41 protein-coding genes are annotated in these 46,611 nt (G+C 69.5%); 29 read left to right on the forward strand and 12 right to left on the reverse strand.

Features of this window, described 5'->3' with window-relative positions; translation table 11 throughout:
- Positions 1-138: 138 nt before the first annotated feature.
- Together ABB34_RS04870 and wrbA are read right to left on the reverse strand one after the other, a co-directional pair.
- Positions 139-474, reverse strand: coding sequence for a DUF2069 domain-containing protein (locus ABB34_RS04870; RefSeq protein ID WP_057640131.1), 336 nt, complete (start codon positions 472-474; stop codon positions 139-141).
- A complete protein-coding gene (wrbA, locus tag ABB34_RS04875) occupies positions 471-1,064 on the reverse strand; it encodes an NAD(P)H:quinone oxidoreductase (protein ID WP_057640168.1) in 594 nt (197 codons plus the stop codon). Before wrbA ends, ABB34_RS04870 begins: the two co-directional genes overlap by 4 nt.
- A gap of 77 nt (positions 1,065-1,141) precedes the next feature.
- Between wrbA and ABB34_RS04880 the strand changes: the two genes are divergently transcribed.
- The 5 genes from ABB34_RS04880 to ABB34_RS04900 all read left to right on the forward strand — a co-directional run bounded on the left by ABB34_RS04880 (position 1,142) and on the right by ABB34_RS04900 (position 5,822).
- Positions 1,142-2,416 (forward strand): YihY family inner membrane protein, encoded by a 1,275-nt coding sequence (locus ABB34_RS04880; RefSeq protein ID WP_057640132.1) that lies wholly within the window; start codon positions 1,142-1,144, stop codon positions 2,414-2,416.
- Positions 2,413-2,970 (forward strand): TlpA family protein disulfide reductase, encoded by a 558-nt coding sequence (locus ABB34_RS04885; RefSeq protein ID WP_057640133.1) that lies wholly within the window; start codon positions 2,413-2,415, stop codon positions 2,968-2,970. Before ABB34_RS04880 ends, ABB34_RS04885 begins: the two co-directional genes overlap by 4 nt.
- An 87-nt stretch (positions 2,971-3,057) precedes the next feature.
- Complete coding sequence (locus ABB34_RS04890) at positions 3,058-4,209, forward strand: SPFH domain-containing protein (protein ID WP_057640134.1); 1,152 nt, start codon at positions 3,058-3,060, stop codon at positions 4,207-4,209.
- 21 nt (positions 4,210-4,230) lie between these two features.
- Positions 4,231-5,577 carry a hypothetical protein gene (locus ABB34_RS04895; RefSeq protein ID WP_057640135.1) on the forward strand — a complete coding sequence of 449 codons (1,347 nt, stop codon included), beginning with the start codon at positions 4,231-4,233 and terminating at the stop codon, positions 5,575-5,577.
- Complete coding sequence (locus ABB34_RS04900) at positions 5,574-5,822, forward strand: hypothetical protein (RefSeq protein WP_057640136.1); 249 nt, start codon at positions 5,574-5,576, stop codon at positions 5,820-5,822. Before ABB34_RS04895 ends, ABB34_RS04900 begins: the two co-directional genes overlap by 4 nt.
- Positions 5,823-5,897: 75 nt before the next feature.
- On the opposite strand, the gene ABB34_RS04905 is transcribed toward ABB34_RS04900, so the two are convergent.
- From ABB34_RS04905 to rph, 7 genes are all read right to left on the reverse strand, one after another.
- Positions 5,898-7,595, reverse strand: a complete 1,698-nt coding sequence (locus ABB34_RS04905) for an O-linked N-acetylglucosamine transferase, SPINDLY family protein (RefSeq protein WP_057640137.1) — start codon at positions 7,593-7,595, stop codon at positions 5,898-5,900.
- A complete protein-coding gene (pepQ, locus tag ABB34_RS04910; RefSeq protein ID WP_057640138.1) occupies positions 7,592-8,935 on the reverse strand; it encodes a Xaa-Pro dipeptidase in 1,344 nt (447 codons plus the stop codon). Before pepQ ends, ABB34_RS04905 begins: the two co-directional genes overlap by 4 nt.
- Positions 8,936-9,016: 81 nt before the next feature.
- Positions 9,017-9,364, reverse strand: coding sequence for a PilZ domain-containing protein (locus tag ABB34_RS04915; protein WP_057640139.1), 348 nt, complete (start codon positions 9,362-9,364; stop codon positions 9,017-9,019).
- A complete protein-coding gene (locus ABB34_RS04920; RefSeq protein WP_057640140.1) occupies positions 9,361-11,808 on the reverse strand; it encodes a DUF1631 domain-containing protein in 2,448 nt (815 codons plus the stop codon). The genes ABB34_RS04915 and ABB34_RS04920 overlap by 4 nt, the downstream gene beginning before the upstream one ends.
- 71 nt (positions 11,809-11,879) lie before the next feature.
- Entirely contained in the window at positions 11,880-13,103 is a 1,224-nt protein-coding gene (gene hemW / locus ABB34_RS04925) for a radical SAM family heme chaperone HemW (RefSeq protein WP_083490070.1), read from the reverse strand.
- Between the two features lie 8 nt (positions 13,104-13,111).
- Complete coding sequence (gene rdgB / locus ABB34_RS04930; protein ID WP_057640141.1) at positions 13,112-13,711, reverse strand: RdgB/HAM1 family non-canonical purine NTP pyrophosphatase; 600 nt, start codon at positions 13,709-13,711, stop codon at positions 13,112-13,114.
- The gene (gene rph / locus ABB34_RS04935; RefSeq protein WP_057640142.1) at positions 13,708-14,433 is read right to left on the reverse strand and encodes a ribonuclease PH; all 726 of its coding nucleotides are present in this window, start codon (positions 14,431-14,433) and stop codon (positions 13,708-13,710) included. Before rph ends, rdgB begins: the two co-directional genes overlap by 4 nt.
- Positions 14,434-14,605: 172 nt before the next feature.
- Here rph and ABB34_RS04940 point away from each other — a divergent pair, with 172 nt between their 5' ends.
- The 9 genes from ABB34_RS04940 (at position 14,606) to ABB34_RS04980 (ending at position 24,764) form a co-directional block, all read left to right on the forward strand.
- Positions 14,606-15,466 carry a YicC/YloC family endoribonuclease gene (locus ABB34_RS04940; protein ID WP_057640143.1) on the forward strand — a complete coding sequence of 287 codons (861 nt, stop codon included), beginning with the start codon at positions 14,606-14,608 and terminating at the stop codon, positions 15,464-15,466.
- 85 nt (positions 15,467-15,551) lie between these two features.
- Positions 15,552-16,163, forward strand: coding sequence for a guanylate kinase (gene gmk / locus ABB34_RS04945; RefSeq protein WP_057640144.1), 612 nt, complete (start codon positions 15,552-15,554; stop codon positions 16,161-16,163).
- A gap of 176 nt (positions 16,164-16,339) precedes the next feature.
- A complete protein-coding gene (gene rpoZ / locus ABB34_RS04950) occupies positions 16,340-16,639 on the forward strand; it encodes a DNA-directed RNA polymerase subunit omega (RefSeq protein ID WP_057640145.1) in 300 nt (99 codons plus the stop codon).
- Positions 16,640-16,762: 123 nt separating this feature from the next.
- The gene (locus ABB34_RS04955; RefSeq protein WP_057640146.1) at positions 16,763-18,922 is read left to right on the forward strand and encodes a RelA/SpoT family protein; all 2,160 of its coding nucleotides are present in this window, start codon (positions 16,763-16,765) and stop codon (positions 18,920-18,922) included.
- 305 nt (positions 18,923-19,227) lie between these two features.
- Positions 19,228-19,611, forward strand: coding sequence for a RidA family protein (locus ABB34_RS04960; RefSeq protein WP_057640147.1), 384 nt, complete (start codon positions 19,228-19,230; stop codon positions 19,609-19,611).
- Positions 19,612-19,620: 9 nt separating this feature from the next.
- A complete protein-coding gene (gene recG, locus ABB34_RS04965) occupies positions 19,621-21,732 on the forward strand; it encodes an ATP-dependent DNA helicase RecG (RefSeq protein WP_057640148.1) in 2,112 nt (703 codons plus the stop codon).
- 148 nt (positions 21,733-21,880) lie between these two features.
- Positions 21,881-22,822 (forward strand): nucleoside hydrolase, encoded by a 942-nt coding sequence (locus ABB34_RS04970; RefSeq protein WP_057640149.1) that lies wholly within the window; start codon positions 21,881-21,883, stop codon positions 22,820-22,822.
- Positions 22,823-22,905: 83 nt separating this feature from the next.
- Positions 22,906-23,148, forward strand: a complete 243-nt coding sequence (locus ABB34_RS04975) for a type B 50S ribosomal protein L31 (RefSeq protein ID WP_054657059.1) — start codon at positions 22,906-22,908, stop codon at positions 23,146-23,148.
- A 338-nt stretch (positions 23,149-23,486) separates the two neighbouring features.
- Complete coding sequence (locus ABB34_RS04980; protein ID WP_057640150.1) at positions 23,487-24,764, forward strand: citrate synthase; 1,278 nt, start codon at positions 23,487-23,489, stop codon at positions 24,762-24,764.
- 128 nt (positions 24,765-24,892) lie between these two features.
- Here the strand turns inward: ABB34_RS04980 and ABB34_RS04985 are convergent, their stop codons facing one another.
- Positions 24,893-25,519 (reverse strand): hypothetical protein, encoded by a 627-nt coding sequence (locus ABB34_RS04985; protein WP_057640151.1) that lies wholly within the window; start codon positions 25,517-25,519, stop codon positions 24,893-24,895.
- Between the two features lie 81 nt (positions 25,520-25,600).
- Positions 25,601-28,027 carry a penicillin-binding protein 1A gene (locus ABB34_RS04990; protein WP_057640152.1) on the reverse strand — a complete coding sequence of 809 codons (2,427 nt, stop codon included), beginning with the start codon at positions 28,025-28,027 and terminating at the stop codon, positions 25,601-25,603.
- Positions 28,028-28,245: 218 nt separating this feature from the next.
- On the opposite strand from ABB34_RS04990, the gene ABB34_RS04995 reads away from it, so the two are divergent.
- From ABB34_RS04995 to tkt, 13 genes are all read left to right on the forward strand, one after another.
- Positions 28,246-29,304 (forward strand): pilus assembly protein PilM, encoded by a 1,059-nt coding sequence (locus ABB34_RS04995; RefSeq protein ID WP_057640170.1) that lies wholly within the window; start codon positions 28,246-28,248, stop codon positions 29,302-29,304.
- Complete coding sequence (locus ABB34_RS05000) at positions 29,304-30,041, forward strand: PilN domain-containing protein (protein WP_057640153.1); 738 nt, start codon at positions 29,304-29,306, stop codon at positions 30,039-30,041. Before ABB34_RS04995 ends, ABB34_RS05000 begins: the two co-directional genes overlap by 1 nt.
- Complete coding sequence (locus tag ABB34_RS05005; RefSeq protein WP_057640154.1) at positions 30,038-30,718, forward strand: type IV pilus inner membrane component PilO; 681 nt, start codon at positions 30,038-30,040, stop codon at positions 30,716-30,718. The genes ABB34_RS05000 and ABB34_RS05005 overlap by 4 nt, the downstream gene beginning before the upstream one ends.
- Entirely contained in the window at positions 30,715-31,248 is a 534-nt protein-coding gene (locus tag ABB34_RS05010; RefSeq protein ID WP_057640155.1) for a pilus assembly protein PilP, read from the forward strand. The genes ABB34_RS05005 and ABB34_RS05010 overlap by 4 nt, the downstream gene beginning before the upstream one ends.
- Before the next feature lie 19 nt (positions 31,249-31,267).
- The gene (locus ABB34_RS05015; RefSeq protein WP_057640156.1) at positions 31,268-33,145 is read left to right on the forward strand and encodes a type IV pilus secretin PilQ; all 1,878 of its coding nucleotides are present in this window, start codon (positions 31,268-31,270) and stop codon (positions 33,143-33,145) included.
- Between the two features lie 102 nt (positions 33,146-33,247).
- Positions 33,248-34,258 carry an AAA family ATPase gene (locus ABB34_RS05020; RefSeq protein ID WP_057640157.1) on the forward strand — a complete coding sequence of 337 codons (1,011 nt, stop codon included), beginning with the start codon at positions 33,248-33,250 and terminating at the stop codon, positions 34,256-34,258.
- A 32-nt stretch (positions 34,259-34,290) separates the two neighbouring features.
- Complete coding sequence (locus ABB34_RS05025) at positions 34,291-35,253, forward strand: DUF58 domain-containing protein (protein WP_083490071.1); 963 nt, start codon at positions 34,291-34,293, stop codon at positions 35,251-35,253.
- Positions 35,250-35,702, forward strand: coding sequence for a DUF4381 domain-containing protein (locus ABB34_RS05030; protein WP_425478964.1), 453 nt, complete (start codon positions 35,250-35,252; stop codon positions 35,700-35,702). The genes ABB34_RS05025 and ABB34_RS05030 overlap by 4 nt, the downstream gene beginning before the upstream one ends.
- Positions 35,702-36,700, forward strand: a complete 999-nt coding sequence (locus tag ABB34_RS05035; RefSeq protein WP_057640160.1) for a vWA domain-containing protein — start codon at positions 35,702-35,704, stop codon at positions 36,698-36,700. The genes ABB34_RS05030 and ABB34_RS05035 overlap by 1 nt, the downstream gene beginning before the upstream one ends.
- Positions 36,697-38,487, forward strand: a complete 1,791-nt coding sequence (locus ABB34_RS05040; protein ID WP_057640161.1) for a vWA domain-containing protein — start codon at positions 36,697-36,699, stop codon at positions 38,485-38,487. Before ABB34_RS05035 ends, ABB34_RS05040 begins: the two co-directional genes overlap by 4 nt.
- Positions 38,484-40,151 carry a BatD family protein gene (locus tag ABB34_RS05045; protein ID WP_057640162.1) on the forward strand — a complete coding sequence of 556 codons (1,668 nt, stop codon included), beginning with the start codon at positions 38,484-38,486 and terminating at the stop codon, positions 40,149-40,151. Before ABB34_RS05040 ends, ABB34_RS05045 begins: the two co-directional genes overlap by 4 nt.
- A 159-nt stretch (positions 40,152-40,310) precedes the next feature.
- The gene (locus tag ABB34_RS05050) at positions 40,311-41,591 is read left to right on the forward strand and encodes a dicarboxylate/amino acid:cation symporter (RefSeq protein ID WP_057640163.1); all 1,281 of its coding nucleotides are present in this window, start codon (positions 40,311-40,313) and stop codon (positions 41,589-41,591) included.
- Positions 41,592-41,786: 195 nt separating this feature from the next.
- Positions 41,787-43,793 carry a transketolase gene (gene tkt / locus ABB34_RS05055; protein ID WP_057640164.1) on the forward strand — a complete coding sequence of 669 codons (2,007 nt, stop codon included), beginning with the start codon at positions 41,787-41,789 and terminating at the stop codon, positions 43,791-43,793.
- Between the two features lie 155 nt (positions 43,794-43,948).
- Here the strand turns inward: tkt and ABB34_RS05060 are convergent, their stop codons facing one another.
- Positions 43,949-44,368 carry an Lrp/AsnC family transcriptional regulator gene (locus ABB34_RS05060; RefSeq protein ID WP_057640165.1) on the reverse strand — a complete coding sequence of 140 codons (420 nt, stop codon included), beginning with the start codon at positions 44,366-44,368 and terminating at the stop codon, positions 43,949-43,951.
- A 137-nt stretch (positions 44,369-44,505) separates the two neighbouring features.
- Between ABB34_RS05060 and ABB34_RS05065 the strand changes: the two genes are divergently transcribed.
- Both ABB34_RS05065 and ABB34_RS05070 read left to right on the forward strand, forming a co-directional pair.
- The gene (locus tag ABB34_RS05065) at positions 44,506-45,561 is read left to right on the forward strand and encodes an ornithine cyclodeaminase (protein ID WP_057640166.1); all 1,056 of its coding nucleotides are present in this window, start codon (positions 44,506-44,508) and stop codon (positions 45,559-45,561) included.
- Positions 45,562-45,595: 34 nt separating this feature from the next.
- Positions 45,596-46,510: an arginine deiminase-related protein gene (locus tag ABB34_RS05070; protein WP_057640167.1), complete on the forward strand. Its 915-nt coding sequence runs from the start codon at positions 45,596-45,598 to the stop codon at positions 46,508-46,510.
- Positions 46,511-46,611: the final 101 nt, after the last annotated feature.

Consider the following 46,611-nt stretch of genomic DNA (forward strand, 5'->3'; position numbering starts at 1 on the left):
GCGATGGGGCTTTCCCGGTAACGCCCCTCGCGACTGGCGTCGCTCCTACGGTGAAGCTCAGTCCGTAGGTCGGGGCTACGCCCCCGACGGTTCCCGGCATCAAGGCATCGGGGGCGTAGCCCCGACCTACAGGCATGGTCAGGATTTGCGCTTGCCGAACCGCGCGCGCAGGCCGGGCAGGCTGGCAAGCGCGACGACCAGCAGCGCCAGCACGATCTCCACCCACGCCAGCAAGGCGGTTTCGCGGTGCGTCCAGGCGCTCATCACGCCGTGGCTGAACCAGAACAGCGCCAGCACCCCCGACCAGAACGGCGCGCGCCGCCAGCCCAGCCGCAGGCCGATGGCCAGCAGCAGCGGCGGTGCGGTGAACACCAGCTGCGTGGCCAGCCAGTGCTTGTCGTGCAGGAACCAGTACGTGTACAGCGCGGCCAGCGCGATCAAGGCCAGCAGCAGGGTCGTGCGTCGTGCGTTCATCGCGCCAGCCTCCGCGCGACGTCGGCCACGCGCCGGCCCAGCACGCGCGCCAGCTGCGCCTCGTCGTCGCTGGGCTGCGGATCGTCCTGCGCGCCGGCCACGTGGCTGGCGCCATAGGGCGTGCCGCCGCCGGTGGTGTGGCTGAGCGCCGGTTCAGTGAAGGGGATGCCGACGATCAGGCAGCCGTGGTGCAGCAGCGGCAGGTGCATCGATAGCAGGGTGGATTCCTGCCCGCCGTGCATCGACGCGGTGGAGGTGAACACCGCCGCCGGCTTGCCGGCCAGGGTGCCGTTGACCCATTCGGCGCCGAGCCCGTCGAGGAAATGCTTGACCGGTGCGGCCATGTTGCCGAAACGGGTCGGGCTGCCGAGCACGATGCCGTCGCACTCGGCCAGGTCGGTCGCCTCGACGTAGGGCGCGCCGTCTTCCGGCACCGGCGGTGCGCTGGACTGGGTGACGGCGGCCACCGGCGGCACCGTGCGCAGCCGCGCGCTCATGCCCGACACCTCGCCGATGCCGCGGGCGATCTGCCGCGCCAGCCGCGCCACCGAGCCGCCACGGCTGTAGTACAGCACCAGGATTTCCGCCATCGCACCATCCACACGTCACACGGGAGGCGGCAGTATCGGCGATGCGGGCCGCGCTTTGCATCGGGTACCCTTGCCGCATGCAGCCTCTGGATTCGCTCAATCTGTGGATGGAACGCATCCGTGACCGGGGCCGCCGGGCCAGTTTCGCCCGGTTCCTGTGGTGCCGTTTCCTCGACGACCGCCTGTTCGAGGCGGCCGGCGCGCTGGCCTACACCACCGTGTTCGCACTGGTGCCGCTGGCCATCGTGGTGTTCGGCGTGCTGTCGGCGTTCCCGATGTTCGACCGTTGGAGCGAGGCGCTCAGCGACTACGTGTTCTCCAACTTCGTGCCATCGGCGGCGCGCGCGGCCGAAGGCTACCTGCGCCAGTTCTCGGCCAGCGTCGGCCAGCTCACCGCGGCCGGCTTCATCGCGCTGGTGGCCTCGCTGCTGATCACCCTCAACAGCGTCGAGCAGATCTTCAACCGGGTCTGGCGGGTCGCCTCGGCGCGGCCGCGGCTGACCCGCTTCCTGGTCTACTGGACCGTGCTGACGCTGGGCGCGATGCTTGCCGCCGCGTCGCTGGCGGTGTCGGCCAAGGTGTTCGCGCTGCCGCTGTTCGGCACCGCCGAGGGGCGCTGGCTGGCCGACCTGTCGCTGCGGCTGGCGCCGGTGCTGATCGAGTTCGCCTGCGTGATGCTGGTCTACCGGGTGGTGCCGCACCACACGGTGAAGTGGCGCCATGCCGTGCCCGGCGCGCTGCTGGCGGTGGTGATGCTGGAACTGGTGAAGTGGGGCATGGGCCTGTACCTGGGCAGTTTCCAGGCCTACCAGAAGCTCTACGGCACCGTGGCGTTCGTGCCGATCCTGCTGCTGTGGATCTATCTGGGCTGGGTGTCGGTGCTGCTCGGCGCCTCGCTGGCTTCCTCCGTCGCCGCGTTCCGCTACCAGCCGCTGGCGTTGCGCCTGCCGCAGGGCTGTGAGCTGTATGCGCTGCTGCGCCTGCTCGGCCGTTTCCGCGAGGCGCGCCGGAGCGGACAAGGGCTGGACGAGGAAGAACTGCTGACGCTGGAGCCGATGCTCACCGACTCGCTGCTGCAGCAGATGCTGGAGCAGATGGAAGGCATCGGCCTGCTGCGCCGCGACGAGCGCGGGCAATGGCTGCTGGCGCGCGACCTGGGCGGCATCACCCTGCACGAGCTGTACGAAAGTGCGCAGCTGCGCATCCCGGTGGCGGAGGAGTATCTGCCGTTCCGCGAGGATGCGTTGGGCCAGGCCGCCTGCGCGGCGCTGGACGAACTGCGCGTGCCATTGCGCGCGCAGCTCAAGCGCAACGTGGACGATATCTACACCCATGCCGGAGAAAGCCGATGACCCCCCGATTGCCCTGCCTGGCGCTGCTGGCGCTGGCATTGGCGGCCTGCAAGCCGCAGCCCGAAACCGTCGCACCCGAAGTCGATGCGCCGTCGCCGGCCACCCAGCCGGCCAGCGCCGGGGCGGTGGAGCACACCGCGGAAATGCCGCGCTTGCAGGTGCAGACAGTGGACGGCAAGTCCTACGACCTGGCCGACCACCGCGGGCAATGGGTGCTGGTCAACTTCTGGGCCACCTGGTGCGGCCCGTGCCTGCAGGAGATGCCGGAGTTGTCGGCGCTGCACGCCATGCGCGGCAACATCGACGTGGTCGGCCTGGCCTACGAGGACATCGAGCCGGCGGACATGCAGGCCTTCCTCGACAAGCACCCGGTCGCCTACCCGATCGCCATCCTCGACCCCTACGACCCGCCGCAGGACTTCGCCACCCCGCGCGGGTTGCCGATGACCTGGCTGATCGCGCCGGACGGCAAGGTGGCCCGGCAGTTCGTCGGCCCGGTCGATGCGCGGCAGGTCGAGCAGGCCATCGCCGAGGCCGGCGGCGAAGCGGGTTGAACGGGGCGATGTCTCGGCCAGCGGTTTTCATGTAGTTTTGCGGACGCGCCGGGCGTGGTGCCCGGCAACGAAACAAGGAGTGGTGTCATGGGGCTTGTTCAGGCAGCAAAGGGTGCGATCAGCGGAGCGCTTGCCGACCAGTGGAAGGACTTCCTCACGGTGCCGGACGGCCTGCCGGCCACGGCGGCGCTGTTCGCCGCGGTGCCGCGCGGCAGCAATGCCGGGCGCGGTGCCAACACGCTCGGCTCGTCGAACATCATCAGCAACGGTTCGCGGATCGTCGTGCCCGAGGGCTACGGCCTGCTGCTGTTCCAAGACGGCGCGGTCACCGGCTTCGCCGCCGAGCCGGGCGCCTATGAATGGCGTTCGGACGACGTCAACTCGGCCTCGATCTTCGCCGGCGACGGCCTCGTTTCGTCGCTGATCAAGCAGAGCTGGGAGCGCTTCAAGTTCGGCGGCCAGCCCGGTGCGCAGCAGGCCGCGTTCTTCGTCTCGCTGAAGGAACTGCCCGACAACCGCTTCGGCACGCAGTCGGAAATCTACTGGGACGATGCCTTCCTCAACACCCAGGTCGGCGCGGTGACGCGCGGCTCGTACACGCTGAAGATCGTCGACCCGATCCTGTTCGTGAAGAACTTCGTGCCGGCGGCCTACCTGCAGCCGGGCAAGGTGTTCGACTTCACCGACCTGGACAACGCCGCGGCCAGCCAGTTGTTCAACGAAGTGGTCGGCTCGCTGGCGCCGGCGTTCAGCCTGTACTCGAACGACCCGGCCAAGGGCAACCGCATCGCCCGCCTGCAGCAGGATTCGGTGGGCTTCGCGCAGAGCCTGTCCGCGGCGGTGGAAAACGCCTACCAGTGGAAGACCGAGCGCGGCCTGGCCATCGTCAAGACCGCCATCGTCTCCATCGAGTACGACGCCAACACCCGCGAACTGCTCAAGACCGTGCAGCGCGCCGATGCGCTGTCCGGCGCGCGCGGCAATTCCAACCTGCAGGCCAGCGTCGCCCAGGGCATCCAATCGGCCGGCGAGAATGGCGGCGCGGCGGGCCTGATGGGCATCGGCATGGCTTCGGGCATGATGGGCGGCATCGGTGGCCTGCAGCAGCCGGTGGCGCCGGCTGCGCCGGCGGCGGACGACCCGGTCGCGCGGCTGAAGAAGGCCAAGGAGATGCTCGACCTCGGCCTGATCACGCAGGGCGACTACGACGCGCTCAAGGCCAAGGCGCTGGGCCTGTAACCCGCAGGACGCGCCGCGAACATGCCAGATCCCGGAACCACCCCGCCGCCGCTGCCGTCCTCCGCCGCGCCGCCGCCCTTGCCGACGGCCGCGCCGGCCGGACCGGGGTCGCCGCAGGAAGTGCCGCCGCTGCCCGGCAGCTTCCCGCTGGATACCGCGAAGCTGCCGAAGGCGATCCGCGACGAGATCGACGCGCCCGATCCGGTCGCCATCGACACCTCCGCCACCGAGCTGAAGGACGGCCTCAACCGCTGCCCGAAATGCGGCGCCACCGAGATCCGCCAGAAGCCCGGCAGCGACGTGCTGGTCTGCCTGTATTGCCGCCACGAATGGCATGGCGAGCGGGTCGAGGAAGCGTTCGGTTTCGGCGAAGGCATCGACCAGCTGACGGGCACGGTGGTCGCCTCCGGCGCGCAGGACATCGCCGCCGACGCCGCCAGCCTGATGACCTTCAAGTGCGGCGGCTGCGGCGCGGAAGTGGCGGTCAACACCGAGAACGCGATGACCGCGCGCTGCCACTGGTGCCGCCACGTGTTCGGCGTCAACGAGCAGATCGCCAATGGCGCGGTGCCCGACGCGGTGCTGCCGTTCCACATCAGGAAGGACGATGCGGTCGCGCGCATCCGCCAGTTCGTGGACAAGCGCCGCATGTTCGCGCTCAAGGCGTTCAAGGAGCAGTTCACGCCGGAGAACGTGGTCGGCGTGTACCTGCCGTACATGATCGTCGATAGCAACGCCAGCGCCGACGTCGCCGGGCAGGGCGAGATCCAGACGCGCAGCTACACCGTGGGCACGGGCGACAAGAAGCGGACCTATTACGACGCCGACGTCTATCGCGTGGAACGGCACGTGGACTTCACCGTCGACGACCTGCCGCTGGAATCTTCCGGCGAGCGCGGCAACCTCGACGTGAACGCCAACACCAACAACATCATCAACACCATCCTGCCGTTCGACACCAAGAACGCGGTGAAGTGGAATGCCTCGTACCTGGTCGGCTTCACGTCGGAAAAGCGCGACCGCGACGTCGAGCACCTGCGCCCGCGCCTGGAGGACCAGTTGCTGTCCATCGCCCGCTCGCAGGTCGAAGGCTCGGTGCGCCGCTACGGCCGCGGCGTGCGCTGGGAACAGGAGCGGCTGGAAGTGCACGGCACCCGCTGGGTGTCGATGTACCTGCCGGTGTGGCTGTATTCCTACCACCAGCGGGGCCGCAACGGCGGCCTGCTGCACTACATCGCGGTGAACGGCCGCACCGGCGAGACGATGGGCAGCGTGCCGGTGCAGCAGTGGAAGCTGCTGCTGGCCGCGCTCACCGCCGGCACCTTCATCGAAGCCCTCGCAATCGCATTCCTGGTAGCCACGACATGAGCGAAGACAGCGGACTCTGGTTGCTGGCCGCAGGCCCGGCCGGCGCGACGGCGCTGTACTGGGCGCTGTACCGGTATTACCGCAATACCGACAAGTCGCATGCCTTCGAGCGCGAAACCGACATCGAGGCCAGGCCGGTGACCGGCGCGGACACCAAGGTCGGCGAGGTGAAGGGCACCCAGCGGCGGCGCATCGACGGCGACAACGTGGGCGCGCACCGGCAGCGGGTGAAGCGGGTGCGCTGAGCCGCCCTCGTAGGTGCGGGGCTTGCCCCGCACAGGGCATTGCCGGGAAAGCCACATGCGGGGCAAGCCCCGCATCTACGGGTGCAGGCTTTGCAGCAACACGGCGAAGTCCCTCGCGAAGCCGGCCATGTCGAACAGGCCGCTGTCGCGGCGCGCCACGGCCAGCCGCTGGCGCAGGCCGCGCAGCGCGGCCGGGTCGTTGCCCAGCGCGATGGCGGTGGCGACGAAAGCGTCGTCGTCGGCCACGTTCATTTCGTCCAGCCCCAGATGGTGGTTGAGGCTGCCGGCCACGCGCGAGGCGAAGGTCGCGCCGGGCGCGGTCAGCACCGGGCAGCCGGCCCACAGCGCATCGGATGCGGTGGTGTGGGCGTTGTAGGGATGGGTGTCGAGGAACAGGTCGGCGTGGCGGTAGCGCGCCAGGTAGCGCGGATGCGGCAGCTTTGGCATGAACACCAGCCGCGCCGGTTCCACGCCTTGCTGGCGGGCGACCTCGCGCAGCCGCTCGTCGGCACGGCCTGGGCCTGATAACAGCCACAGCACGCTGCCGGGCACGCCGCGCAGCACCCGCAGCAGGCGGCCGACGCTGCGCGGGTTGAGCTTGTAGCTGTTGTTGAAGCAGCAGAACACGATGCCGCTGCCGTCCTCGCCGCGCTCGGGCAGGCCGCAGTCGCCGCGTGCCGGCGGCTCCCCGACGATGCGGGTGTTGTCCGAAGGCTGGAATGCACGCGGCAGCCGCAGCACGTTTTCGCTGAAGGCCGGTTCCAGCGCTGGCGGCAGCACGAAAGCGTCGGCCAGCACGTGGTCGATCCACGGCGCGCCGGAAGTGCCGGGATAGGCCAGCCAGTTGACCTGCACCGGCGCCGGACGCAGCGCCAGCACTTCGGGCGCACCGCCGCCGCCCCAGCCGCGCAGGTCGAACAGGATGTCGATGCCGGCCGCGCGGATGTGCCCGGCGATGGTGGCGTGGGGCTGCCCGGCCACGTCGTGCAGCGTGTGCGCGGCGGCCTGCAGGCGCCGGCGGATGGCGCTGCCGTCTTCGCGGTTCAGCGCGAACAGGTGCACCTGCAGTGCCGGCTGCATGCGCAGCTGCTCGAACAGCGCCACCGTCAGCAGGCCGGTGGGGTGCGCGCCGAAACCGTTGGACAGGAAGCCGACGCGCAGCGGGCCGGACAGGCGCACCGGTGCCGGCGGCAGTGGCCGCAACGAGCCGGCGACCGCCTGCGCGCGCTGGCGGGCGCAGGCCAGTTGCTCGGCGGCGCCAGCGTCCTCGCTGAGGAAGGCGAACGGTTCCACCGCGGGGTTGCCCTGGGCGACGGCATCGCGCACCTGCCGCGACAGCGCGTCCAGTCCGCGCCAGTCGCACAGCCGCCGCTGCCAGTTCAGGCGTTGCGCGGCGATGTAGGCCTCGCCGGGCAGCAACGCGTGGGCGCGGCGGTAGGCATCGGCGGCGGCTTCCGGTTGCCCGGCGTCTTCCAGCGCATGGCCCAGCCACAGCGCGATGCCCGGATGCTGCGGTGCCTGCATGGAGGCGTGCTGCAACAGGCTGGCGGCCTCGTCGTGGCGGCCCTGCATCCAGCGGGCGCGCCCGAGCCGTGCCAGCGCCTCGGGGTGGTCGGCGCGCAGCTGCAACGCGCGTTGCGCGGCCGTTTCGCCGGCGGCCACGTCGCCGGCGCCCAGCTCGGCATCGGCCAGCATCACCCAGGCGATGAAATCGGCCGGTTGCCGTTGCACCGCCTGGCGCAGTTGCCGGCGTTCGTCGGGCGCTGCGCTCACGCCTGCGCCGCGAACACCGGGCGGGTGAGGTTGTCGGCGTCGCCGCCAGTGCACAGCACCTCGTCCTCGATGCGGATGCCGCCGTAGGGGCGGAAGAAGTCCACGCGCTCCCAGTTGACGCTGGCGGCGTTGCCGGCCTTCTTCACCTCGTCCAGCAGCATGTCGATGAAGTACACGCCCGGCTCGACGGTCACCACCATGCCCGGTTCCAGCACGCGGGTCATGCGCAGGTAGGGATGGCCGGCCGGGCGCTCGATGCGGCCGCCGCGGTCGCTGGCGGCGAAGCCGGCCACGTCGTGCACCTGCGCGCCGATCAGGTGGCCGATGCCGTGCGGGAAGAACGCCGCGCTGACGCCGCTGGCCAGCGCCGCTTCCGGCGATACGGTGATGACGCCGAAGTCCCTCAGGATGCCCATCAGCGCCAGGTGTGCATCGACGTGCAGCTGCTTGTAGTCGAAGCCGGCGCGCACCGCCGCGCACATCTTCTGCTGCGCGGCATCGACCGCGTCGATCAGCGCCTGGAACTCGTCGTGGCCGGCCGCGGCGTAGGTGCGGGTGATGTCGCTGGCGTAGCCGTGGGCCGAGGCGCCGGCATCGATCAGGAAGCTGCGCAGCGGCTGCGGCGTGCGCTGGCCAAGATCGGTGTAGTGCAGCACCGCGGCGTGTTCGTTGAGGGCGATGATGTTGCCGTAGGGCAGCTCGTTGGCGTCCTGCCCGACCGCGCTGCAATAGGCCATGTGGATGGCGAACTCGCTGGCGCCGGCGCGGAACGCGGCCTCGGCGGCGCGGTGGCCGCGTACCGCGTGCGCCTGCGCCTGGCGCATCAGCGCGATCTCGTAGGGCGTCTTGAACGCGCGGTGGTAGTCGAGGTAATCGAGTACCGGCTGCGGGTTGTTGGGCACGAATTGCCTGTCGGAAGCCGCACCCAGCGCGCTCTGCGGCTCGCCGAGGATGGCGCAGCGCGCCGGGTCCTTCGGCAGCAGCGCCAGCGCCTGTTCCGGGGTGCGGATGACGTGGATGTCGAAATGCTCCACCCACCAGCCGCCGGGTGCGGCCGGCACCACGTGCCAGTAGTCGTGCGGTTGGTGGTAGACCAGCTGCGGGCGCTTGCCCGGCGTGTACACCAGCCAGCTGTCGGGCAGGCGGGTCAGCGGCAGCCAGCTCTTGAACTGCGGGTTGACCGCGTACGGGTAGTCGCGGTCGTCGAACACCTGGTAGTGCAGGCGGCCGCTGGGGACGACGAGGTGGTCGAAGCCGCCACGGGCCAGGGCTTCGTCCGCGCGGCGGGCGAGCACGCCCAGATGGTCGGGATACAGGGCGCCGGGATCTTGCGGGTTCATCGTGGGGCTCGCTCGGGTGAAGGAAGGCGAAGCCACGATTTTGCCGCAATCAGGCAGCGGCCGCTGTGCCGTTTCCGGCACTCAGGCCGCTGGGAGCTGGGCTTCTATCCATTGCCGCAGCTGCTCGCGCTGGCTCTTCTCCAGGGCGATGAAGCGGAAGCCGGCCCACGCATGGCCGGGTGCGCGCGTGGCTTCGTGCCACAGCAGGTGGGCGCCGACGTCGATCGACAGCTCGCCGCCGCGGTCGTCGGTGATGGGGAAGCGCAACTGGTAGAGCGCGTCCTCCACCAGCGGTTCGGAGGCGATCAGCAACATGCCGGTTTCGGAAATGTTGCCGAGCCGGCCGATGCCGGTGCCGGTCATCTGGTCGGTGACCGGCACCAGTGCGGGGACCTGCAGGCGCGGGGCGCGCCGGGTTTCGGTAATCATGCGGCCGGCTCCGGGGTGGCGCCACGGGTGAGCGAGCGCAGGGCGCGCAGGGTGGCCTGCCAGGCACGGTCGATCAAGCGTGCGCGGTCTTCGGTGACGATGCGCAGCTGGCCGTGCGCCATCAGCCGTGCCAGCGCGTCCAGGGTGTGCTCGGCCACCTTCTGCCCGCGTGCGTTGACGAACAGGGCGTGGTCGGTGATCAGGCTGTACCAGGACAGGCGCAGGCGGCGGCTGTCGCCCTGCTGGTTGGTGACGAATTCGAACCAGGTGCCGAACGGCAGCATGCGCAGTTGCCGGTAGCGGGCTTCCTCGTCCGCGGTGCGCGCGGCGACCGGCCGCTCCCTGTCCTCGCCGGCGCCGCCCTTGCTGTCGCCGGCGCCGAGCCGGGCACGCGCCTTCAGCTTGCTGGCCAGCTCGGTCTTGGAGGTGATGGCGTCCTCGCCGCCGGGCGCGGACAGGCGCCGGGCGATCGCGCTGGCCTCGTCCTGGTGGTAGCCGACCTGCAGCAGCGATTCCTCGATCTGCTCGCCCAGCGCGGCGTCGGCCTCGCCGGCCGGGTTGGCGGTGATCTCGCCGATGCGCCGGGTGGCCTGCTGCTGTTGCTGCCATTCCTCGGAATCCTCGCCGCGGCGCAGCAGGGTCAGGGTCAGCACGTCGCTCCAGGCTTCCTGCAGCAGGGTCTGCACGAACTTGGGCGGTTCCGCGCTCTGGCACAGCTGGCCGATGGTGCGGCCGGCCAGTTGCTTGGCCGCTTCCAGCCGTTCCTTGCCGCGCGCGGCCTCGATCTGGCGGCGCTCGGCCAGCTCGGCCTTGCGCGCGGCCGAGTGCAGGTGGGTCTGCACCTTCTGGTTGGCCTCGGCGAAGACCGCCTCGTCGCCCTGGTAGTCGTTGACGACCTGCTCGACCACCTCGTCCAGTTTCTGCAGCAGTACCGGGTCGTCGTCATCCTCGCCGAGCCAGACGGCGCCGGCTTCGGCCACGGTGTTGAGCAGCTCGCGCGCCGGGTGCTGTTCGCGGACGAAGAAGGCCTCGTCGCCGAGCGCGGCGCGCGCCAGCGGAACCTGCAGGCGGGTGAGCAGGTCCGCCGCCGGGCCGGTGCTGCGGACTTCGTGCTGGATCTGGGTGTAGAGCAGGCCGAGCAGGTCCAGGGTGTTGCCGTCGCGCGGCGACAGCACCGCGCCCTCGCCGTGTTCGGCGCGGACCTGCGACAGCAGCGCGGCGTGGATGTCGCCGAAGCTGCGCCGGGTACCGGGTACCGGGGCCTGCGATTGCAGGCGCCCGAGTACGCTCGCCACCGCCTCGCTGGGCACGGGATGGGTGGGGGCCGCGGGAGCCGCCGGCGCAGCGGGGGATGCCGTGCCGGTGGCACGCGGGCCGGCCGTGGGCACGCCGCCGGCCGCCGCGGCCTGGCTGGCGAGGTTGCCCAGCGCCGCCATCATCTCGCCGAGGTCGCCGGCGGTGGCGCCACCGGTCGCGGCGCCGCCGGCCTGCAGGTTCCGGGCCAGCAGTTGCCGCGCGCTGTTGAGCAGTTCGTGCACGGCGGCCATGCCGGTGTCGGCAACCGGCCCGGCCACGGCTGCCGGCGGAGCGTCGCCGCCGGGGACGACATCCGCGGCCAGCGCGGCGGCCGACCACGACATGGCCGGCGCCTGGCCCTGCCACTGGGTCAGCGGCCGCTGCGTCGCCGCCGGTGCGTCGCCACCGGGCGCGGTGCCGACGCCGCCGCGGCGAGGTGCGGAGGGGCGCGGCAGGTAGGGGATGTAGACCAGCCCCGGCAGCACGCCCTCGCGTGCCAGCAGGATGTTCAGCCGGTCCAGCAGCTCGACCAGCAGGTCCAGCACCTGCCGCTCGAACACGTGGTACAGCTGCAACTGCGCGAAGGTGTCCAGCTCCAGCCGTTCGCCGCATTCGCGCAGGATCCGGCACAGCCCATAGGGCCCCACCGGCAGCCGTTCGACATCGAACGCCGGTTGCGCGGCCAGCACGCCGAAGCGCTGGCCGAGCAGTTGCAGGTGCGATTGCGCGCGCAGGCTTTCGCGCCGCGCCATCTCGTGCAGGACGATGTCACGGTCGATATCGGTGTCGTTCACCAGCGTCATCGTTCGCGCCGGGGTGGGCACCCGGGCGGCGGCAACCGGTTCGCGCAGGCCGGCGATCGCCGTGGCCAGCGCATCGAGGAACCAGACGGGGAACTGCGTGGCATGCACGCCCAACTGCCGGATCTGGGCGTAGATATCGGACTGGATCTGGCTGTTGCGCGCCTTCTCGGCCTGGCTGAACAGCTCGCGCTCGAGCTGGACGGTGGTCAGCTGCAGGTGCGGGGCCAGCACCTGCGCGGCGACGCCGTGGATGGCTTCGAGCAGCTGGCGCACGCGGGGCGGGACCGGCGCGGCGGCGATGCAGGCCAGCGCCTGGTTGGACGAAGTTGCTGCAGTGCCTGACATCCGTTGTACGTCCGCGTCCCCTGATGGGGCGATTTCTATCATTTCGGGAAGGGTGGTGCCAGTTGCGCGGGTCAGGGCAGGAACAGCTCGATCACGTCGTTGGTGAAGCGCCGCCCCAGCTCGGTGGGCGTGACGCGCCCGCCTTCGACCAGCAGCCAGCCGCGCTCGACGGCGGTGGCCAGCGCCGGTTGCAGCACGCCGCGCGCCAGCCCGGTGCGCGATTCGAAGTCGCGCAGGCCGAAGCCCTCGTGCAGGCGCAGCAGGTTGAGCATGTACTCGAACGGCAGGCGCGCGGCGTCGATCACGTCGTCGCCACCGATGCTGGCTGCGGTGCCGGCAGTGTCCATGAAGGTCTGCGGGTGCTTGTGTTTCCAGCGCCGCAGCACGTGTTGCTCGGCCCCGGAGCTGATCTTGCCGTGCGCGCCGGCACCGATGCCGAGGTAGTCGCCGAAGCGCCAGTAGTTCAGGTTGTGCGCGCATTGCCGGCCCTGCCGGGCATAGGCGCTGACCTCGTACTGGCCATAGCCGGCCGCGGCGAGCAGGGCTTGGCAGTGTTCCTGGATGTCCCAGGCGCCGTCCTCGTCGGGGATGCCCTGCGGTGGCCGCGCGAAGAACACCGTGTTCGGCTCCAGCGTCAGCTGGTAGTGCGAGATGTGGGTGGGAGCCAGCGCGAAGGCGCGTTCGAGGTCGTGCTCGGCCTGCGCCAGCGTCTGCTGCGGCAGCGCGTACATCAGGTCGATGTTGAAGTTGTCGTAGCCGGCATCCTGCGCCAGCTTCACCGCGCGCTCGGCCTCGGCGCTGTCGTGGATGCGGCCCAGCCGCTGCAGCGCGGCGTCGTCGAAGGTCTGGATGCCGAAGCTGATGCGGTTCACGCCGGCGGCGCGGTAGCGGTCGAAGCGGCCATGCTCGGCGGTGCCGGGGTTGGTCTCCAGCGTCACTTCCAGGTTTGGTGCGAAGCGCAGCCGCGCGCTGGCCTGTTGCAGGAAACGGTCGATGGCTTCGGGCGGGAACAGGCTGGGGGTGCCGCCGCCGAAGAACACGCTGTTCACCACCCGGCCCCAGACCAGCGGCAGGTCCTGGTCGAGGTCGCGGATCAGTGCATCGACATAGGCGTCGAACGGCAGCGCGCCCTTGGCCGCATGCGAGTTGAAGTCGCAGTACGGGCACTTGCGCACGCACCACGGCAGGTGCACGTACAGCGCCAGCGGCGGCGGCACCAGTTGCAGCGGTGGGGCGTGGTCCGTCGGGCCGGGACAACCGCAGGCGTCGCCGTGGGCGTGGGAATGCGCGGTCATGGCCGGGTTCAGCGCACCAGTTGGCTGGACAGTTGCTGCAACAGCAACTGCAGCGCCTTGGCGCGGTGGCTGCGGCCGTTCTTCTGTTCCGGCGTCATCTCGGCGGCGGTCAGGCCCAGTTCCTCGTCCAGGAACACCGGGTTGTAGCCGAAGCCGTGGTGGCCGCGCGGGGTGTCGATGATGCGGCCTTCCCAGCTGCCTTCGCAGATCAGCGGTTGCGGGTCGCTGGCGTGGCGCAGCAGCACGATCACCGCGTGGAAGCGGGCACTGCGGCGCTCGGCCGGCATCTCGCGCAGCGCGTCGAGCAACTTGGCGTTGTTGGCCGCATCGTCGGTGGGGCTGCCGGCATAGCGCGCGCTGTACAGGCCGGGCGCGCCGTCGAGCGCATCGACGATCAGGCCGGAGTCGTCGGCCAGCGCCGGCAGGCCGGTGGCCTCGCAGGCGTGGCGGGCCTTGATCAGCGCGTTCTCGACGAAGGTCAGCCCGGTTTCCGCCACGTCGCCCACGCCCAGCTCGCGCTGCGGCACGATCTGCAGCGGCAGGCCGGCCAGCATCGCCTGCAGTTCCTTCAACTTGCCGGCGTTGCCGCTGGCCAGCACCAGCTTCATGCCGACAGCGCCTGCTGCTGGGCGGCGAACAGCTCGCCGATGCCCTTTTCGGCCAGTGCCAGCAGCGCGTCGAGCTCGTCGCGGCGGAAGGCGTGGCCCTCGGCGGTGCCCTGCAGCTCGATGAAGCCGCCGCCATCGTTCATCACCACGTTCATGTCGGTGTCGCAGTCGCTGTCCTCGGCGTAGTCCAGGTCCAGCACCGGCACGCCCTTGTAGACGCCGACCGACACCGCCGCGACCGCGCCGAAGATCGGGTTGCGCTTGATCTCGCCGCGCTTGAGCAGCAGGTTCACGGCGTCCACCAGCGCCACGTAGGCGCCGGTGATCGCGGCGGTGCGGGTGCCGCCATCGGCCTGCAACACGTCGCAGTCGAGGGTGATGGTGCGCTCGCCCAGCGCGTTGCGGTCGATGCAGGCGCGCAGGGTGCGGCCGATCAGGCGCTGGATCTCCAGCGTGCGTCCGCCCTGCTTGCCGCGCGCGGCCTCGCGGTCGCTGCGGGTATGGGTGGAGCGCGGCAGCATGCCGTATTCGGCGGTCACCCAGCCTTCGCCCTTGCCGCGCAGGAACGCCGGCACCCGGTTCTCGATGCTGGCGGTGCACAGCACGCGGGTGTGGCCGAAGCTCACCAGCACCGAGCCTTCGGCATGGCGGGTGAAGGCGCGTTCGAGGGTGACGCTGCGCAGCTGGTCGGCCTGGCGGCCGCTGGGGCGGGAAAAGGTCATGGAAAGTCCGGGTTGCTGGGGGTCCCTTCTCCCCTCGGGAGAAGGTGCCCCGAAGGGGCGGATGAGGGTACGGGCGAAGCCACGCGGCAATGAGCCGCACGCTGCGCCGGTGCCGATCTGGAAGGGGCGCTAGGGTACCATTTGCCCTCTTTGCCACGCACCGGAAACCCGCATGATCCGAAGCATGACCGCCTATGCCGGCGGCGAACGCACCACGCCCTGGGGCACCCTCGGCTGCGAGCTGCGCTCGGTCAACCACCGTTTCCTCGAAGTAGGGGTGCGCCTGCCGGAGGAACTGCGCGCGCTGGAGCCGCAACTGCGCGAACGCGTGGCCGGGCGCATCAGCCGCGGCAAGCTGGACCTGGTCATGCGCCTGCGTGCGCCGGAAGCGGCGTCTTCGCTGGCGGTCGACGAAGCGCTGGTCGAGCAGTTGGGCGACCTCGCGCGGCGGCTGCATTCGCGCTTCCCCGACATGCGCATCAACTTCACCGACCTGCTGCAGTACCCGGGCGTGCTGCGCGGCGAGGCGGCCGATACGGCGGCCCTGCATGCCGAGGCGTTGGTGCTGCTGGACGAGGTGATCCACGGTTTCGTCGCCGCGCGCGAGCGCGAGGGCAACACGCTGGCCGCGGCGATCGCCGAGCGGGTGGATGCAGTCGAGCGCATCGCCGCCGAGGTGCGCACGCTGATCCCGGCCATCCGCGAGGGCCAGCGCGCCAAGCTGGCCGCGCGCCTGGCCGACCTGCCGCACCCGGTCGATCCCGGCCGCGCCGAGCAGGAACTGGTGATGTGGCTGCAGAAGCTCGACGTGGACGAGGAGCTGGACCGGCTTGGCAGCCATATCGGCGAGATCCGCCGCGTATTGCGCCAGCGCGAGCCGGTCGGCCGCCGGCTGGACTTCCTGCTGCAGGAGTTCAACCGCGAGGCCAACACCCTCGGCTCCAAGTCGGTGGACAGCCGCACCTCCAACGCCGCGGTGGAGCTGAAGGTGCTGATCGACCAGATCCGCGAGCAGGTGCAGAACCTGGAATGACCGCGCCCGTCCGCGGCATTTGCAGCGGCGCCCGCGGCTGGTTATCGTGCGCCGCCCGACTTTCATCGACCCGGAGAACCGAGCGATGCGTGGCACCCTCTACATCGTCGCGGCCCCCTCCGGCGCCGGCAAGAGCAGCATCGTCAACGCCACGCTGGCGCGCGACCCGCAGGTCGCGCTGTCGATTTCCTTCACCTCGCGGGCGATGCGCCCGGGCGAGGTGAACGGCAAGCACTACCACTTCGTCAGCGCCGCGGCGTTCGAGGAGATGATCGCCGCCGGCGATTTCTTCGAGCATGCGCTGGTGCATGGCGACTGGAAGGGCACCGCGCGGCAGTCGGTGGAGCCGCAGCTGGCCGCCGGCAAGGACGTGCTGCTGGAAATCGACTGGCAGGGCGCGCGCCAGGTACGGGCCAAGGTGCCCGATGCGGTCAGCGTGTTCATCCTGCCGCCGTCCAAGCAGGCGCTGGACGAGCGCATGCGCAAGCGCGGGCAGGACAGCGAGGCGGTGATGGCCCAGCGCCTGGCCGCCGCGCGCGAGGAAATGCTGCATTACGACGAATTCGATTTCGTCATCGTCAACGAGGTGTTCGACACCGCGGTCGATGAAATGTGCGCCATCTTCACCGCCAGCCGCCTGCGCCGGGCGCAGCAGCAACTGCGCCACGATGGCCTGATCCGCTCGTTGCTGGCCTGAGTCCGTCCGGACCCAGGGGCGCCGGCAGCTGCAATAAGTCCGGTGGAATTGCGCAAGTCGCTGATTTGAAAGTGATGTTGCCGGCACGAACTTGCGTGCTCAGGCGGCATGCCGTATCCTCCCCCGCCTTTCCCCACCCCAATGCATGACGGCCACCGCCGTCGGGAGTCCGTTCAATGGCCCGTATCACGGTCGAAGATTGTCTGGAAGTGGTCAACAACCGCTTCGAACTGGTCATCATGGCCTCCAAGCGTGCGCGCCAGTTGGCCAATGGCGTGCAGGCCACCCTCGACAACAGCGAGACCGACGACAAGCCGACCGTGCTGGCGCTGCGCGAGATCGCCGCCCGCAGGATCGACAACGAGCTGATCGAGGAAGTCGAGAAGGCCGAGCGCGAGCGCATCGAGCGCGAGGCGCTGGAGTGGGCCGCGGCCGAAGTGGTCGCCGACGAGGACATGTCGAAGAACGACGACTGATCCACCCGGTCATCGGCTTCGCAGCGAACAGCCCGCCCCGTGCGGGCTGTTTGCATTTACGGGCGGTGGCGGCCAAGGCGCGGGCAATTGCCGTGTTCTCCGCGCTGGCATAGTCTTCCGGGCATGAACCCAGGCCCCACTGCCCAGGTCGCCGTGCCCGCGGGTGGCACGGTGCCGGATTACGTACTCCAACTCGAACGCGCAGCCAGCTACCTGCCCGCCGAGCAGCTGCCGATGCTGCGTCGTGCCTGGGAAGTGGGGGCATCGGCGCACGCCGGACAGACCCGCAAGTCCGGCGAGCCCTACATCACCCATCCGGTCGCGGTGGCCGGCATCCTCGCCGAACTCGGGCTGGACGTGGAGGCGCTGGTCGCGGCGATCCTGCATGACACCATCGAGGACACCCCGCTCACCCGCGAGGAACTGGCCGGGGAATTCGGCGAGACCGTGGCCGAGCTGGTCGATGGCGTCACCAAGCTGGACAAGCTCAAGTTCCGCGACCGCCAGGAAGCGGCGGCCGAGAGCTTCCGCAAGATGCTGCTGGCGATGTCGCGCGACCTGCGGGTGATCATGATCAAGCTCGCCGACCGCCTGCACAACATGCGCACGCTGGGCGCGCAGAGCGCCGAGGCGCGGCGCCGCATCGCGCTGGAAACGCTGGACATCTACGCGCCCATCGCCCAGCGCCTGGGCATGAGCCTGATCAAGTCCGAGCTGCAGAACCTCGGCTTCAAGGCACTGTACCCGTGGCGCCACGCCATCCTCGAAAAGCACATCCGCAGCCAGCCGGTGGTGCGCCGCGAGGCGATGGCGCAGGTGGAGGTGCAGCTGTCGCAGCGGCTGGCGCGCGAGGGGCTGGAACACCGCCTGGTCAGCCGCATCAAGACGCCCTGGAGCATCTACACCAAGATGCACGAGGAGAACAAAACCTTCGACCAGGTGATGGACGTGTTCGGCTTCCGCCTGGTGATGCGCTCGGTGCCCAGCTGCTACCACGCGCTGGGCGCGGTGCACGCGGCGTTCAAGCCGCTGGACGGCCGCTTCCGCGACTACATCGCCATTCCCAAGGCCAACGGCTACCAGTCGCTGCACACGGTGCTGTTCGGGCCCTACGGCTCGCCGATCGAGGTGCAGATCCGCACCGAGGAGATGGACCTGATCGCCGAGCGTGGCGTGGCCGCGCACTGGACCTACAAGTTCGGCGGCGAATCGCCGAACAGCGCGCAGAGCCGCGCCCATGCGTGGATCGTCGAGCTGATCGACTCGCAGCGCTCGGCCGGCTCGTCGCTGGAGTTCCTCGACAATGTCAAGGTCGACCTGTTCCCCGACGAGGTCTACCTGTTCACGCCCAAGGGCAAGATCCTCGCCCTGCCGCGCAACTCCACCGCGCTGGACTTCGCCTATGCCGTGCATACCGACGTCGGCAACCGCGCGGTGGCTTCGCGCGTGGACAAGAAGCTGGTGCCGCTGCGCACCCGGCTGGCCAGCGGGCAGACGGTGGAGATCATCACCGCCAAGTCGGCCGCACCCAAGCCGCAATGGTTGGAGTTCGTGGTCAGCTCCAAGGCGCGCACCGCCATCCGCCACCAGCTCAAGCAGCTCGAGCACGAGGACGCGGTGCAACTGGGCCACCGCATGCTCGACCGTGCGCTGGAGGCGATGGACAGCTCGATCGAACGCCTGCCCAAGGGTCGGCTGGACGCCTTCCTCGCCGAGCACCGCTACCCGCGGCTGGAGGCCTTCCTGGCCGATGTCGCGCTGGGCAATTGGATGCCCACGCAGGCCGCGCAGGCGCTGATGGCGCATGGCGAGCCGCGCGCCGACGGCGGTACCCGGCGCGTGCAGGAGAAGATCCTGATCAACGGCAGCGAGCGCGGCGTGATCAGCTTCGCCGGTTGCTGCCAGCCGATCCCCGGCGACGAGATCATGGGCTACCACACCGCCGGCAAGGGCATCGTGGTGCACCGCATGGACTGCCCGAACCTGGCCGAGCTGCGCAAGTCGCCCGAGCGCTGGGTGCCGATCGGCTGGGACAGCAGCGTGGTCGGCGACTACGACACCGCGCTGATCGTGGAAGTGGAGAATGGCACCGGCGTGCTGGCGCAGCTGGCCGCGGCCATCGCCCAGAGCCATTCCAACATCGAGCGGGTGGACTACCTGGACCGCGATTTCAATGCCGCGGTGCTGTGCTTCAACCTGCAGGTGCGCGACCGCACCCACCTGGCCGAGGTGATGCGCCGGCTGCGAAGGCTGTCGGTGGTGCAGTCGGTGCGCCGGCAATAACCACCATGGGAGTGGCGCCCGACCGTGGGTCGGGCGGCGGGATGGTCCAATGCGCACGCAGGGCCGGTGCCGACCGACGGGCGGCACCCGCTGGTATCCCGGTGGCACGGTTCGATTTCTCCACAACCGGTGTGCAACGCCACACTGACAACTTGTGGATAACCCGCTGCGGCCCTTTCCCGGCGTGCCTCCGCAAGCGCTGGTGAATTTTTGTCCAGCCGCGGCATTCCCCGGTATGTCATGGCAACCGGCGACGCGAAGGTGGGCGGTACAATGTTCCGCCTTTATCCCAACCGGAGCTTTCCATGTCCCGCCAGATCATCAACACCGCCAAGGCACCGGCCGCGATTGGCCCGTATTCGCAGGCCGTGCGTGCCGGCAACACCGTGTATTTCTCCGGCCAGATCCCGCTGGACCCGGCCACCGGCGACATCGTCGCCGGCGACGTCGCGGTGCAGGCGCGCCGCGCCTTCGACAACCTCAAGGCGGTGGCCGAGGAGGCCGGCGGTTCGTTCGACAAGATCGTGCGCCTGGGCCTGTATCTGACCGACCTGGGCGAATTCGCCAAGGTCAACGCGGTGATGCAGGAATATTTCCAGGCGCCGTTCCCGGCCCGCTCCACCATCGAGGTATCGGGCCTGCCCAAGGGCGCGGCGTTCGAGGTCGATGCGGTGATGATCCTCGACTGACCGCCACGCATGGCGCGCACGCGGGCGTCCACCCCGGTACTGGCAGCTAGCGGCGAAACGCCGGTGACGGTGCTGCCCGGCGTGGGCGCGTCGGTGGCCGCCAAGCTGCAGGCGCGCGGCATTGGCAGCTTGCAGGACCTGTGGCTGCACCTGCCGCTGCGCTACGAGGACCGCACCACCCTGCTGCCGATCCGCGCGCTCAAGCCCGGCCTGCCGGCGCAGGTGGAGGGCAGGGTGGAAGCGGTCGAACGCGGCTTCCGTTACCGGCCGATGCTGCGGGTGGCGGTAAGCGACGGTTCCGGCGGCACGTTGGTGCTGCGCTTCTTCCACTTCCGTGCCGCGCAGGTGGCGCAGTTCACCATCGGCACGCGTCTGCGTGCCTACGGCACGCCGCGCCCCGGCCAGCATGGGCTGGAAATCGTCCATCCCAGCTACCGCGTGCTGGGCGAGGGCGAAGAACCCGGGCTCGGCGAGGCGCTGGACCCGGTCTATCCCGCGATCGAGGGCATCGGCCCGGCGACGTTGCGCAAGCTGATCGGGCAGGCGCTCGAACGTTTGCCGGATGAAGCGGCATTGGAAGTGCTGCCGCCGGCGTTGTTGGCCGGCATGACGCTGCCATCGCTGCGGCAGGCCCTGCTGACCATGCATCGCCCACCGGCCGATGTGGATCTTGCCGCACTCGCCGCCGGCACCCACCCGGTGCAACGGCGGCTGGCGCTGGAGGAATTGCTGGCGCACCACCTCAGCCAGCGCCGCCAGCGCATCGCCCTGCAACGGCAGCGCGCACCCGCGCTGCGCGGGCGCGATGGGTTGGCGAAGGCATTGCTCGACGCGCTGCCGTTCCGCCTCACCGCCGCGCAGCGGCGCGTGTTCGACGAAATCCGCAAGGACCTTGCGCGCGCGCATCCGATGCTGCGGCTGGTGCAGGGCGACGTTGGTTCCGGCAAGACCGTGGTCGCGGCGCTGGCGGCGATGCTGGCGGTGGAGCGCGGCAAGCAGGTGGCGCTGGCCGCGCCGACCGAACTGCTGGCCGAGCAGCACCTGGCGAACCTGCGCGGCTGGCTCGAACCGCTGGGCGTGCGCGTGGCGTGGCTGGCCGGCAAGGTCACCGGCAAGGCGCGCGGCAAGGTGCTGGAGGAGGTGGCCTCCGGCCATGCGCAGGTGGTGGTCGGCACCCATGCGCTGATGCAGGACAACGTGGTGTTCGATGACCTGGCGCTGGCCATCGTCGACGAACAGCACCGCTTCGGCGTGCACCAGCGGCTGGCCCTGCGCGACAAGGGCGCCGCCGCCGGCGTGGTGCCGCACCAACTGGTGATGACCGCCACGCCGATCCCGCGCACGCTGGCGATGGCTGCGTATTCCGACCTCGACGTGTCGGCCATCGACGAACTGCCGCCCGGCCGCACCCCGGTGCAGACCAGCGTCCTCAGCGCCGAGCGCCGCCCGGAGCTGGTCGAGCGCATCCGTCTGGCCTGCGCGCAGGGGCGGCAGGCGTACTGGGTGTGCACGCTGATCGACGAGAGCGATGAAGTCGTGGCCACCGCCGCGCAGAACACCTACGAGACATTGTCGGCACAGTTGCCGGAGCTGCGCATCGGGCTGGTGCACGGGCGCATGAAGGCCGCCGAGAAGCAGGCGGCGATGCGCGCGTTCAAGGTCGCCGAAACCCACCTGCTGGTCGCCACCACGGTGATCGAGGTCGGCGTGGACGTACCGAATGCCTCGCTGATGATCATCGAGAACGCCGAGCGCCTCGGCCTCGCCCAGTTGCATCAGCTGCGTGGTCGCGTCGGCCGCGGTGCGGCGGCGTCGAGCTGCGTGCTGATGTACCAGCCGCCGTTGTCGGCGATGGCCCGGCAGCGGCTGGAGACCATGCGCCAGACCAACGACGGCTTCCTGATCGCCGAAAAGGACCTGGAGCTGCGCGGCCCCGGCGAACTGCTCGGCACCCGCCAGACCGGCCTGGCCGCCTTCCGCATCGCCGATCTTGCCCGCGATGCGGCCCTGCTGCCGGCGGTGCATGCGTTGGCCGAACGCCTGTTGCGCGAATCGCCTGCCGTGGCCGACCGCGTGGTGGCGCGCTGGGTGGGCGGCGCGGCGCGCTACGCCTCCGCCTGAAGCCCCGCCGTAGGAGCGCACCTTGGTGCGCGAGAGGCTTTGCCGGTAATGCCCCATCGCGCACCAAGGTGCGCTCCTACGGGTCACGCGCTTCCCCTGCCATGACGGAGGTGCCAGACTCGGTCCCCAACCAGAAACGAAGTAGATGATGAGCAAGAAGATTCCCCTGCTGATCGACACCGACCCCGGCGTCGACGACGCGCTGGCGCTGTTGATGGCCTTCGCCGACGAGCGCCACGAAGTGGTCGGCCTGACCGTGGCGGCGGGCAATGTCGGCCTCGATCACACCGTGCGCAACGCGCTGAAGCTGTGCGAAGTGGCCGGGCGCGAGGACGTGCCGGTATTCGCCGGCACGCCCGACCCGCTGGTGCATCCGGCCGAAGACGCCGCGCACGTGCATGGCCGCGACGGCTTTGGCGACGTCGACCTGCCGGCCGCGGCGCGCGCTGCCGAAGCCGAGCACGCGGCGCTGGCGATCCTGCGCCTGTCGCACCAATACGCGGGTGAGCTGGTGCTGGTCGCGCTGGCGCCGCTGAGCAACATCGCGCTGGCGCTCAAGCTCGACCCGACCCTGCCGCAGCGGGTCAAGCGCATGCTGGTGATGGGCGGGGCGGTCACCGGCCATGGCAACATCACCCCGGTGGCCGAGTTCAACATCGCCTTCGACCCGGAGGCGGCGCACATCGTGTTCACCGGCTTCCCGCACATCGAGGTGGCGGACTGGGAGGCCACCGTCGCCCACGGCCTGCTGCACCGGGACGTGGAGCAATGGCTGGCCGCCGACACCGGCAAGGCGCGTTTCTACGAACTGATCTCGCGGCAGACCCGGCTGTGGTCCGAGGACAGCCGCGGCGAACGCTGGTACGCCGCCGACGCGCTGGCGATGGCCTGGGCGTTGCAGCCGGAAGGCGCCACCCGGCTCGAACGGCGCCCGTTGTCGGTCGAACTGGCCGGCACCCATACCCGTGGCGCCACCGTGGTGGACTGGAACCGCCAGACCGGCGCGCCGGACAACACCACCTTGCTGCTCGGCTACGAACAGGCGCGCTTCGAGGCACAGGTGCGCCGGGCGCTGGGGCTACCGGCCTGAGCCGGCGGCGGCACGGCTTGCCCCCGGTGGGCGGCCGTGCCTATAATGCCGCTCTTGACCACCAGCCCACACGGTGTGAGCCCATGAAGGCCGACATTCATCCCGATTACCACAACGTCGTGTTCCACGACGTCACCTCCGATTTCAAGTTCCTGACCCGTTCGACCATGTCCTCCAAAGAAACGGTCAAATGGGAAGACGGCGAAGAGTACCCGCTGGTCAAGGTCGAAATTTCCTCGGCTTCGCATCCGTTCTACACGGGCAAGCACAAGGTCATCGACACCAGCGGCCGCATCGACAAGTTCCAGAAGCGCTACGCGCGCTGATCGAACGGTTGTCCTGCCTTGGCAACGGCCGCGCATCGCGCGGCCGTTGCTTTGTGCCGTCCATCGGAACGGGCGACCCCGTGAGTCACGGGCAAGCGATGCCGGAGGTTCCTCCGCTGTCGGCCGCGCCGTCTGCCTGAACCATTCGCAACGCGCATCCCGCGTGCTCGCGATGCAGTGTCCCGCATCCGCAGGTCCATAGAACTTTGGTCTGTGCGATCAACAAATGCTGCTGTGCGATAATGACCTGATCCGTGGCGAGGCCGCGGACTCTGTTCACGCGTCCATGCCGTCATTCCTCGTCGGGTTGGGCGCCTTTCCCCACTGAGGAGCGCACTGTGTCCGATCTAGATCAGGTCACGCTCAACGCCGGCGACACGTCGGTCGTTCTGCCCGTAGTCAAACCCGTGCTGGGCAATGGCTGCATCGATATCTCGAAGCTGACCAAGGAAACCGGTCTCTTCACCTACGACTCCGGCTACACCGCCACCGCCAGCTGCAAGTCGGCCATCACCTACATCGATGGCGACAAGGGCGTGCTGCTGTACCGCGGTTACCCGATCGAGCAGCTGGCCGCGAAGTCCAGCTTCGTCGAAGTGGCCTACCTGCTGATCAACGGTGAGCTGCCGTCGGCCGAGCAGCTGAAGGCGTTCGAAGCCGAGCTGACCGCCGAAGCCGGCGTCGACGCATCGATCAACACGCTGATCGGCAGCTTCGCCAAGGACGCGCATCCGATGGCGATCCTGGCTGCCTCGATCGCGCAGCTGTCGGCCACGTACCACGCCTCGCTGGACCTGGCCGACGCCGAGCAGCGCCGCAAGGCTGCGGTGCGCCTGATCGCCAAGGTGCCGACCCTGTCGGCGCTGATCTACCGCCACGGCAAGGGCCTGCCGGCCAACACCCCGGACACCTCGCTGGACTATGTCAGCCGCTTCCTGAAGCAGACCTTCGAGTCGGCCGACGGCAAGTACGAGCTGAACAAGGACGTGGTCAAGGCGCTGGACCTGCTGTTCATCCTGCATGCCGACCACGAGCAGAACGCCTCGACCTCGACCGTGCGCCTGGTCGGTTCCACTGGCGCCAACCCGTATGCCTCGGTCGCCGCCGGCGTCACCGCGCTGTGGGGCCCGGCCCACGGCGGCGCCAACGAGGCGGTGCTGAAGATGCTCGAAGAGATCGGCAGCGCCGACAACGTCGAGTCCGCCGTGCTCAAGGCCAAGGACAAGACCTCGGGCTTCCGCCTGATGGGCTTCGGCCACCGCGTCTACAAGAACTTCGACCCGCGCGCCAAGGTCATCGGCGAGATGACCCGGCAGGTGCTGGGCCAGCTGGGCGTCACCGACCCGCTGCTGGACGTGGCGGTGAAGCTGGAGAAGGCCGCGCTGGAAGACGATTACTTCGTCGCCCGCAAGCTGTACCCGAACGTCGATTTCTACAGCGGCATCATCTACAAGGCGCTGCAGATCCCAACCGAGATGTTCACCGTCATGTTCGCCCTCGGTCGCACCGCCGGCTGGGTGTCGCACTGGCTGGAGCAGCAGGTCGACCCGGAAATGAAGATCGGCCGTCCGCGCCAGGTCTACACCGGCCACGATGTGCGCGATTACGCCAGGTAATCGCGGCGACGGCTGCTTCCGACAAGGCCCCGCATTGCGGGGCCTTGTCGTTTCCGGACCGTAGGAGCGCACCTTGGTGCGCGATAAGGCTCTACCGGGAAAGCTACATCGCGCACCAAGGTGCGCTCCTACGGTTGTTCGGTACGCATCAGGCTTTGTACTTGCGCCAGTCCCGCGCGCGGCAGCGGCTTGCCGTCCTCGGCCGACAGCGGCGGGTTGCGCAACGCGTCCTCGGGCAGCACCACCAGTTCGAAGGCGATGCCGTCGGCGGCAAACTCCCAGGCCGGAACGCGTTGCGGCGACGCATGCGCGTCGATCCGTACGCCGCGGGTGCGGGCTTCGGCGGGGATCTGCTGCTCGTGCAGGAAGCGTTGCACCGCGTCAGCATCGTCGCAGTGCAGGTGCAGGACCACAGGGCTGTTGGCGTCGGCGGTCCCGGCCAGTACCGCGCCGGTCAGGCGCGGTTTGAAGGCGTGCAGGAAGCGCATGGCCTGCAGCGCCGATTCGCGGCGCAGGTGCAGTGCTTCGGGTTGCGAGCCGACATCGAACAATCGCTGCTGCTCGCGCAACGCGGCTTCCACCTGCGCCTGCCGCGGCCACCGCGATTCGTCGTGGATGCCCAGCCGCAGGGCGGCCTTGCGCCGCGCATGGTCGAGGTCGTGGATGCCGCTCTCACGGACCAGCCGGGCCGCCTCCTGGGCGATCCGCTGGCGCTCGCGCTCACCGCGTTGTACCTGCTGGCCGGGGTGGGGCATCGGGCTGCCTCCGTCAGTGCATGAGCCGGCCGCAGGCCGGTGCCGGGGCATGCACGGATGCCCGCCCCGGTGGGAACCTCGTCAGAAGATGTCGAACGCGGCGTCGTCGGCCTGTTCGTTCTGGTCGAAGTCGAATTCCTGCAGGCGGTCCAGGTCCTCGACCTTGATCCATTCGGTGGCGCCGTTGACGCTGGCCTCGACCATGCCCGACGGCGGGTCGTTGCGGGCGACGGGGGCATCCTTCAGCGCCACGCGCATGTAGTCGATCCAGATCGGCAATGCCGCGCGGCCGCCATATTCGCGGTAGCCCAGCGAGCGGAAATCGTCGCGGCCGACCCACACGGTGGTGGCCAGTGGACCGCCGAAGCCTGAGAACCAGGCGTCGCGATGGTCGTTGGTCGAGCCGGTCTTGCCGCCCACGTCCTCGCGCCCCAGCACCCGGGCCGCGGCGCCGGTGCCGCGCTGGACCACGTCGCGCATCATCGACACCAACTGGTAGGCGGTGCGCTCGTCGATCGCGCGTGGCGCGGTGCGGGCATCGGGGTTCACCGGCGTGGCCACCGGTGCCTCGGCTTCCGTTCCGGCAACCTCCTTTGGTGCCACGGGCCGGGCCGCGGAGCCGAAATTGAAGCCGTCCACCACCTGGCTGGCCGGCGCGGCGCCCGGGGCGACGCCGCCGCAACCGCGGCAGGCCAGTGCCGGGTTTTCCTTGAACAGCACGATGCCGTCGCGGTCCCTGACCTCGTCGATCACCCAGGTATCCACACGCGAGCCGCCGTTGGCGAAGGTGGCGTAGCCGCGAGCCACCGACAGCGGCGTCAGCGAGGCGGTACCCAGCGACATCGACAGGTTCGGCGGCAACTCGGCCTCCTCGAAGCCGAATTCGCTGATGTACTTGCGCGCGAAATCCACGCCGATGCTGTCCAGCAGGCGCACCGACACCAGGTTGCGCGACTGCACCAGCGCCTCGCGCAGGCGCATCGGGCCGCGGAAGCCGCCGCCGTCGTTCTGCGGCTGCCAGGTCTTGCCGCGGCGGTCGCGGAACACCACCGGCGCGTCGAGCACGATCGAGGCCGGGTTGAAGCCCTTGTCGAACGCGGCCGCATACAGAAACGGCTTGAAGCTGGAGCCGGGCTGGCGCCGTGCCTGGGTGGCGCGGTTGAACTTGTTGCCGGCGAAGCTGAAGCCGCCGACCAGCGCCCGCAGCGCGCCGCTGTCGGCGTCGAGCGACACCAGCGCGGCCTGCCCGCGCGGGATCTGGTCGATCAGCCACTCGCCTTCCTTGTCGCCGGCGCGCACCCGGATCAGGTCGCCGCGCACGGCCAGCTTGGCCGGCGCCCGCGAGGTCCAGCGGCTGGAAGCCGCCGCCAGCACCAGCTCGGTGCGGTCGGCCAGCACCACGGCCAAGCTGCCGTCGGCATTGGCGGCAGCGACAATGGCCGGCAACAGGCCGGACTGGGCCGGGATGCCGGCAATGCGCCGCGCCAGTGCCGCGGCATCGTCGCCGGCATCGACGTCGAAATGCTGCTCGGCACCGTGCCAACCGTGGCGATGGTCGTACTGGATCAGGCCGGCATGCACCGCGGCCGTGGCCGCGTCCTGCATCTGCCCGTCGATGGTGGTGGTGACGTGGTAGCCCTTGTTGAGCACGTCGCCGCCGTACCTGGCGATCATCTCCTGGCGCACCATCTCGGCCACGTACGGGGCGTGGACCTCCACTGGCGGCTCGTGCGGCGCGGCGTGCATCGGCACCGCCTTGGCGTCGTCGGCCTCGGCCTGGCTGACGAAGCCCAGCTCGGCCATGCGCTGCAGCACGTAGTTGTCGCGGCGCTGGCGCGCGCGTTCGGGGTTGCTGATCGGGTTGCCGCTGGATGGGAACTTGGGGATGCCGGCCAGCGAGGCCATCTCGTCCAGCTCCAGCTCCGCCAGCTTCTTGCCGTAGTAGTACTCGGCGGCGGCGCCGATGCCATAGGCGCGGTTGCCGAAGAAACTCTTGTTCAGGTACAGCTCGAAGATCTCGTCCTTGCTCAGTTCGCTCTCGATCTTGCGCGCCAGCAGCATCTCGGCCAGCTTGCGGGTGTAGCTGACCTCGTTGCTGAGGAAAAACTGGCGGGCCACCTGCTGGGTGATGGTCGAGCCGCCGGGTACCCCGTCCTTGGAGCCGGTCTTGGCGATCAGCCAGATCGCGCGGGCCACGCCCTTGTAGTCCACGCCGCCGTGTTCGTAGAAATTGGCGTCCTCGGTGGCCAGGAAGGCCTGCTTCAGGCGCAGCGGCACGTCCTTGATCTGCACCGGGTAGCGGCGGGTTTCGCCGAACACCGCCATCAGCCGGCCGTCGCGGGCGTGGACGTACATCGGCTCCTGCAGCTCCACCTCGCGCAGCGCGTGCACGTCCGGCAATTTCGAGGAAACGACGTAATAAAGGGCGCCTGCGGCAATCGCGCCCACCAGGGCCAGGGCGACGGAGAGGGCCAGCAGCCAGCGCAGCCAGCGGCGGAAACGTGGCATCAAGCGAGGTCCAGATTGCGGATTTCGTGGCCGCAGAGTATAGATTATGTCCGGGAGCGGCTGGGGGCGCTCCCAGGGGACAAATCGGTGGGAAGCGGCTCTGCTGGCGTGACGGATTTCTCGGCCTGCACGCAGGGGAGTTGCCAACCGCCACAAATTCATTATTAATGCGCGGACGCAACACTAGCGTCCAAGTGCCCGTCGGCAGGGGAGAAACCGTGGGGCTTATCCCAAAAAGTCAGACACCGATCATCGGTGTCGACATCAGTTCGACTGCGGTGAAGCTGCTTCAGCTTTCCCGCAGCGGTAACCGTTTCCGCGTGGAACACTACGCGGTGGAACCATTGCCGCCCAATGCGGTGGTGGAAAAGAACATCGTCGAGGTCGAGGCGGTTGGAGAGGCGATCCGGCGCGCGGTGGCGCGTTCGGGCAGCAAGGCCAAGAGTGCCGCCGCGGCCGTGGCCGGTTCGGCGGTGATCACCAAGGTGATCCCGATGCCGGCCGAGCTGGACGAGAACGACATGGAGGCTCAGGTCGAACTGGAGGCGGTGAACTACATCCCGTATCCGATCGACGAAGTGAGCCTGGACTTCGAGGTGCTCGGGCCGGTCCCGAACAATCCGGAGATGGTGCAGGTGCTGCTGGCGGCTTCGCGCTCGGAGAACGTCGAGCTGCGCCAGTCGGCGCTGGAGCTGGGCGGGTTGACGGCCAAGGTGATGGACGTGGAAGCGTTCGCCATCGAGAACGCCTTCGCGCTGGTGGCCAGCGAACTGCCGGTGGCCAGCGACGGCGTCGTCGCACTGGTCGACATCGGCGCGAGCATGACCACGCTCAGCGTGCTGCGCGGCGGGCGCAGCCTGTACAGCCGCGAACAGGTGTTCGGCGGCAAGCAGCTCACCGACGAGGTCATGCGCCGCTACGGCCTGAGCTACGAGGAGGCCGGCTTGGCCAAGCGCCAGGGCGGGTTGCCGGAGAGCTACGAGGTCGAGGTGCTGGAGCCGTTCAAGGAGGCCACGGTGCAGCAGATCGGCCGCCTGTTGCAGTTCTTCTACGCAGGCAGCGAATTCAACCGCGTCGACCACATCGTGCTGGCCGGCGGCTGTGCCTCGCTGCCGGGCCTGCCGGCGATGGTGGAGGAGCAGCTGGGCGTGGCCACTTCGGTGGCCAACCCGCTGGCGCAGATGACGCTGGGCCAGAAGGTGCAGGCCCACGCGTTGGCCCAGGACGCACCGGCACTGATGATCGCCACCGGGCTGGCCATGCGGGGGTTCGACTGATGGCACGGATCAATCTATTGCCGTGGCGCGCCGAGCGGCGCAAACAGCGGCAGCGCGAGTTCTATTCGATGCTCGGCCTGGCCGCGGTGGCCGGCGTGGTGCTGTCGCTGCTGCTGTGGTTCTACTACAGCCAGCAGATCAGCGGCCAGAACGAGCGCAACGGCTACCTCCAGGCCGAGATCGCCAAGGTCAAGGAGCAGAACAAGGAAATCGACCGGCTGGACATCCAGAAGAAGCGCCTGCTCGATCGCAAGAAGGTGATCGAGGAGCTGCAGGGCAAGCGCTCGCAGATGGTGCACCTGTTCGACTCGCTGGTGCGGACCATCCCGGATGGCGTGGTGCTGACCTCGCTCAAGCAGGAAGGCGACCTGTTGACCCTGGAAGGACGCACCCAGTCCAACGCCCGGATCAGTACCTACATGCGCAACCTCGAAGGCTCGGGCTGGATGACCAACCCGGAGCTGTCGGTCATCGAGGCCAAGGCACAGGAGTCTTCCGGCAGCGGGGTGGACATCAAGTCGCTGCCCTACGTGTTCGTACTGCGGGTGAAGCTGCCGGCGCCGGGTGAGAACCAGGTTGCCGCGGCTGCGGCCGAGCCGGAGTCCGCCGATGCGGCTACACCGGCTGCGGCACCGGCAAGCGAGGCCGAGGCGCCGGCCGCTGCCACACCGGCCGCGGGTGAGCCGCAGGAACCGGCCACGCCCGCCGCCGCGGCGCAGAAGGAGGCCCGCTCGTGAGCCAGAAGAAAACCAACCTCAAGGACCTGGACTTCAACAACATCGGCAACTGGCCGAAGCAGGCGAAGCTGGTGTTCTGCGTGCTGCTGGCGCTGCTGATCGTCGTCCTTTCCTACCTGCTCGTCGTGCGCGGCATGACCGAGGAACTGGAGGGACTGGAGCAGCGTGAAGTCACCCTGCGCCAGGAGTTCGAAAAGGAACAGAAGCGCGCGGTCAACCTGGACCCGTTGAAGCAGCAGCTGGCGCAGATGGAACAGGTGTTGCAGCAGATGCTGCGGCAGCTGCCCAGCAAGACCGAGATGCCGGACCTGATCATCGACGTGTCGCAGACCGCATTGTCCAGCGGGCTCAACAACGAGCTGTTCCAGCCCGGCGCGGAAGTACCCAAGGAGTTCTACGCCGAGAAGCCGATCGCCCTGCGCCTGGTGGGCAGCTACCACCAGTTCGGGGCGTTCGTCAGCGGCGTGGCTTCGCTGCCGCGAGTGGTGATCCTGACCATGCACGACATCAACCTGAAGCCCAAGGGCGGGAAGGGCGGCATTTCCGCGCGCAGTGGCGCGCTGGAGCTGTCCGGCACGGTCAAGACCTACCGCTACCTTGACGATACCGAGCTGGAAGAGCAGGAAAAGCAGGCCGCTGCCGAAGAGGCCGCGCGCAAGAAGGGGGGCAAGCGATGACACGTTCCCTTCGCAATGCATGCGGCGTTCTTGCGCTGCTGCTGGTAGCGACCGGCTGCACGCGCGGCATCAGCAGCACGCCGGGTGATGCGCCCAACCTGGAAAAGTGGATGGCCGACGTGCGTGCACGGCCGGCCGAGCCGCTGGAGCCGCTGCCGGTGATGCAGCAGTTCGAGACGTTCGAATACTCGGCGCAGGGGCTGCGCGATCCGTTCAGCGATGCTTGGGTCAATCCGGACGGGGGAAGCGGCTTGCGCCCGGATCCCAACCGGCGCAAGGAGCCGCTGGAAGCCTTCCCGCTCGACAGCCTGGACATGGTTGGCACCATCGGCAAGGGAGCGGGCATGGTCGCGCTGGTAATGGGGCCAGACAAGGTGACCTACCGCGTCCGCCCGGGGGTGTACCTGGGGCAGAGCGATGGCCGCATCACCGCCGTGCGTGAAGACGGCATTGAGCTGATTGAACTGGTGCCGGACGGTGCTGGCGGCTGGCTGGAACGCCCGGCCTCGCTGGCACTGGACGATCGTTGATTGATTAGGGGATAGCACGATGACTTTTTCCAAAGCCCTGAGCCTGCGTCCCGCCCGGCGCCAAGCGATGGTCCATGCCCGCGCACTGGGAGTTGCGCTGGCACTGGCCTGCGGCTCTCCGTTCATGGCCTTCGCGGCCAATACCGTCCCCGACGCTGCGGTGCAGCCGGCGGCGACGGTCGCGGTCACCAAGGTCGACTTCAAGCGCGGTGACGACGGCGCCGGCCGCCTGATCCTGCAGTTCGACGGGCAGGGCGCGAGCCCCGACCTGCGCACGCAGGGCAACGACGTCGTGGTCGACGTCGGTAATGCGACCCTGCCGGCCGAACTGCAGCGTCCGCTCAACGTGGTGGACTTCGCCACGCCGGTGCAGCGCATCGATGCCCGGCCCTCCGGGCATGGTTCGCAGCTGGTGCTCAGCACGCAGGGCGCGTTCGAGTCGCTGGCCTACCAGACCGGCAACGAGTACGTAGTGGAGATCGCGCCACGACAGGAAGCATCGGCCACCGGTTCGGTGACTGCCAAGACCGTGGCGCAGGCCGCCGCGGCGGTAGCCGCGCGCGGCTACAGCGGCAAGCCGGTGACGTTCAACTTCCAGGACGTGCCGGTGCGCACGGTGCTGCAACTGGTCGCCGAGGAATCGGGGCTGAACCTGGTGGCTTCGGACACCGTGCAGGGCAGCGTGACCCTGCGCCTGGTCAACGTGCCGTGGGACCAGGCGCTGGACATCGTGCTGCGTGCCAAGGGCCTGGACAAGCGCCGCGACGGCGGCGTGATCTGGGTGGCGCCGCAGGCGGAGCTGGCCAAGTTCGAGCAGGACAAGGAAGACGCGCGCATCGCGCTCGAGGAGCGCGAGAACCTGGTCACCGACTACATCCAGATCAACTACCACAACGCCGATGCGATCTTCAAAGCCTTGACCGAGGCCAAGGGCATCGGCAACCGCGGTGGCGGTTCGGGTGGCAGTGGCGGCCAGCGCGAGAACGGCTTCCTGTCCTCGCGTGGCATGATCGTGGCCGACGAACGCACCAACACGCTGATGATCAGCGACATCCCGAAGAAGATCGCGCAGATGCGCGAGCTGATCGCGGTGATCGACCGTCCGGTGGATCAGGTCCTGATTGAGGGCCGCATCGTCATCGCCACCGATACCTTCGCGCGTGACCTGGGCGCCAGGTTCGGCGTCAACGTCAACAACATGAACCCGGCCACCGGCAGGGGCGATGCCTATGGCGGCACCCTCGGCACCAATGGCAACACCATTACTGATCGCGGGCTCAACGTGAACCTGCCGGCCGGCACCTTCACCAACACTGCCCCCGGTGCGATTGCCTACACGCTGCTGCGTGGCGGCTTCTCGCTGGACGTGGAACTGTCGGCGATGCAGGAAGAGGGACGTGGCGAGGTGGTGTCCAACCCGCGCATCGTCACCGCCAACCAGCGTGAGGGCGTGATCAAGCAGGGCAAGGAAATCGGCTACGTCACCATTTCCGGTGGCGGCGGCGCCGGTGGTGCGGCCACGGCCAACGTGCAGTTCAAGGAAGTGGTGCTGGAGCTGAAGGTCACCCCGACCATCACTCAGGACAACCGCGTCTTCCTGAACATGAACGTGAAGAAGGACGAAGTGCAGGAGTTCATGGACGTCGACAACTACGGCAATGTGCCGGTCATCAACCGTCGCGAGATCAATACCGCGGTGCTGGTCGATGATGGCCAGACCGTGGTGATCGGCGGCGTCTATGAATTCAGCGATCGCAGCAGCGTGAGCAAGGTGCCGTTCCTGGGCGACATCCCGTTCCTTGGCAACCTGTTCAAGAAGCGCGGCCGCAGCAAGGACAAGGCCGAGCTGCTGGTGTTCGTGACGCCGAAGATCCTGCGCGTGGCCAAGCCGAACTGAGCCGGGCCACTGGGTGTCTGGAAAGGGCCGCCGCGAGGCGGCCCTTTTCGTTGCCCGCATGGACGGTGAACCATTTCACGGTGGATCGGTCAAACTGCGGCCATGAACCTGCCTCCCACTCCGCCGGAACAGCCGGCTGCCGGAAACGGATTGCACGGCGATTTCATCGCCCTGCGTGACGCGCTCGCCACCGAAATCGTTGGCCAGTCGCTGCTGGTCGAACGCCTGCTGATCGCATTGCTGGCCGATGGCCACCTGCTGGTCGAAGGCGCGCCCGGCCTTGCCAAGACCACCGCGATCCGCGCGCTGGCCACCCGCATCGATGCCGGTTTCGCGCGCATCCAGTTCACCCCGGACCTGTTGCCGGCCGACCTTACCGGCACCGATATCTGGCGGCCGCAGGAAGGCCGTTTCGAGTTCCAGCCGGGGCCGGTGTTCCATTCGATCCTGTTGGCCGACGAGATCAACCGTGCCCCGGCCAAGGTACAGTCGGCGCTGCTGGAGGCGATGGGCGAACGGCAGGTGACGGTCGGGCGCACCACCTACCCGCTGCCGCCGGTGTTCCTGGTGATGGCGACGCAGAATCCGATCGAGCAGGAAGGCACCTTCCCGCTGCCCGAGGCACAACTGGACCGCTTCCTGATGCACGTGCGCATCGGCTATCCCGATGCCGGCGCCGAGGTCGAGATATTGCGGTTGGCCCGTGAGCGCGCCCTTCAGGCGATGGACGCCCGGCCCGCGGTGGTGCGGAAGCTGTCGCTGCAACAGGTTGAACAGGCGCGGCGTGCAGTGTTGGAGCTGCACGTGGCACCGCAGCTGGAGCGTTATCTGGTCGAGCTGGTGCTGGCCTCGCGCGATGCCGGCGCGCATGACCCTGCGCTGGCGCGGCGCATCGCCTGGGGCGCAAGTCCGCGCGGCTCCATCGCGCTGGAACGCTGCGCGCGGGCGAAGGCCTGGCTGGCCGGGCGTGATTACGTGACCCCGGACGACGTGCGCGCGGTAGCGCCGGACGTGTTGCGCTACCGCGTGCTGCCCAGCTATGAAGCGGCTGCCGAAGGCTGGGATGGCGAGCGCCTGGTTGCTGCGTTGCTCGATTGCGTGCCGTTGCCGTGATGAAGCGGGGAACGGGGAACGGGGAACAGGGAATGGCGGTATCCGGTGAGCCGTCGGTTCACGGCGAGGCTCCGTTCCCCGTTTCCGATTTCCCCGTCTCCGCTGCCAATGGTCTCGTGCCCGCGTTGCCCGAACTGATTGCATTGCGCCGCCTGGCGTCGCGCGGCAACGATCCACGACGTGGCCGTCGTGGCGTGGTCGGCCGCGCCGCGGCGGTCCAGCGCGGGCGTGGCATGGAGTACGCCGAGTCGCGTGAGTACGTGGCTGGCGACGATGCCCGGCATATCGACTGGAAACTCAGTGCCCGCACCGGTTTCACCCACACCAAGACCTTCCAGAGCGAGCGCGAGCGGGTCAGCCTGATCGTGGCCGATACCGCGCCAGCGCTGTATTTCGGTACCCGTGTGCGCTTCAAGTCGGTGCAGGCCGCGCGCGCCGGGGCGGTGGCGGCGTGGTCGGCATTGCGCGATGGCGACCGGGTGGCGGCATTGTGCGATGGCGGACAGGGCGGACTGGTACCGCCGACGGGCGGAACGCGCGGGGTCCTGCGCGTGCTCGATGCGCTGGCGCGTTGGTACCGCGCACCGCCGCCGGCTGGCGATAGTGGATTGCAGGCCGCGCTGGAGCAGGCCGCACGCTTGCTGCACCCGGGCGCGCGTGCGCTGGTGCTGGCCGACCCGGCCAGTGCGCTGGCCGTCGCGCCGGCCGTCTGGTCGGCGTTGTCGATGCACGTGGACGTGCGGCTGTTGCTGCTGGTCGATCCGCTGGAACTGGAGCCGCCGGACTGCGTGCTGCCGCTGTCCACGCCGCATGGACGGATGCAACTGGACCTTGCCAGCACGCCGGCGCGTGAAGCCTGGGATGCTGCCTTCGTCGCGCCGATCGAGGCGCTGTGCGGCAGCCTGCCGGGCCGGCGCATCCAGGTGCAGGTGCTGTCCAGCGACGACGCCAGCGATGCATGGCTGGCGGCCGGCGTGCAACGGGGAGGCCGGTGAGCGCGCCGTTGCCGCTGCGGGACGTGCACCTGCCCGCTGCGCCGGATTGGTGGCCGCCGGCGCCGGGTTGGTGGCTGCTGGCCGCAGCCATTGCCGTGGCGTTGCTGCTGCTGGCATGGCTGCGGGGGCGGCGTCGGCGCCGCCGCCAGCGTTGGTTGGCATTGTTCGATACGGCCTTGGCCGCCGCAGACACGCCTGTCGCGCGGATTGCCGCCGCTTCGGAGCTGTTGCGCCGTGCCGTGCGCCGTTCCGCACCGCGTGCGGTGCACTTGCAAGGTGAGCAATGGCTGCGTTTCCTCGACGGCAGGCAAGGCCACGCCTTCAGCGAAGGCGACGGCCGTCTGCTGCTCGATGGCGGTTATCGTCGCGACGTGGAGGCGGGGCAGGCAACGCGGCTGTGTGCACTGGCCCGCATCCGCTTCCTCGCACTGATGGAGGCGCGGCGTTGATGGACGCTGCGCGCGAATTGCTGTCGGACCTGCTGCCGGCCTTTGCTTGGCCGTGGATGTGGCTGGCATTGCCATTGCCGTTGTTGGTGCGCTGGTGGCCACTGTCCGCGCGCCGGGTGCCGGCCTTGCGGGTGCCTTGGGAGCCGGAGCGCCTGCAGGTGGAAACGACGGCGCGCCGCGGGCCCTCGCTGCGCATGCTGTTGCCGTGGCTGGCATGGATCGCCCTGTGCGCGGCGGCCGCGCGCCCGCAGCAGGCGGGTGAGCCGGTGGAACCGCCGCGGCAGGCGCGGCAGATGATGTTGGCCGTGGACCTGTCCGGCAGCATGAGCGAGGCCGACATGCAACTGGGTGGGCGGGTGGTGGACCGCCTCACCGCCGCCAAGGCGGTGCTGGCCGATTTCCTCGAACGCCGCGAAGGCGACCGCATCGGCCTGCTGGTGTTCGGCCAGCGCGCCTATGCGTTGACGCCGCTCACCGCCGACCGCGCCAGCGTGCGCGAGCAGCTGCGCGACAGCGTGGTCGGCCTGGCCGGGCGCGAGACTGCGCTGGGCGACGCCATCGGATTGGCGGTCAAGCGCCTGCGCGAGCAGCCCGAAGGCCAGCGCGTGCTGATCCTGCTTACCGACGGCGTCAACACCGCCGGCGTGCTGGAACCGCTGAAGGCCGCCGAGCTGGCCAAGGCCGAAGGCGTGCGCGTGCACACCATCGCCTTCGGCGGCAGCGGCGGGCTCTCGCTGTTCGGCATGACATTGCCCGGCAGCGAGGACCCGATCGACGAGGACACGCTGGCGCGCATCGCCAGGGAAACCGGCGGCCGCTTCTTCCGCGCACGCAATACCAATGAACTGGCCGGCATCTATGCCGAGCTGGACCGACTGGAGCCGGTGAAGAGCGCCGGCCCCGCGCTGCGGCCGTGGCTGGAGCGCTACCCGTGGCCGCTGGCGGCGGCATTGTTGCTGGGCGTCGCCGCGCTGATCTGGCCGGGGCCGCGGCGATGACCCTGTTCGATTCCCTGCATTTCCTGCGCCCGCACTGGCTGTGGGCCTTGCTGCTGTTGCCGGTGGCGGTGGCCGTCGGCGCATACCGGCAGCGGCGTCGCGCCGATTGGCAGGCGGCGATCGACCCCCACCTGCTCGCGCACCTGCTGGAGGGCGGCCGCGGTCGTCACGTCGGTGGTGCGCTGGCGCTGCTCGCCGGCGTGCTGCTGGCCGTGCTGGCGCTGGCCGGGCCGAGCTGGCGGCAAATCGAACAGCCGTTGTGGGAAACGCGGACGCCACTGGTGATCGTGCTGGACCTGTCCAGCCGCAGCAGCGCCACCGACCTGCCGCCCTCGCGGCTGCTGCAGGCGCGCGCCAAGCTGGCCGCGCTGCTGCACGAACGCAAGGGCGGGGAGGTTGCTTTGGTCGTCTATGCCGGCGACCCCTTCACCGTGGCCCCGCTCACCGACGATGCCGGCAATGTCGCATTGTTCCTGGACGCGCTGGCGCCGGAGATCATGCCGGCCGACGGCCAGCACGCGGGCAGGGCGCTGGCGTGGGCTGCCGGCCTACTGCAACAGGCCGGCGCGCACGATGGCGACATCCTGCTGCTGAGCGACCGGGCCGATGCCGCCGCCAGTGCCGAGGCGTTGCGCATCCGCGCCGCCGGCCACCGGGTTTCGGCGATCGGGCTGGGCACGCCGCAGGGCACGGCCTACCGCCGCCGCGATGGCCGCATCGAACAGGCCCGGCTGGACGAAGCCTCGCTGCGCGCACTGGCAACCGCCGGTGGCGGCGACTATGCGCGCATCACCGCCGACGATGCCGACCTGCGTGCGCTGGGCGTATTGCAGGCGCGCAGTGGCAACGACCAGCGCCGCGATGAAAATACCGGCCGCAGTTGGCAGGACGCAGGCTACTGGCTGCTGCCGCCGCTGATGCTGCTGGCGCTGCTCGCCTTCCGCCGGCCCACGCGCGGCGCGGCGGCGTTGCTGCTGTGCCTGTCCCTGCCATTGGCGCTGCCGGCGCAGGCCGCGGAAAAGGGCGGCTGGTGGCAACGCGCCGATCAGCGCGAACACCGGCAACTGGACGCGGGCGTGGCGGCATACCGCAATGGCGATTTCGCCGCCGCGCAGCGTCGTTTCGAAGGCATCGACAGCGACCAGGGCTGGTACAACCTCGGCAATGCACTGGCGCAGCAGGGGCAGTACGACGAAGCGATTGCCGCCTACGACCATGCGCTGCGGTTGCAACCGGGCATGGCCGACGCGCTGGCCAACCGCGCGATGGTCGATGCCGCGCGCAAGCGCCGGCAGCAACCCGATGGCAAGCAGGGCGGCGGACAGCAGGACCCGTCCAGGCCGCAACCGGGCAAGGATTCGCAGGGCAAGGGCGATCCATCGCGGCAGGATGACCGGCAGCCACCGCAAAGCCAGCCGCAATCGGGCCAGCAGGACAAACCGCAAAACCCGGATGTGCAGGACAAGGGTCGCAATGGCCAGCCCACCTCGGACAGCGGCCAACCGTCACCGGCGGAGCCACCGCAAACCGAAGACCCCGGCAAACAGCAGCAGGCCGACCAGGCCCAGCGCCAGCGCATGGCCGAAGCAATGCGCCAGCAGCAGGCGCGCGAAGGCGAAAACGCGCCGGCCGACGCCCGCGCCGCGCAGGCGGCGATGGACCCGCAGGAGCGCGAGCGGCGGCAGGCGGTGGAAGCATGGATGCAGCGCGTGCCCGACGAGCCGGGCGCGCTGCTGAAGGCGAAATTCCAGCTCGAACACGAACGACGCAGGCGGGAAGGACGATGAACGGGCACGACATGCGCACCGGCGCGCGCTACCTGCTGCTGGCATGGCTGCTGCTGTGCGCGGGTACCGCGCTGGCGCAACCGCGCGCGTGGCTGGACCGCGACGCGATCGACGCGGGCGACAGCGTCACCCTGAACATCGAAACCGACCAGCCCGGCGCGGAGCCGGACTACGCGCCGTTGCAGGCCGATTTCATCCTCGGCGAGCGCAGCAGCGGGCGGCAGGTGCGCATGGCCAATGGCCGCGTCGGCAACATCGCCCTGTTCGGCGTCGTCCTCACCCCGCGCCGCGGCGGCGTGCTGGCGGTGCCGGCATTGCGCGTGGGTGCGCAGGTCACCGCCCCGTTGCGGTTGACGGTGCAGGACGCGCCGGTGGCCGGGCGCGACGGCAATGCGCCGGCCTTCGTCGAAACCGAGGTGGACGACCCCCATCCCTACGTGCAGCAGAGCGTGGGCGTGGTGGTGCGGTTGTATTACGCCGCGCAGCTGGCTTCCGGCGAGCTGGACCTGGACACGCCGGCCAACGCGTCGTTGCAGCGCGTTGGCAACGACCGCAGCTTCGTGCGCGAGGTCGGCGGGCGCCGCTACAACGTGGTCGAGCGCCGTTTCCTGCTGGTGCCCGAGCGCAGCGGGCCGCTGCAGCTGGCCGGTGCCCGCTTCAGTGGCCGTGGCGTGGGCGGCCTGTTCGGTGATTTCTTCGGCCGTGACAACGGCCGGCTCAGCGCCCGCGCGCCGGACCAGGTCCTGCAGGTCCGGCCGCTGCCGGCCGCGGCGCCGCAACCGTGGCTGCCCTTGAAGGAGCTGCAACTGCGTTACCTGACCCGGCCGCAGGCGGCGCGGGCCGGCGAGGCGCTGACGCTGGAGGTGGAAGCGCGCGCGGTGGGCGCCACGCGCGCGCAGTTCCCGGACCTGCCGGTGCCGTCACTGGGCGATGCGGCGCAGGTGTTCGCCGAGCCGGTGCAATACGACGAACGTTTCGACGGCGCCAGCCCGCAGCTGACGCTGACCCGGCGCTACGCCATCGTGCCGCGGCAGCCGGGGGCGCTGAGCGTGCCCGGCATCCGCCTGCGCTGGTGGGACGTGGCCGCCGGGCAGGAGCGCGTGGCCAGCCTGCCGGCGCTGGAGCTGCAGGTGGCGCCGGGCAGTGCGGCCGCCGCACCACCCCCGCTGGCGCAACCACCGGTTGCGACGCCGGTGGCCGGTGGCGATGCCGTGGCGGTGGCCGTGCCGGCGCGGCCGTCGTGGCTGTGGCCGGGCCTGGCCGCCGGCTTCGCCCTGCTGTGGCTGGCCACGCTGCTGTGGGGTCTGTCGCGGCGGTACCCGGCCGCGGTGCCGGCAGGCAGGGGAACCGCACCGGTACCCGGGGGGCGCCATGCACTGGCCGACCTGCGCCGCGCGCTGGATGTCGGCGCGCTGGACGAGGTCGCCCACATCCTTGTCGGGATGGGCGGGGTCGGCAGCGTGGACGAGGTGATCGCCCGCCTCGATGACCCGGCCCAGCGGCAGGCGCTGGAGCGCATGCAGCGCGCCCGCTGGGGCGGCGGGGACGACTTGGCGCAGGTGCGCGAACGGTTGCGCGAGGCGTTCCGCGGCGGGCCGCGCTGGCGCGGCGCCGCCGCGCCGGAAGCACCGGTGCTGGCGCCCCTGTATCCGGGGGACCGGTAACCGGGCCGCGGCCTGCGGCTGCCCGCCCGCCACCCGGCCGGGGCGGCAACCGTCTGCGGCGCGGGCCGATGGCGGCCCGGAGGGCATGAACCGATGGCAGGGTGGGGCCGGAAACCCCTCTGCTAAGCTTCGCCGCTTCTCTGCAAAGGAAGTACCCGCATGACCAACGCAGCGACGACCTCGGCTGGCATGCCGTTCCACTGGAAGATCGGCATCGGCTTCGGCATCGGCCTGCTGTTCGGCCTGATCGTGCACATGGCCAGCCCCGGCGCGGACTGGGTGCACCTTGTCACCACCTACCTGACCAACCCGGTTTCGGGGCTGTTCCTCAACCTGATCTTCATGCTGATCGTGCCGCTGATCTTCTCGGCGCTGGTGATGGGCGTGTCGGAGATGGGCGACATCCGCTCGTTGGGCCGCATCGGCTGGAAGTCGCTGGCCTTCACCGTGGTGCTGTCGGGCGTGGCGGTGCTGATCGGCCTGCTGCTGGTCAACCTGCTCAAGCCCGGCGCCGGCGTGGACCCGGGCACCGCCGCGCAGCTGCTGGCCGACAACGCCGAGCGCAGCAAGGAGATCGTGGCCGGCATCGGCGACCAGCCCAGGGGCATGGACATGCTGCTGTCGATCGTGCCGTCCAACGTCATGCACGCGGCCTCGGACAACGGCATGATCCTGTCGCTGATGTTCTTCGCGCTGATGTTCGGCGTCGGCATGGTGCTGTCGCCGGCGGACAAGGTGGAAACCCTGCGCCGTGGCATCGAGGGCCTGTTCGAGATCTCGATGACCCTGATCAACCTGGTCATCCGCCTGGCGCCGTACGCGGTGGCCTGCTTCATGTTCAACCTGGCGGCGATCTTCGGCTTCAGCCTGCTGGTCAAGCTCGGCGCCTACGTCGGCGTGGTGGTGCTGGCGCTGGCGCTGCACATGTTCGTCAGCTACGGGCTGGCGGTGAGGCTGGCCGGGCGCTCGCCGCGGGGCTTCTTCCGCGACACCCAGGAAGCCACGCTGATGGCGTTCTCCACCGCCTCGTCCAACGCCACCCTGCCCACCGCGCTGCGGGTGGCCGACCAGATGGGTTTCCCGCGCAAGGTCTCGCGCTTCGTGCTGACCGTGGGCGCCACCGCCAACCAGAACGGCACCGCGCTGTTCGAGGGGGTGACGGTGATCTTCCTGGCGCAGTTCTTCGGCGTGGACCTGAGCATCGGCCAGCAGTTCATGGTGATGGTGGTGTGCATCCTCGGCGGCATCGGCACCGCCGGCGTGCCGTCCGGCTCACTGCCGGTGGTGGCACTGATCTGCGCCATGGTCGGGGTCAACCCGGTCGGCATCGGCCTGATCCTCGGCGTCAACCACTTCCTGGACATGTGCCGCACCGCGCTCAACGTCACCGGCGACCTGGCCCTGACCGCGCTGGTCGCGCGCGGCGAAGGCGAGGAGTAACCGGCGGCGGACTCGCACGGTCGTGGATGCGGGGCTTGCCCCGCATGGGGCTCTCCCGACGAAGCCCGTGCCGGGCATGCCCGGCACCTACGGAAACCTGCGGTGCCGGGCGGGTCATGGCCTGACCCGCCCGCGTCCCATGTGGGACAATGGGCGGCCCGCAGCTCCGCGGGAGCCTCCCTACCCGACGAAATCATGACGCAGCCCACCCGCCGCCAGTTGGCGAACGCCATCCGTTTCCTCGCCGCCGATGCCGTGCAGGCCGCCAACTCCGGCCACCCCGGCATGCCGATGGGCATGGCCGACATCGCCGAAGTGCTCTGGAACGACTACCTCCGCCACAACCCGAACAACCCGAAGTGGTTCAACCGCGACCGCTTCGTGCTGTCCAACGGCCACGGCTCGATGCTGCAGTATGCGCTGCTGCACCTGAGCGGCTACGACCTGCCGATCGAGCAGCTCAAGCAGTTCCGCCAGCTCGGCAGCAAGACCGCCGGCCACCCGGAGCACCATGAGACTCCCGGCGTGGAAACCACCACCGGCCCGCTCGGCCAGGGCCTGGCCAACGCCGTCGGTTTCGCGCTGGCCGAGAAGCTGCTGGCGCAGCGCTACAACCGCCCCGAGTTCGAAGTCGTCGACCACCGCACCTGGGTGTTCATGGGCGACGGCTGCCTGATGGAAGGCATCTCGCACGAAGCCGCCTCGCTGGCCGGCACCTGGGGCCTGGGCAAGCTGGTGTGCTTCTGGGACGACAACAACATCTCCATCGACGGCGAAGTGGAAGGCTGGTTCACCGACGACACCCCGGCGCGCTTCGAGGCCTATGGCTGGAACGTGGTGCGCGGCGTCGACGGCCACGACCCGGCCAGCATCAAGGCGGCCATCGACGCGGCGCTGTCGCAGTTCGACAAGCCGACCCTGATCTGCTGCAAGACCACGATTGGTTTTGGCTCGCCGAACAAGGCCGGGCAGGAATCCAGCCACGGCGCGCCGCTGGGCAAGGACGAACTGGAAGCTACCCGCAAGGCGCTGGGCTGGGAATACGGCCCGTTCGAGATTCCGGAAGACATCTACGCCGGCTGGCGCGCGGGCAGTACCGGCACCCTGCGCCAGGCCGAGTGGGAGCAGCTGTTCGACAAGTACGCCGCGCAGTTCCCGGCCGAAGCCGCCGAACTGACCCGCCGCTCGCACGGCGAGCTGCCGGCCGACTTCGTCGCGCAGGCCGACGCCTACATCGCCCAGGTGCAGGCCGAGGCGCCGAACATCGCTTCGCGCAAGGCCTCGCAGAACGCGATCGGCGCCTTCGCGCCGTTGCTGCCGGAAATCATCGGCGGCTCGGCCGACCTGGCCGGTTCCAACCTGACCCTGTGGAAGGCGAGCAAGACCGTGGTCGGCGACGACCCGGACGCCAACTACGTGCACTACGGCGTGCGCGAGTTCGGCATGAGCGCGATCGCCAACGGCCTGGCCCTGCATGGCGGCTTCCTGCCGTTCGACGCCACCTTCCTGGTGTTCAGCGACTATGCCCGCAACGCGCTGCGCATGAGCGCGCTGATCCCGGCGCACGTCATCCACGTGTTCACCCACGACTCGATCGGCCTGGGCGAGGACGGCCCGACCCACCAGCCGGTCGAGCACGTGTCCTCGCTGCGCTACATCCCCAACAACGACGTGTGGCGCCCCTGCGATGCGGCCGAGTCGGCGGTGAGCTGGAAGGCGGCGATCCTGCGCAAGGATGGCCCGAGCTGCCTGGTGTTCAGCCGCCAGAACCTGGCGCCGCAGCCGCGCAGCGCCGAGCAGGTCAAGCAGATCGAGCGTGGCGGCTACGTGCTGGCCGATTCGGCCGGTACGCCGGACGTGATCCTGATCGGCACCGGCTCGGAAGTGGCGCTGGCCGTGGCCGCCAAGGCCGAGCTGGACGCGGCCGGGATCAAGGCCCGCGTGGTGTCGATGCCGTGCACCGACGTGTTCGAGCGCCAGGACGCGGTCTACCGCGAATCGGTGCTGCCGAATGCAGTCCGTGCCCGCGTGGCGGTGGAGGCCGGCGTCACCGGCTTCTGGCGTGCCTACGTCGGCCTGGACGGCGCCGTGATCGGTCTGGACAGCTTCGGCGCCTCGGCTCCGGCCGACAAGCTGTACCAGCACTTCGGCATCACCACCGAGGCGGTGGTGGCCGCGGCGAAGGCGCAGGTCGGCAGGTAACGGCCGCGGGTTTCGAGCGAACGAGAAAGGCCGGGGTCATCCCCGGCCTTTCTCATTTGCTCCCCTGTAGATGCGGGGCTTGCCCCGCATGGGGCGTTCCCGGCAAAGCTTCATGCGGGGCAAGCCCCGCATCCACGAAGGGACTCCCGCGACCGTCAGCCGCGCAGCGTCTTCAGGTGCACGCTGGTCTCGGTGGCGGTGATGCCGGGAATGCCGCGGATGCGTTCGAGCACGTTCGACAGCTCCGCCAGCGAGGCCACCTGCAGGCCGGCGAGCAGGTCCCAGCGGCCGTTGGTGTCGTGCAGCTCGGCCACGCCCGGCTCGCCGAGCAGGGCGCGGATCACCGCATGCTGGTTGCCCTCCACCGCGATGCAGGCCCAGGCGCGGATGTCGTCCGGGGTGCTGTCCGGGCGCAGGCGCACGGTGTAGCCGGAGATGATGCCTTCGCGTTCGAGCCGGGCCAGGCGGTTGCCGACCGTGCCGCGCGATACCTGCAACTGCTTGGCCAGCTCGGCCAGCGGGGTGCGCGCGTCATGACGCAGCTTGGCGATCAGGCGATGGTCGAGGTCGTCCATTGGGCAAAGTGGCAGGAATAGGTGGCGTTATGGCAGCAGGATGGCGATTCGCCGGCAATAGTGCCATATCGCCTTGCCGTTGCCGTCGGCAGAATGGAGGCATCGGGGCGGTTGCCGCCCATTGCCAGGAGCCTTCCATGACCGCCACCACCCTGCTGACCACCACCGACATCGCCCGCATCGTCGCCGTCCACGGCCTGCCGGCGGTGCTGTCGCGGATGGTGGACTACCTCGAAGCCGACTACCGCCGCTGGCAGGCCTTCGAGAAGACCCCGCGGCTGGCCTCGCATTCGCCGGTGGGCGTGATCGAGCTGATGCCGATCTGCGACGACCGCGAATACAGCTTCAAGTACGTCAACGGCCACCCCGGCAACCCCGCCAGGGGCCTGTCCACCGTGGTCGCCTTCGGCGTGCTGGCCGACGTGGCCACCGGCTACCCGGCGGTGGTCAGCGAACTGACCCTGACCACCGCGATCCGCACCGCCGCCACCTCGGTGATGGCCGCGCGCCTGCTGGCGCGGGCCGAATCCAAAGTGATGGCGCTGGTCGGCAACGGCGCGCAGAGCGAGTTCCAGGCCAACGCCTTCCACCACCTGCTGGGCATCGAGGAGGTGCGCTTGTTCGACGTCGATCCGGCCGCCACCGAAAAGCTGGCCGTCAACCTGGCGCTGTCGGCGCCGGCGCTGCGCGTGGTGCGTTGCGCCGGCGCGGCCGAGGCGGCCGCGGGTGCGGACATCGTCACCACCGCCACCGCCGACAAGACCAACGCCACCATCATCAGCGCCGACATGATCGCCCCGGGCATGCACCTCAACGCCGTGGGCGGCGACTGCCCGGGCAAGACCGAGCTGGAGGCCGCGGTGCTGGAGCGGGCCAGCGTGTTCGTCGAGTTCGAGCCGCAGAGCCGGATCGAGGGCGAACTGCAGCAGATGCCGGCGGAATTCCAGGTGTGCGAACTGTGGCGGGTGCTGGCCGGCGAAGCGGCCGGCCGCCGCGACGCCGCCGAGGTGACGCTGTTCGATTCGGTCGGCTTCGCGCTGGAGGACTATGCCTCGCTGCGGCTGATGCGCGATTACGCCCGCGAGCTGGGCATGGGCCGCGATGCCGGCCTGATCCCGGACATGGCCGACCCCAAGAACCTGTTCGGCTACATGACCGCCACCGCGGCGGCGCCCGGCAGCAAGGCCGCGTGATCGCCGCGGCCCGATGACCGGGGAAGGTGCCGGAATGATTACCCGCGATGCTGCCGCGTTCCTCGAATCCGCGCGCCGGTGCGCACCGGATTTCGGCCCGGCCACGGCCAAGGCGGCGTTCCTGGTCGCGCCCGACGGCTTCGCCCATGCCGCCGAATCGGCCGGGGACAATCGCTACATGGCCGCGCCGGACGGCTTTGACCGCGCCCGCGCGCTGCACCAGCACCGCCGGTTGCAGGCGGCGCTGTCTGCGGACGTGCCGGTGGTGTGCTTCCCCGGCCATCCGGGCATGCCCGACGGCGTGTTCCCCAACAACGTGTTCGCCACCGCGCCGCAACGGCTGGTGGTGGGGCGCATGCGCCACCCGGTGCGCCGGCGCGAGGCCACGCGCGGGGATATCCGCGGGTTCTTCGCCAAGGTGCTGGGCTATGGCGAAATCGACCTGTCCACACAGGAGCATCCGTGTGAACTGACCGGTGCGCTGGTCATCGACCGGGCGCGCGGACTGGGCTTCTGTGGCCTGTCCGAACGCTGCGACGAGGCCGGTGCGGCCTTGATGCACCGCGCGCTGGGATTGCGCGCCACCTGGCTGTTCGACCTGGCTGCCGGCGAGTACCACACCAACGTGCTGTTGGCGCTGCTGGCCGGGCGCGCGGCGCTGTCCTGCGCGGACGGGTTCGCCGAACCGGCGCAGGTGGAGGTGGTGCTGGAGGCGCTGTACGGCCCGCATGTGATCCGGCTTTCGGCGGCCGAACAGGCTGCCTTCGCCGGCAACGCCATCGCCTTGTCGGCGCAGCGGGTGTGGATGAGCCAACGGGCGCTGGACGCGCTATCCGATGCGAGTCGCGACGCGCTGGTGGCAGCAGGCTTCGTGGCCGGAGGCGTGGAACTGGACGCCATCGAGGCGGCCGGCGGGTCGCTGCGCTGCTGCGTGGCTGAAATCTTCTGAAACACCGCCCGCTGCACGGCAAGCGGGCGCATTCCCCTGAAACGGATGGGAGCGGCTTCAGCCGCGAAGGGGCTTTCCCGGACCTGATTAGCACGATCTTT

Origin of the sequence: Stenotrophomonas daejeonensis, assembly GCF_001431505.1 — a bacterium.
Lineage (GTDB): Bacteria > Pseudomonadota > Gammaproteobacteria > Xanthomonadales > Xanthomonadaceae > Stenotrophomonas > Stenotrophomonas daejeonensis.

Coding starts and splice junctions, on each gene's coding strand:
- ABB34_RS04870 (WP_057640131.1), bottom strand. CDS start 474: ATGAACGCACGACGCACGACCCTGCTGCTGGCCTTGATCGCGCTGGCC.
- wrbA (WP_057640168.1), bottom strand. CDS start 1,064: ATGGCGGAAATCCTGGTGCTGTACTACAGCCGTGGCGGCTCGGTGGCG.
- ABB34_RS04880 (WP_057640132.1), top strand. CDS start 1,142: ATGCAGCCTCTGGATTCGCTCAATCTGTGGATGGAACGCATCCGTGAC.
- ABB34_RS04885 (WP_057640133.1), top strand. CDS start 2,413: ATGACCCCCCGATTGCCCTGCCTGGCGCTGCTGGCGCTGGCATTGGCG.
- ABB34_RS04890 (WP_057640134.1), top strand. CDS start 3,058: ATGGGGCTTGTTCAGGCAGCAAAGGGTGCGATCAGCGGAGCGCTTGCC.
- ABB34_RS04895 (WP_057640135.1), top strand. CDS start 4,231: ATGCCAGATCCCGGAACCACCCCGCCGCCGCTGCCGTCCTCCGCCGCG.
- ABB34_RS04900 (WP_057640136.1), top strand. CDS start 5,574: ATGAGCGAAGACAGCGGACTCTGGTTGCTGGCCGCAGGCCCGGCCGGC.
- pepQ (WP_057640138.1), bottom strand. CDS start 8,935: ATGAACCCGCAAGATCCCGGCGCCCTGTATCCCGACCATCTGGGCGTG.
- ABB34_RS04915 (WP_057640139.1), bottom strand. CDS start 9,364: ATGATTACCGAAACCCGGCGCGCCCCGCGCCTGCAGGTCCCCGCACTG.
- ABB34_RS04920 (WP_057640140.1), bottom strand. CDS start 11,808: ATGTCAGGCACTGCAGCAACTTCGTCCAACCAGGCGCTGGCCTGCATC.
- hemW (WP_083490070.1), bottom strand. CDS start 13,103: ATGACCGCGCATTCCCACGCCCACGGCGACGCCTGCGGTTGTCCCGGC.
- rdgB (WP_057640141.1), bottom strand. CDS start 13,711: ATGAAGCTGGTGCTGGCCAGCGGCAACGCCGGCAAGTTGAAGGAACTG.
- rph (WP_057640142.1), bottom strand. CDS start 14,433: ATGACCTTTTCCCGCCCCAGCGGCCGCCAGGCCGACCAGCTGCGCAGC.
- ABB34_RS04940 (WP_057640143.1), top strand. CDS start 14,606: ATGATCCGAAGCATGACCGCCTATGCCGGCGGCGAACGCACCACGCCC.
- gmk (WP_057640144.1), top strand. CDS start 15,552: ATGCGTGGCACCCTCTACATCGTCGCGGCCCCCTCCGGCGCCGGCAAG.
- rpoZ (WP_057640145.1), top strand. CDS start 16,340: ATGGCCCGTATCACGGTCGAAGATTGTCTGGAAGTGGTCAACAACCGC.
- ABB34_RS04955 (WP_057640146.1), top strand. CDS start 16,763: ATGAACCCAGGCCCCACTGCCCAGGTCGCCGTGCCCGCGGGTGGCACG.
- ABB34_RS04960 (WP_057640147.1), top strand. CDS start 19,228: ATGTCCCGCCAGATCATCAACACCGCCAAGGCACCGGCCGCGATTGGC.
- recG (WP_057640148.1), top strand. CDS start 19,621: ATGGCGCGCACGCGGGCGTCCACCCCGGTACTGGCAGCTAGCGGCGAA.
- ABB34_RS04970 (WP_057640149.1), top strand. CDS start 21,881: ATGAGCAAGAAGATTCCCCTGCTGATCGACACCGACCCCGGCGTCGAC.
- ABB34_RS04975 (WP_054657059.1), top strand. CDS start 22,906: ATGAAGGCCGACATTCATCCCGATTACCACAACGTCGTGTTCCACGAC.
- ABB34_RS04985 (WP_057640151.1), bottom strand. CDS start 25,519: ATGCCCCACCCCGGCCAGCAGGTACAACGCGGTGAGCGCGAGCGCCAG.
- ABB34_RS04990 (WP_057640152.1), bottom strand. CDS start 28,027: ATGCCACGTTTCCGCCGCTGGCTGCGCTGGCTGCTGGCCCTCTCCGTC.
- ABB34_RS05000 (WP_057640153.1), top strand. CDS start 29,304: ATGGCACGGATCAATCTATTGCCGTGGCGCGCCGAGCGGCGCAAACAG.
- ABB34_RS05010 (WP_057640155.1), top strand. CDS start 30,715: ATGACACGTTCCCTTCGCAATGCATGCGGCGTTCTTGCGCTGCTGCTG.
- ABB34_RS05015 (WP_057640156.1), top strand. CDS start 31,268: ATGACTTTTTCCAAAGCCCTGAGCCTGCGTCCCGCCCGGCGCCAAGCG.
- ABB34_RS05020 (WP_057640157.1), top strand. CDS start 33,248: ATGAACCTGCCTCCCACTCCGCCGGAACAGCCGGCTGCCGGAAACGGA.
- ABB34_RS05025 (WP_083490071.1), top strand. CDS start 34,291: ATGGCGGTATCCGGTGAGCCGTCGGTTCACGGCGAGGCTCCGTTCCCC.
- ABB34_RS05035 (WP_057640160.1), top strand. CDS start 35,702: ATGGACGCTGCGCGCGAATTGCTGTCGGACCTGCTGCCGGCCTTTGCT.
- ABB34_RS05040 (WP_057640161.1), top strand. CDS start 36,697: ATGACCCTGTTCGATTCCCTGCATTTCCTGCGCCCGCACTGGCTGTGG.
- ABB34_RS05045 (WP_057640162.1), top strand. CDS start 38,484: ATGAACGGGCACGACATGCGCACCGGCGCGCGCTACCTGCTGCTGGCA.
- ABB34_RS05050 (WP_057640163.1), top strand. CDS start 40,311: ATGACCAACGCAGCGACGACCTCGGCTGGCATGCCGTTCCACTGGAAG.
- tkt (WP_057640164.1), top strand. CDS start 41,787: ATGACGCAGCCCACCCGCCGCCAGTTGGCGAACGCCATCCGTTTCCTC.
- ABB34_RS05060 (WP_057640165.1), bottom strand. CDS start 44,368: ATGGACGACCTCGACCATCGCCTGATCGCCAAGCTGCGTCATGACGCG.
- ABB34_RS05065 (WP_057640166.1), top strand. CDS start 44,506: ATGACCGCCACCACCCTGCTGACCACCACCGACATCGCCCGCATCGTC.
- ABB34_RS05070 (WP_057640167.1), top strand. CDS start 45,596: ATGATTACCCGCGATGCTGCCGCGTTCCTCGAATCCGCGCGCCGGTGC.